Raw genomic sequence first — 54,121 nt, 5'->3', positions numbered from 1 at the left:
TCCTGCTGATGATGCTGTTGCTGATCGTCTTCGTCAGCCTGCTGATCTCGACTGCAAGCGACGTGCAGCAGCTGGCGCATGAACTGTCGCGACAGTCCCTCGGCCGGCTGACGCGCAGCAACCCGCCGGCGGATGTCTGCCAGGTCATGGCGCAGGATACCGCGCTGATGAACGGCCTGCTGCAGCAGACCCTGCTGTTGCGGAGCGAGCAGCTGACCGTCAATCCCTGTCCCGGAATGCCGGATTCGGACGGGTTCGTGACCGTGACGGTGACCTACAATTTCGCCGGCAGTCTGGTTCAGGCCCTGGGCGAGAACTTCGGGCTGGACATCGGCATCATCACCCGCACCTCGACCCTGAAGCTGTGAGGCAAAGGGCCGGAAGGGCCGTGACGGGCGTCACTGCACCAGCCGGGCCTGGCAGGAATAGTCGTCGAGGATCAGGTCGGCCTGCGCCACCCGGATGCCCAGCGCGTCCAGCAGGTTCTGGGCGATATTGTCCAGTTGCAGCGTGTTGGCGATCAGGCCGGTCAGCGAATTGACCAGGCCGTTCACCAGGTTCAGCAGGTTGCCCAGCAGGCTGCCGACAAGGCAGCCCAGGCCCAGCGGGCCGCAATCCGGGCGGTGGGAATTGACGTCGCTCCGCAGCGACGACAGCACGTTGCTCAGCGAGCCGGTCACCCCGGAGACGGAAATCGGGTTGGCGATGGCGACCGGCTGGCGGAACTGGTCCAGGCGGATGTCGACCTGCCGCTCGACCCCGGCCACCGGGACCGGCGCGGCATCGCGCTCGATCGCGGTGCCGTTCACCAGTTGCAGCAGCCGCACCCGCAGCGCCAGCGTCGCGGGGGCGGTCGAGACCTGAAAACTCGCCAGCGTGTCCGATGCGGCCGCCGCGCCGCAGTTCAGGCTCAGCGCCGTCGCCGTCGCCTCGGCCAGTTGCAGGCCCAGCGTCACCCGGATCAGGTTCAGCGCATTGGCCCGCAGGCTCACATCGGTCTGCGCGACCTTCGCCTGCGGCGGCGGCTGGTCGCCGATCAGGCCGATGGCGGTGACCGGCGGCCGGATCAGCCCCAGGTCCAGCGTGACATTGGCCAGCGGTCCCAGGTCCAGCCCGGTGGTGACGCCGATCCGCTGCGCCGGCTGGGCCGCCAGCCCCGCAAAGGCGGTCAGCAGGTCCAGCGCGTTCAGCGACAGGTCGGGCAGCACGTCGCCCACCTTCAGCCGGGCCAGACCGGGCGACATCGCCAGAATCTCGTCCAGCGTCACCGTCGGGCCCACTCCCGCCCCGGTCGGCACGGCCGCCGGGGGCAGCTTGCCCAGGCCGACCAGCCCGCCCAGAAGGCGCGGGATGGCGATGGGCAGGTCCAGAACGTCGTCGAAGGTCAGCGCCTCCGTCGCCAGCCCCAGCGTGGCCAGCCCCAGCAACTCGTCCACCTTGACCCGCGTATTGGCCAGCCCCTCGTAGCCCAGCACGTTCGTCGTCAGCCCGAGGCCCAGCGGGCCGAGCACGCCGTCCAGAACCGACCGGCGGGTGTCCAGCCCGAGCAGGCGGTTGCGCAAGGTGAAGACCACCGTCGCCTGCTGCGTGCCCACGGCCGAGCGGCGGATCGTCAGGTCCTTGTCCGGCAGGATGGAGGCCAGCAGGATCGGGTCGAAGGGCGAGGGCACCACGACCCGCACGGCACTCGCGCCCTGATCTTTCCTGAACGCGCCGGTCTCGGCATCGTAGCTGCCGATCTCGATATCGGCATCGGCCAGCGCGATCGCGCCGTAGCGGGTGTTCCGGGCGACCACGCCGCGCGCGACATCGCGGGCCTTCGCCGCGTCCGGCAGGTAGCGCGCCGCGCTTTGCGCCGCGAGGTCGGCCTGCGACTGGACGTAGCGCTTCTGCGCGTTCAGCAGCGAGACGTCGGTCGCCAGGCCCCCGATCACCAGCAGCAGCGGGAACAGCATCACGACCAGCGTCGAGATCGCGCCCGCCGTATCGCGCAGGAAATGCTCCAGCCGCGCCGCCATGACCGCCCCGATTCCCTGCCGTCCCATCTGCATCGCCTTCCTTCGGTCCCCTCCCGGGCGACTCGCCTTGCCGGCGATACCCGTGGTGTTCCAGTCCTTTCTGGTACCGAAAGATGGCAGGAATCGGGTGCGCCGGGCAACAACTTGGGCTAGTGAGGGGCTATTCCGATTCTCGTGGTCAAGAGTCCCATTTTTCACTCTCAGCTGCCACTGAGGAGCTGCCTGTCATGCCGATCCGTCCGAAGCGCAAGCTGCTGCTTGCGTCCGCCCTTGCGTTTTCCGCCGCCAGCCTGGCCTTCGCTCCCGCCCTGAATGCGCGGACCTACAGCGCCATCGAGGTGCGCGGGGCCGAGTTCATTCCGGAAGAGAACATCGTCGCGGCCTGCGAGGTGGCGCCCGAGGTGGACTATTCGGCTGCCGACCTGGGCCTGATCCGCGATTGCCTGATGAGCAGCGGCCAGTTCCGCAGCGTCCAGGTCGCGGGCGAGGGCGACACGCTGGTCATCGCCGTGTCGGAGCTGAACGATCGTCCGGGCAGCGTCAGCGTGGGGCTGGCTTACGACAGCCGCGACGGCGTGGTCGGCAATCTCTATTTCGAGCGCTACAACCTGTTCCCCGGCACCTTTGGCGCCATCGACCTGCAGATTTCCAAGGAAAGCCGGTCGTTGCAGACCTACCTCTTCACCAAGAATGCCTTCGGGGGGCTGGATTTCGGCATCGACACCCAGCTGCTTCGCACCGACTACGACAACCAGGGCTTCGACAGCCGCCGGGCGCTGATCGAGCCCTACCTCGGCCATACCTTCGACGAAGGGCTGCGGGTCGAATTCGGCATCGGCTATCGCCGGGACGAAATGACCGGGATCACGCCCGGCTCCAGCGCCCTGTTTGCGAACGAGGCAGGGGTGGTGGATGCGCCCTATGCCCGCATCGGCCTCAGGTATTCGACCAATCCGCTGGAACAGGGCGCGTCGGAGATGGTCAGCGGCGTGGCTCTTTCGGTCGACCAGTATTTCTGGGGCCTCGGCACCGACAACCGCATCTCGGAAACCCGGGTCGAGGCGGAATCGCGCTTCGCCCTGTCCGAGCGCAACGCCCTGCTGATCGGCTTCCAGGGCGGCGTCGTCAACGCCGAGGGCGATGGCTCCAGCCGCGCGGTGGACCGCTTCTTCATCGGCGGCGCCGATTTCCGCGGCTTCGCGCCCCGGGGCATCGGTCCCAAGGACGGCGACTATTTCGTCGGTGCGAACAACTATTTCGTCAGCAGCATCGAGGTGCAGCGGGACATCGACCAGATCCTCGGCACCCCGACCAAGATCGGCATCTTCGCCGATGTCGGCTCGGCCTGGTCGCTGGACGACACGCTGGGCGGCGCGATCGACGACGACCGCAAGATCCGCAGTTCGGTCGGGGTATCGATGACGCTGGAGGTGGGCTCGGTCCCGGTGTCGCTCTATGTCGCCAAGCCGCTGGACCACGAGGCCACGGATGACGAACAGAATTTCGGCCTCAGCATCAGCACCTCGTTCTGACCGGGGCGCTGGCTGACGCCTCGGCCCGGCAGCCGACCCCGATCCGAAGCCTTTTCTCACCGTCTCCCGCGGGGCATGGTAACCATGCGGCCAGCCGCCCCGCCGGAGGGGCATTCGCCAGGGAGAATCCGCATGACCGACAAGCCGACCGAAGGTCCGCGCGCCGTCTTCGAGGGGGAGATCGGCATTCTCGCCCGGCGGCGCATCGAGGCGGGGATCATCGCGCCGATCTACGAGGAGATGCGCGCGCGGCTGGGGGAAGAGGTGGCGCAGGAGATCCTCGATGCCGCCATCCGCAAGGCCGCGGTCGCCGCGGGCGAGGCCTTTGCCGCAAAGACGCCGGGCGGCACCAGCCTGCGCACCTTCGCCGAGTTGCAGGAGCTGTGGACCCGGGACGACGCGCTGGAGATCAGCGTCGACAAGGCCACCGACACGGAATTCGACTACACGGTGAAGCGCTGCCGCTATGCCGAGATGTATCGGGAGATGGGTCTCGGCCATATCGGCCACCTGCTGTCGTGCAACCGCGACTTCATGTTCCCGCAGGGCTACGACAGCAACATCCGGCTGACGCGGACCAGGACGCTGATGGAGGGGGCCTCCTGCTGCGATTTCCGCTATCGCTACGAGAAGCCGGAGGAGGAGCCGCAGGGCTGAGCCCCTTCGGCCCGGGCGGCGAATGGCCGCAGGCCGCGCCCGGAAAGGGCGGGCCGGCGATGCCTGCCGCAGCGGAGGGCGCGATTTTCCTCGCACCCGCCGTCCGGCGTCGCGGCACAACCTCCCGGAGCGTCGGCAAATTCCTGTCGGTTGCAGCTTGACCACCGCGCATCCGGCGGCACATGGTGGCGATAACAGCAAGGCCGGGAAACGGCCGACTCTGCGGAACCGGGCCTGCCAGCGGCAGGCGCGGGAAACCGCAAAGGAACAGGGGAGAGGGAATGGAGTATTTCATTCAGCAGACCGTCAACGGTCTGACACTGGGGTCCATCTACGGCATGATCGCCATCGGCTACACGATGGTCTACGGCATCATCGGCATGATCAACTTCGCCCATGGCGACGTGTTCATGCTGGGCGCCTTCGCCGCGCTGATCGCCTATCTGATCCTGACCGCGATCTTCGCCAGCGTGCCGGTGGCGGCTGCGCTGGTGGTGATGATGGCCATCGCCATCGTGATGACCTCGCTGTGGAACTGGACCATCGAGCGGATAGCCTACCGCCCGCTGCGCGGATCGTTCCGGCTGGCACCGCTGATCACCGCCATCGGCATGTCGATCGTGCTGTCCAACTTCATCCAGGTGACCCAGGGCCCGCGCAACAAGCCGATCGCGCCGATGGTGTCGAAGGTCTACGACGTCTGGGGCATCTCGGTCTCGTTGAAGCAGATCCTGATCGTGGTCATCACCATCGTGATGATGACGGTGTTCTGGTTCGTTGTGAACCGCACCGCGCTGGGCCGGGCGCAGCGCGCGACCGAGCAGGACCGCAAGATGGCCGCCCTGCTGGGGGTGGACGTGGACCGCACCATCTCGATCACCTTCGTGATGGGCGCGGCGCTGGCGGGCGTCGCCGGCACGATGTTCCTGATGTATTACGGCGTGACCGTGTTCTCGGACGGCTTCATCCCCGGGGTGAAGGCCTTCACCGCCGCCGTTCTGGGCGGGATCGGCTCGCTGCCCGGCGCATTGCTGGGCGGGCTGCTGATCGGGCTGATCGAGTCGCTGTGGTCGGCCTATTTCTCCATCGACTACAAGGATGTGGCGACCTTCTCGATCCTGGCCATCGTGCTGATCTTCAAACCCTCGGGCATCCTCGGGCGCCCGGAAATCGAGAAGGTGTGACGCCATGGCCGCGCATTCCACCCCTTCTTCGGCCCGGCCCGGCGGCCTTGTCGGCCAGGCGCTGCGCGAGGCGGTCTTCGCCGGACTGATCAGCTTCGGGATGTTCGTGCTGTTCGTCGGGCTGAAGACCGACCAGAACATGCGCAACGAACTGGTGCTGACCCAACGCTGGGGGCTGCTGGCGATCTTCGTCGGCGTGGCGATGGTCGGCCGCTTCCTGATGATCGCGGTCATCCGGCCCTGGTTCGCCGCCGGCAAGGCGCAGCGGGCGGCCCGCCCCGCCAAGGCCGGCGAGGCCGGGCCGATCCGGCGCAACCTGCACTACATCGCCTTCGGCGCGCTGGTGCTGTTCCCGCCGGTGGTGGTGGCGCTGTTCGGGATGCAGGGCTCGCTGAAGTTCGTCGACAACTTCGGCATCCAGATCCTGATCTACGTCATGCTGGCCTGGGGGCTGAACATCGTCGTCGGCCTCGCCGGGCTGCTGGACCTGGGCTACGTCGCCTTCTACGCGGTCGGCGCCTATTCCTATGCGCTGCTCTCCAGCCACTTCGGCCTGTCGTTCTGGCTCCTGCTGCCGATGGCGGGCATCCTGTCGGCCTTCTGGGGGGTGATCCTGGGCTTTCCCGTGCTGCGGTTGCGGGGCGACTACCTCGCCATCGTGACGCTGGCCTTCGGCGAGATCATCCGGCTGGTGCTGGTCAACTGGACCGAGGTGACCAAGGGCACCTTCGGGGTGTCCGGCATCGCCAAGGCCTCGGTCTTCGGCATCTGGTCCTTCGACGTCTCGGCGCCGAACAACTTCGCCAAGGCCTTCGACCTGCCGATGTCCTCGGTCTATTACAAGATCTTCCTGTTCTACGTCATCCTCGCGCTGTGCATGCTGACGGCCTATGTCTCCACCCGGCTGCGCGCCATGCCCATCGGCCGGGCGTGGGAGGCGCTGCGCGAGGACGAGATCGCCTGCCGCTCGCTGGGGATCAACACGGTAACGACCAAGCTGACCGCCTTCGCCATCGGCGCGATGTTCGGCGGCTTCGCCGGGGCCTTCTTCGGCGCGCGGCAGGGCTTCGTCTCGCCGGAATCCTTCGTCTTCCTGGAATCGGCGGTGATCCTGGCCATCGTCGTCCTCGGCGGCATGGGATCGCTGTTCGGCATCGCCGTCGCGGCGGCGGTGATGATCGGCGGCACCGAACTGCTGCGGGAGATGAGCTTCCTCAAGGCCGTCTTCGGCCCCGACTTCACGCCCGAGCTTTACCGGATGCTGATCTTCGGTCTGGCGATGGTGATCGTGATGGTCTGGAAGCCGCGCGGCTTCGTCGCCACCCGCCAGCCCACCGCCTTCCTGCACGAACGCAAGGCCATCTCGGGCAGCTTCACCAAGGAAGGGCACGGCTGATGGGCGGTGACGTGATCCTGAAGGTCGAGCATCTGACCATGCGCTTCGGCGGGCTCTTGGCGATCAACGACCTGTCCTTCGACGTGCGCCGGGGCGAGATCACCGCGCTGATCGGGCCGAACGGGGCGGGCAAGACCACGGTGTTCAACTGCGTGACCGGCTTCTACCGGCCCACCATGGGCATGTTGACCATGACCCAGAAGGACGGGACGCAACTGCACCTGGAGCGGCTGAACGACTTCCGCATCAACCGCCAGGCCCGGGTGGCGCGAACCTTCCAGAACATCCGGCTGTTCACCGGGCTGACGGTGCTGGAGAACCTGCTGGTCGCGCAGCACAACGCGCTGATGCGGGCCTCGGGCTATACCGTGCTGGGGCTGCTGGGGTTCCCCGCCTATCGCGAGGCCTCGGCCGAGGCGATCCGCAAGGCCAAGCACTGGCTGGACAGGGCCGGGCTGACCGAGCGCGCCGACGATCCTGCCGGCGACCTGCCCTATGGCGCGCAGCGGCGGTTGGAGATCGCCCGGGCGATGTGCACCGGGCCGGAACTGCTGTGCCTCGACGAGCCTGCCGCCGGCCTGAACCCGCGCGAGAGCACCGAGCTGAACCGGCTTCTGCGGGCGATCCGCGACGAGACCGGCACCTCGCTGCTGCTGATCGAGCATGACATGTCGGTGGTGATGGAAATCTCCGACCATATCGTGGTGCTGGAATACGGCACCAAGATTTCCGACGGCACGCCCGCCGAGGTGAAGAGCGATCCCAAGGTCATCGCAGCCTATCTGGGGGTCGAGGACGACGAGGTGGAAGAGGTGCTGGACGAAATCATCCACGCGACCGAGGAGGCCGGGACATGACCGGGGCGCTTCTGAAGGTCGAGGGGGTCGAGACCTATTACGGCAACATCCGCGCCCTGAGCGGCGTGGATGTCGAAGTCGGCAAGGGCGAGATCGTCTGCCTGATCGGCGCCAACGGCGCCGGCAAGTCGACGCTGATGATGACGATCTGCGGCGCCCCGCAGGCCCGCAGCGGGCGGGTGGTCTTCGAGGGCGACGACATCACCCGGCTGCCCACCCACATGATCGCGCGCCGCCGCATCGCGCAGTCGCCCGAGGGGCGGCGGATCTTCCCGCGGATGACGGTGCTGGAAAACCTGCAGATGGGGGCCAGCCTCGACAAGCAGGCGTATTTCCGGGAGGACGTGGAAAAGGTCTTCACCCTGTTCCCGCGGCTGAAGGAACGCCAGCACCAGCGCGGCGGCACCCTTTCGGGCGGCGAGCAGCAGATGCTGTCCATCGCGCGGTCGCTGATGGCGCGGCCGAAGCTCCTGCTGCTGGACGAGCCCTCGCTGGGGCTGGCGCCGCTGATCGTCAAGCAGATCTTCGAGGCGATCCGGGTGCTGAACCGCGAGGAGGGGCTGACGGTCTTCCTGGTCGAACAGAACGCCTTCGCCGCGCTGAAGCTGTCGAACCGCGGCTATGTGCTGGTGAACGGCAAGGTCACCCTGTCGGGGCCGAGCACCGAGCTTCTGGCCAACCCCGAGGTCCGCGCGGCCTATCTGGAAGGGGGGCACCACTGATGCAGGGTATTCTCTACGAGGAAAGCTCGGTCCTGACCTTCGCGCTGATCACCTTCGTGATGGGCGGATGGACGGCCTGGCGCACCGGCCGGGCGGCGGCGGAAAGCTGGAGCGGGCTTGGCGTGCTGGCCGCCTATGTGGCGCTGCTGGGTGTGGCAATTCGCTTCATCCACCACGCGCTTTTCGAGGGGACCTTCCTGTCGCTGCACTATTATCTTGTGGATACGGCGATCCTGATGGTCTTTGCTTATGCGGGATACCGTTTCACGCGGACGCGGCAGATGACGACGCAATACTACTGGCTCTACCGCAAGACCTCGCCCTTCAGCTGGGTCCCGAAATGATCGGCTTCCGCCGCCCCCACACCTGCGGGCGGCAGGCGCAGCGGCAGGGTGGCGGACCACCTGCGGCTGACAGACGACGAAGGGTTCCGCGCAAACAGGGAGTTTTCCAATGAAGAAATCCGTCCTTTCGGCCCTTGCCCTTGCGGCCTCGATGGGGCTTGCGGGCACCGCCTGGGCCGATGTCATCTTCGCCGTGGGCGCGCCGCTGACCGGCCCCAACGCCGCCTTCGGCGCGCAGATCCAGAAGGGCGCCGAAAAGGCCATCGCCGACATCAACGCCGCCGGCGGCATGAACGGCGAGCAGATCACCATCGTCCTCGGCGACGACCAGTCCGACCCGAAACAGGGCGTCTCGGTCGCCAACAAGTTCGTGGCCGACGGCGTCAGCGTGGTGATCGGCCACTTCAACTCGGGCGTGTCGATCCCGGCCTCGGAAGTCTATGCCGAGAACGGCATCCTGGAGATGTCCCCGGCGGCGACCAACCCGGTCTATACCGAGCGCGGGCTGTGGAACACCTTCCGCACCTGCGGCCGCGACGACCAGCAGGGCGATGTCGCCGGCGCCTATATCGCCGAGCATTTCAAGGACGCCAAGATCGCCGTGGTCCATGACAAGACCCCCTACGGCCAGGGCCTTGCCGACCTGACCAAGGCGGCGATGAACGCCGGCGGCGTGACCGAGGTGATGTATGAAGGCATCAACGCCGGCGACAAGGACTTCTCGGCGCTGATCGCCAAGATGAAGGAAGCCGGCGTGACGCTGGTCTACTACGGCGGCCTGCACACCGAGGCCGGCCTGCTGATCCGCCAGATGGCCGACCAGGGGCTGACCGCGCCGCTGATGTCGGGCGACGGCATCGTGTCGAACGAACTGGCCGCCATCGCCGGCGATGCGGTCGCGGGCACGATGAACACCTTCGCCCCCGATCCGCGCCTGCGCCCCGAGGCCCAGGCCCTGGTCGAGACCTTCCGCGCCGAGGGCTTCGAGCCCGAGGCCTACACGCTCTACTCCTACGCCGCGGTGCAGGCCGTGGCTGCGGCTGCGGCGGCGGCCGGGTCGAACGACACCATGGCGATCGCCGAGTCGCTGAAGGCCAACGGCCCGTTCCAGACCGTTCTGGGCGAGCTGTCGTTCAACGAGAAGGGCGACATCACCCGCCCGGACTACATCATGTATGAGTGGAAACAGGGCGAAGACGGCAAATACAGCTACTTCGCCAAGTAACCGCTGACCGGGCCTGCCCGGTAAAGAACGGCGCAGCGCATCCCCGGGGTGCGCTGCGCTTTCCTTTTCACCGGCCTCAGCCCGCGGTCCCTTCCAGGAAGGCAGTCAGCAGGTCCTGCACCGGCGCCCGCATCGGTTCGTTGCGGCGGTGGAAGGCGATGATCGAGACCTCGGGCATGTCCTTTATCGGGCGCGAGACCAGCCCCCGCATCCCGTAGTCGCGCGCCGTCATCGCATCGACGATCCCGACGCCGCCGCAGGCCCGCACCATGCTGCAGACATTGGCGCAGAAGGGCACGGCGCAGGCGGGTTCGTAGCTCAGCCCCTGGGAAAGGAAGGCGGCGCGGATGGTGCTGCCCATCGGCGACCAGTCGGGGTTGTAGCAGACCAGCGGATGCGCGGCGATCATCGCGCAGGTCAGCACCGTTGCCTGCGCCAGCGGATGCTCCTCGGGCAGGATGGCGACCAGCGGGATCCGCCCCACCGCATGGGCCTGGAATTCCGCCTTGGGCGGCAGCGCCATCTGCAGGCCGATGTCGGCCTCGCCGTTGCGCAGGTCGTCCTCGGGGGAATGGACCCGCAGGACGATGCGCTTCTGCCAGTTCTGGTATCCGGCGCGGATCAGGATCGGGCCGATGAAGCTTTCCACCAGCGCCGGCGTGGCCGAGATCGCCACCGGCTTTTCCGCAAGGTCGCGCAGGCTGGGAAGCTTGGCGCGCACATGGGAATGGGTGCTGAAGATCGGCAGCGCCATGGCGAAAAGCTCGTTCGCCTCGCGCGTCGGTTCCAGCCGGTTGCCGGTGCGGTGGAACAGCGAGATGCCCAGCCGGCTTTCCAGCCTCTTGAGCTGCCCGCTGACCCCGGGCTGCGAGATCCCCAGCAGCCGCGCGGTCTCGGTGGTCGTGCCGACCCGCATCAGCGTGCCGAAAAGTTCCATGTCGCGAAGGTTCATCATCAACCTGCTGATAGTGGGCCGCATATTTATTATTATTCTGCCGTCTCCCGGCTGTCTAACATGATTTCCGCAACCCGAGTCGGCCGCGCAGCCTGCATCGGGACCCCAAGGAATGCGCCCCACAACAGGTTAAGGAGAACCTCCATGATCCCCCGACTGAACATGAAAGCGCTGCTGCTGGCCTCGGCCCTTGCGATGACCGGCCTTGCCGCCCCGGCCGATACCCTGCGCGTGGCCATGGGTTTCGACCCGCTCAGCCTCGACCCCATCGCCTCCAGCGACAACGGCTCGATCTGGACCCAGCTTCTGATCTTCGACACGCTGATCCGCCCCGACCGCACCGGCGAGGGGCTGGAGCCGGGGCTGGCCGAAAGCTGGACCGTCTCGGAGGACGGGCTGACGCTGACCTTCAAGCTGCGCGAGGCGAAGTTCTCGGACGGCACCCCGGTCACCGCCGAGGACGTGAAGTTTTCCATCGAGCGCGCGGCCTCCGAAGCCTCGGGCTGGGGCCGCTTCTACCGTCCGATCACCGGCTTCGAGATCGTCAGCGACCATGAGATCGTGATGACGCTGGCCGAGCCCTTCACCCCGGCCTTCAACAACCTGGCGCTGTTCGCCGCCGCCATCCTGCCCAAGGCGCAGGTCGAGGCGAAGGGCGATGCCTTTTTCGACGCGCCGGTCGGATCGGGCCCCTTCATGCTGAAATCCTGGACCCGCGGGTCGCGGATCGAGCTGGCGAAGAACCCGCATTACTGGCAGGAGGGCAAGCCCCACGTCGACGAGGCGGTGCTGGAGGTGGTGACCGAGCCCTCGGCCCGGGTGATCAAGCTGGAGGCGGGCGAGGTCGACATCGCGCTGGACCCGCCGCTGAACCAGCTGAAGGAACTGGACGCCAAGGACGGCATCACCGTCGGCCAGACCATCCCCTACCGCGCCGATTTCGTGCAGCTGAACACCAAGCGGAAGCCCTTCGACGATGAAAGGGTGCGGCAGGCGCTGAACCTTGCCATCGACAAGGACGCGCTGGTGCAGGGCGTGCTTTACGGCGCCGGCAAGCCGGCGGCCTCGGCCATGCCGGTGATGGCCTATGCCGACCCGAACCTGGCGCTCTATGCCTACGATCCCGACCGGGCGAAGGAACTGCTGGCCGAGGCCGGCTATGCCGACGGCTTCGAGGCCGAGCTTCTGGTCGATTCCGGCGCCGCCACCAGCCGCAACGCCGCCATCGCGCTGCAGGCCATGCTGCAGCAGGTGGGGGTGACGGTGAAGGTGCAGATGCTGGAAGGCGGCACCCAGTGGGAGACCACCAAGTCCGGCAGCTACGACATGTCGGTCTCCTACACCACCTCGGACACCATCGACCCGGACCAGATCATCGGCTTCGTCGCGGTCAATCCCGAACGCGCCAACGCCTACCACACCGAATGGCACAGCGACCGGCTGAACGAGCTTTATGCCGAAGAGCGCAAGACCCTGAACGGGCCCGAGCGCGGCGCGATGTTCCAGGAGATGGTGCAGATCCTGCACGACGAGGCGCCCTACATCTTCCTCTACCACCCGGCCTCGGCCTGGGCGGCGAAGGACGACGTGCAGGGCTTCGAGGTGCTGCCGACCTCGAACTTCCGGCTTGAGGAAGTGTCGCTGGCGGACTGAGTCCACGCATCCTGCCATGCCCCGTCCCGCAGAGGGGCGGGGCTTTTATTGCCCCAAGACCGTTGCCCCCGAGAGCCCATGTTCCTCGCCATCCTCAAGCGCCTGCTGATGCTGGTTCCCGTGCTGATCGGGATCACGCTGCTCAGCTTCCTCCTGTTGCAGATCATGCCCGGCGACCCGGCGTCGCGGGCCATGGGCACCCGCGCCAGCGCCGAGGAACTGGAGGCGATGCGCCAGCTCTGGGGCCTCGACAGGCCGATCTGGGTGCAATACCTGTATTTCCTGCGCGATTGCGTCACCGGCAGCTTCGGCGTCTCGATCTTCCACAAGCAGCCGATCATCGCGCTGGTCGCGGCGCGGCTGCCCTATACGCTGGCCATCGTCGCCTATTCCACGGTGATCGCGCTGGCGATCGCGCTGCCCTTCGCCATCTTCGCCGCCGCCCGCCGCGGCCGGCTGGCCGATGTGGCGATCCGGCAGGTCTTCGTGGTGCTGATCGCCATGCCGCCGTTCTGGCTGTGCTACGTGCTGATCCTGTTCCTCGCGCTCGGCATGGGCTGGTTCCCCACCGGCGGAGTGGGGGAAGGCTTCCTCGCCAACCTGCACCGGCTGTTCCTGCCCTCGCTGGTGGTGGGCCTGTCCACCGCCGCGCTGATCCAGCAAAGCCTGCGCGCCGCGCTGATCGACACGATGCAGGCCGACTACATCGACACCGCCCGCGCCAAGGGCCTGCGGGGGCGCGAGATCTTCCTGCGCCATGTGCTGCCGAACAGCCTGATCTCGACCATCTCGATCATCGGCGTCCGGGTCAGCTGGATCATCGGCGGCACCGTGGTGGTGGAGAAGATCTTCTCGGTCCCCGGCCTCGGCAGCCTGCTGATCGACGCCATCGTCTCGCGCGATTTGCCGGTGATCCGCGGGCTGACCGTGTTCTTCGCCGTCATGGTGGTGATCGTGAACCTGATCACCGACATCTGCTATGCGCTGGCCGATCCGCGCGTCCGGCTGGAGTAGGCGATGCGGATGCTGAGGAACCTTTTGCGCAGCCCCGCCGGGGCCATCGGCCTGGCGATGATGGCGATCACCGCCGCCGCCACCGTGCTGACGCCGCTCTTGTCGCCCTACGATCCCTTCGCGCTGGACTTCGCCAATGCGATGCAGCCGCCCTCGGCGCTGCACTGGTTCGGCACCGACAACTTCGGCCGCGACATCTTCACCCGGGTGCTGGCGGGGGCGGTCTACGACCTGCGGCTGGCGCTGGTCTGCGTCTTCGGCCCGATGGCCATCGGCGTGCTGGTCGGCCTTGCCGCCGGATATTCCGGCGGACGGATCGACGCGCTGCTGATGCGGCTGACCGACATCGTCTGGGCCTTCCCCTTCTATGTGCTGGTTCTGGCCATCGTCGGCGTGTTGGGACCCAGCGAGACCAACCTCTACATCGCCTTCTTCATCGTGAACTGGATCGGCTACGCCCGGATCGTGCGCGGCGAGACGCTGCTGATCTCGCGCCTCGAATTCATCGAGGCGGCGCGGGTGCTGCGCTTCGGCCGGCTGCGGGTGATGCTGCGCCACATCCTGCCCAATGCGGTGACGCCGGCGCTGGTCTATTCGATGTCGGACGTGGTGCTGACGGTGCAGGCCGTCGCCGCCATGTCCTTCTTCGGCCTGGGGGTGCAGCCGCCGGCGCCGGAATGGGGCCTGCTGATCGTCGAGAGCATAGATTTCATGCGCGAGGCGCCCTGGATGACCATCTTCCCCGGGCTGGCCATCGTCTGGATCGGCATCGCCTTCGCGCTTCTGGGCGAGGGCCTGTCCACCGCGCTGAAGCCGAAGGGGTAAGCCATGAGCCTTCTCAGCATCCGCGACCTGCGCACCGAATTCCAGAGCCCCTCGGGCATCGCCCGGGCGGTGGACGGCGTCAGCTTCGACGTCGAGCCGGGCGAGATCTTCGGCATCGTCGGCGAAAGCGGCTGCGGCAAGTCCGCCACCTGCCGGTCGATCCTGCGGCTGTTCGGCGGCGCCGCGGCCCGCATCGCCGGCGGGCAGATCCTGCTCGATGGCGTCGGCGACCTGGCCGCGATGCCCGAGCGTCAGCTGGCGCAGGTCCGCGGCCGCGACGCCGCCTTCATCTTCCAGGACCCGCTGACCGCGCTGAACCCGACGATGAAGGTGGGCAAGCAGATCGCCGAGGTGATCCTGCGCCACCGCAAGGTCGGCCGGGCCGAGGCGCGGGCGGCGGCGCTGCAGCTGCTGCGCGACGTGCAGGTCACCTCGCCCGAGCGGCGGCTGGAGGCCTACCCGCACGAGCTGTCGGGCGGGCTGCGGCAGCGGGTGGTGATCGCCATGGCGCTGGCGCTGCGGCCGCGGCTGATCATCGCCGACGAGCCGACCACCGCGCTGGACGTGACGGTGCAGGACCAGATCCTGCGGCTGTTGAAGGAACGCCGCGACAGCCTTGGCACCTCGATCATCCTGATCACCCACGACCTGGGGGTGGTGTCGCAGATCTGCGACCGGATGGCGGTGATGTATGCCGGCCGCCTGGTCGAGACCGGCCGGGTGCGCGAGGTGCTGGACGCGCCCTCGCATCCCTACACCCGCGCTCTGCTGGCGGCGCTGCCGGGGCAGGTCGGCCGCGACCGCGCGCTGACCCCGATCGAGGGCGCGCCGCCCAGCCTCATCGCGCCGCCGCCCGGCTGCCGCTTCGCGCCCCGCTGCGCCCATGCCGTGGCCCGCTGCACCCTGGGCGACCCGCCGCCGCTGGCGCCCCGCGCCGGCGCCGCCCCCGGCCATCTGGACGCCTGCATCCTGGACGAGGTTTCCGATGCCGCAGCTTGAGTTCCGCCAGGTCGAGCGCCGCTTCCCGGTCAAGCGCGACCTCGGCGACGTGCTGGCCCGCCGCGGCCGGGTCTGGCTGCACGCGGTGCGCGGGGTGGACCTGGCCGTCCGCCGCGGCGAAATCCTCGGCATCGTCGGCGAAAGCGGCTGCGGCAAAAGCACGCTGGCGCGGATCGGCGTCGGCCTGCAGCCCGCCGACGGCGGCGCAGTGCTGTTCGACGGCCGGCCGCTGGACGGGCCGGACCGCGCCGGGCGGTTGCAGATGGTGTTCCAGGACCCCTATTCCTCGCTGAACCCGCGGATGACCATCGGCGCGCAGCTGGCCGAGGTGGTGGCGCATTACCAGCCGCAGCTGTCCCGCGCCGCGCGCGGCGCCCGGGTGCAGGAGATCCTGGCGGAGGTCGGGCTGGTGCCGGAGACGGCGCTGAAGTTCCCCCATGCGCTGTCGGGCGGCCAGCGCCAGCGCGTCTCCATCGCCCGGGCGCTGTGCCCCGGCCCGGAAATCCTTGTTGCCGACGAGCCGGTCTCGGCGCTGGATGCCTCGGTGCAGGCGCAGATCATCAACTTGCTGAAGCGGCTGAACCGCGACAAGGGGCTGACCATCGTCTTCATCTCGCACGACATGAACGTGGTGCGCTATCTCTGCGACCGGGTGGCGGTGATGTATCTGGGCGAGATCGTCGAGTTGCAGGACAGCGCCGCGCTGTTCGCCGCCGCCGCCCATCCCTACACCCGGGCGCTGATCGCCGCGGTGCCGGACGTGCGGCGGTCGCAGCCGATGGCCGAGCCGATCTCGGGCGAGATTCCCGATCCCTTCGCCGTGCTGCCCGGCTGCCGCTTCGCGCCGCGCTGCCCGCTGGCCGAAGCCGCCTGCCAGGCGCCGCAGCCGATGCGGGTGCTGGGGCAGGACGGCCTCGTCCGCTGCTGGAAGGCCGTCCCGGCCGCCTGATGTTCCCCTCCAAGAAAGCCTTTCCCATGTTCTTCAGACCAGACGCCGACTGGACCGCCCGCTGCGAGGGCCTTGCCGGAGAGCTGCTCGACCGCTACGCCGGCAAGGGCCTGCGGCCCGACAATTTCGGCTTCGTCGCCCTGCGCGAGAACGGGCCCGGCGTGCAGCCCGACGGCTTCGCCTACCGCGGCGACTGGCGCTGCTACCCGTGCAGCCTGGTGAAGGCCTTCCACCTGGTCCATGTGCTGCACGCCATCGAGACCGGCCACTTGGCCGACCATGAAGAACTGTCGCGGGCGATACGCGACATGATCCTGTGGTCGTCGAACACCGCCACCAACTATGTGATCGACCTGATCACCGGCACCACCGGCGACACGCTGCTGTCGGGCGCAGAATTCGACGAATGGCGCGGGAAGCGCGAGGCGCTGAACCGCTTCTTCACCGGCGGGACTTGGGCGGCATTCGCGCCGGATTTCGCGCAGTGCAACATCTCGCAGAAGCTGATGGACGACGCCCGCTATGGCCGCGAGGCGCAATATGCCGGGGCCGCGGGCGAATACCTGAACGCGCTGACGCCGCTGGCTTCGGCCCGGCTGTTCTTCGAGATCTTCGCCGGCGAGGTGCCGCTGTCCGATGCCGCCCGCCGCCGGGCGCAGGACATCCTCTTGCGCGACCGCGCCAGCGCCGAGGCGAAGCTGCCGCATTTCCAGGTGGACACCTTCCTGGGCGGCGGCGTTCCCGCTGCGGCGACGCTGTGGAGCAAGGCCGGCCAGAACTCCTGGACCGGGGCGGAGCGCGCCTCCTACTACAAGCACGACCTGATCCGGGTGGCGCTGCCCGGGCGCGCGCCGGTGATCCTGTGCCTGATGACCCAGGGCAAGGACATCTGCGAGGATCACCCCGGGGTCTTCCCCGAGATCGGCCGGCTGTTCTGCGACCGGCTGCTGGCCTGACCGCCGGCCGGAACCTTTCCCGCCTTCCGTTCGTTGCACCACGACACCGCCAACAGGATCGGAGCGCGACGTGACCGAGGATCGCAGGAACGAGTTTTGGGACCGGCTGGAAGATGTCCGGGCCGGGATGCTGGAAATCGACGGCGCCTTTCTGCCGATGTCCCACAACGTGGAGCCGGAGGACGGCAACCTCTGGTTCATCACCGCCCGCGGCACCCCGATGGCCGCGGCGGCCGGCAAGGGCGCGGCGACCCGTTACGTCGTCAGCGACAGCGGCACCGGGCTTCATGCCGAGATACGGGGCCGGCTGGAGGTCTCGCAGGACCGGCAGAAGCTGGACGAGGTCTGGAACGCCGTGGCCTCCAGCTGGTTCGAGGAGGGCAAGGACGATCCCGACCTGGTGCTGATCCGCATGACTCCCGCCTCGGCCGAGGTCTGGCTGGGGCCGGAAAGCGGCATCGGCTTCCTGTTCAAGCTGGCGAAGGCCAAGGTGACGGGCGACAAGCCGGACTATGGCGAGCAGTTCTCGCTGAGCTTCGGCTGACCATCCGTCGCATTCCCGGAAGGCAGAAACCCGGCTGGTCCGTCCAGCCGGGTTTTCCGCTTGCCCCGCATTCCGATGGGTTGCGGCATTATGGACCATGTCGCAAAATCCCTGGTTATGTCGCTTTGCGGCCGCGGGCAGGGGTGGTTTTCCGTTGATCTTCCGCGGCGGACGTTCCACGATCCGGAAGCAGGGTGCCGCGTTTCGACATGAGCGAAGACAGGGACAGCACGGCAGATCCGCAGGCGTGCGCCGTGCCCGCAACAGCGGCTTTCCCTTCGCTTCCTGTCCTTGCGGCCCCGGGGCGGAATGGCCTGCCAGATCCTTGTCCGCCACAGCCCGCCGGCAGAAGCGGTGTCGCCGCCGGGTTCACCTACAAACCGTAATCGGGAGATATCCATGAAAAAATCTGCTGTTACCGTTCTTCTGTCGCTGGGCTTCGGCTTCGGCGCCACCGCCGCGATGGCGCAGGACTGCGGCGATGTCACCATCGCCAGCATGAACTGGCAAAGTGCCGAGGTGCTGGCCGCGCTGGACGCCTTCATCCTGAAGGAAGGCTATGGCTGCAACACCAACGTGATCACCGGCGACACCGTGCCGACCATCACCTCGATGGTGGAAACCGGCGCCCCCGATGTCGCGCCGGAAGGCTGGGTCGACCTGGTGCCCGAGGTGATCTCGCGCGGGACCTCCGAAGGCCGGCTGGTCGTCGGCGCCACGGCGCTGTCGGACGGCGCGGTGCAGGGCTGGTGGATTCCGAAATACCTCGCCGACGCCAACCCCGACCTGAAGACCATCGACGACGTGCTGAAGCGCCCGGACCTGTTCCCGGATGCCGAGGACCCGTCGAAGGGCGCGGTGCACAACGGCCCGGCCGGCTGGGGCGGCACCGTGGTGACCGCGCAGCTGTTCAAGGCCTATGGCGCCGAGGAAGCGGGCTTCAAGCTGATCGACACCGGCTCGGCCGCCGGTCTGGACGGCTCGATCGCCCGCGCCTATGAGAACCAGCAGGGCTGGGTCGGCTACTATTGGGCGCCGACCGCGCTTCTGGGCAAATACGAGATGGTCAAGCTGGGCCATGGCGTCGAGTTCAACGAGGAAGAGTGGAAGCGCTGCAACTCGGTGGCCGAATGCCCCGATCCGCAGAAGAACGACTGGCCGGGCGACACCGTGCAGACGCTGATGACCTCGGCCTTCGCCGAGCGGGCGCCGGCCGAGGTGAAGGCCTATCTCGACACCCGGTCCTGGTCGAACGCCACCGTCAACGCGCTGATGGCCTGGATGACCGACAACCAGGCCGCTGGCGAGGATGGCGCGCGCTATTTCCTGCAGAACAACGAGGAAATCTGGACCCAGTGGGTGACGCCCGAAGCCGCCGAGAAGATCAAGTCGGCGCTTTGATCCGATAATCCGTCCGGCGGCCCGCAAGCCGCCGGACATTCTTTTTCCCGGGCCGCCGGCGATGCAGGCGGCCCGGACACGGTTTCTGTGCCATGCCGCAGCGGGGGGTGCCTTTGCGGCCGGGGCGGGGCACAGGCAAGCACAGCTGGGGGGCGCAAGATGAGTTGGTTCACAGAATTTCCGCATATGAGCGACGAGGCGTTGCGCGACCTTCGCAAGGTCATCGACGACGGCTTCCGCGAGTTCACCCGGGCCTGGGGCGGCACCTTCGAGACGATGTTCGAGCCGCTGCGGCAGTTCCTGATCCAGTCCGAGCGGCTGATGCTGGCCACGCCCTGGCCGGTGATGCTGGCCGTTGTCGGCGCCATCGCCTGGTTCGCCAGCCGCAGCTGGAAGATCGTCATCGGCTCGATCCTGACGCTGCTGATCATCGGCTATTTCGACATGTGGGAAGACACGATGCGCACCGTGTCGATGATCTTCGTCTGCACGGTGGTGGCCATCGCGCTCGGCATCCCGATCGGCATCCTGATGGCGCGGTCGAACCGGATGCAGAGCGTGATGAACCCGATCCTCGACGTGATGCAGACGATGCCCTCCTTCGTCTACCTGATCCCGGTGGTGATGCTTCTGGGCATCGGCCGGGTGCCCGGGGTGATCGCGGTGGTGATCTACGCCATCCCGCCGATGATCCGGCTGACCAACCTCGGCATCCGGTTGGTGGACAAGGACGTGCTGGAGGCGGCGGATGCCTTCGGCTCCTCCTCTTGGCAGAAGCTGAAGAACGTGCAGATGCCGCTGGCGCTGCCGACGATCATGGCCGGGATCAACCAGACCATCATGATGGCGCTGGCGATGGTGGTGATCGCCTCGATGATCGGGGTGCAGGGCCTGGGCCAGCCGGTGCTGCGCGCGATCAACAACCAGTATTTTACCATGGGCATGTTCAACGGCCTCGCCATCGTGGGCATCGCCATCATCTTCGACCGGGTGAGCCAGGCCTACGGCCGCCGCCTGCAAAAGCATCTGGAGATCGTCCATGGCTGATCCGGCAATTAACGAATACGGCATCGAGATCCGCCGCCTCTACAAGGTCTTCGGCCCGAAGGCGGCCGAGCTGGTGCCGCTGGTCGAAGGCGGCATGTCCAAGACCGAGCTGAACGAGAAGCACGGCCATGTCCTGGGCCTGCGCGACATCAACATCTCGATGCCGGCGGGCTGCATCCAGGTGATCATGGGGCTGTCCGGGTCCGGCAAGTCCACGCTGATCCGCCACATCAACCGGCTGATCGACCCGACCTCGGGCGAGGTGGTGGTCGGCGGCGAGGATGTGGTGAAGATGACCCCCGACCAGTTGCGCGAATTCCGCCGCCACAAGACGGCGATGGTGTTCCAGAAGTTCGCGCTGCTGCCGCACCGCAACGTGCTGGAGAACACCGTCTACGGACTGGAGGTCCAGGGCGTGCCGCGGGCGAAGCAGGTCGAGACCGCGGCCCACTGGCTGGAGCGGGTGGGGCTGAAGGGCTTCGAGCAGAAATACCCCAACCAGCTGTCGGGCGGGATGCAGCAGCGGGTGGGCCTTGCCCGTGCGCTGACCAACGACGCGCCGATCCTGTTGATGGACGAGGCCTTCTCGGCGCTGGACCCGCTGATCCGCATGGACATGCAGACGATCCTGCTGGACCTGCAGAAGGACATCCGCAAGACCATCGTCTTCATCACCCACGACCTGGACGAGGCCCTGCGCCTCGGCGACCAGATCGCCATCCTGCGCGACGGCGAGATGGTGCAGCAGGGCACCGGACAGGACATCGTGATGCGCCCGGCCGACGACTACATCTCCAGCTTCGTGGAGCATGTGAACCGCGGCAAGGTGATCCGGGTCGAGACGCTGATGGCGAAGGGCCCGGCGGACGCCGCCCTGCCGCAGCTGCCCGCCGGCACGCTGCTGGACGAGGCGGCGCGGCGCATCATCGCCTCGGGGCAGGAGCGGTTCGCGGTGGTGGACGGCGAGGGCCGCCCGCTGGGCACCATCGACATGGCGACGATCAACCGCGGCATGTTCGCCTCCGACGCCGCTTAGGTCGGGCCGAAGCTAGGCCCGCCTGCGCAGGCTCAGCGCCTCTTCGGCGATGATGCGTTCCTCGTCGGTCGGGATGACGAAGGCGGCGACGCGGCTGTCCGGGCGGCTGATGCGGCGCGCGTTCGCCGCATTGGCGGCATCGTCCAGCGCCAGCCCCAGCCAGCCCAGCCGTTCGGCCATCATGGTGCGGATGCGGGGCTGGTTCTCGCCGATGCCGGCGGTGAAGACCAGCGCGTCCAGCCCGCCCAGGGTGGCGGCCAGCCGCGCCGTCTCGCCGGCGATGCGCAGGCAGAAGAGGGCGATGGCCTCGGCCGCCTCCGGCGCGGGGCTTTCCAGCAGGTCGCGGCTGTCGGCGTTCAGGCCCGAGACCCCCAGCAATCCGCTTTCGTGGTAGAGCATCCGCTCCACCCGGTCCAGGCTCCAGCTCATCGGGCCCAGCAGATGCAGCAGCACCCCCGGGTCCAGCGCGCCGCAGCGGGTGGCCATCGGGATGCCGTCCAGCGTGGAGAAGCCCATCGAACTGTCGCGGCTGATGCCGCCTTGCATGGCGCAGAGGCTGGCGCCGCTGCCCAGATGCGCCACCACCACCTTCGCATCCACCGGCAGGTCGGTGTCGCGCAGCGCCCCGGCGATGTAACGGTAGGACAGGCCGTGGAAGCCGTAACGGCGGATGCCCTGGTCGTGCAGCGCCCGCGGCAGCGCGAAGCGGCGGGCCAGCGGGTCCTGGGTGGCGTGGAAGGCGGTGTCGAAGGAGGCGGTCTGCAGCACCTCGGGCCGCAGCGCCCGCATCGCCTCGATCAGCCGCAGGTTCTGCGGCTGGTGCAGCGGGGCCAGCCGGGACAGGCTGGCCATCCGCTGCAAGCTGTCATCGTCGATCACCGCCGGGCCGGAGAACAGGTCGCCGCCATGCACCACGCGGTGGCCGATGGCCGCGATCTCCTGCAGGTCGATGTGCCGGCCCAGCCAGTCCAGCGCGGCGTGCAGGACCGAGGTCATGTCCGCCCCCGCCAGCGGATGCGCCAGCCGGTCCTCGCCCAGGGTCAGCCGCACCTCCAGCGGGTCGTCGCGGAAGTCGATCCCGGCGCGGGCCAGATGCCGCAGCCCGCCGCGCTCGATGGCATAGGCCCCCAGCTTCACCGTGGAGGAGCCGGCGTTGAAGGTCAGGATCGTGCCGCTCATGCCGGCACCCCCGGCACCGCCTTGCGCAGCACGCAGAGCTTGGCCAGCGCGGCCGAGGCGATGCGGGCCGACAGCGGATCGGCCCGGCTGGTCAGCACGATCGGCACCCGCGCACCCAGCACCAGCCCGGCGGCGGTGGCGCCGGCGAAATAGATCAGCTGCTTGGCCAGCATGTTGCCGGCCTCCAGATCCGGGACCAGCAGGATGTCGGCCTGCCCGGCCACGGCCGAGGCGATGCCCTTGGTCCGCGCCGCCTCGGGGCTGATGGCGTTGTCGAAGGCCAGCGGCCCGTCCACCAGCCCGCCGGTGATCTGGCCGCGCGCCGCCATCACCGTCAGCGCGGCGGCGTCCAGCGTGGCGGGCATGGCCGGGTTGACCATCTCGGCCGCCGCCAGCACGGCGACCCGGGGCTGGTCGGCCCCCATCAGCCGCATCAGGTCGATGGCGTTCTGGCAGATGTCGCGCTTGTGCTCCAGCGTCGGCGCGATGTTGATGGCGGCATCGGTGACGATCACCGGCTTGCCGTAGGCGGGCACGTCCATCGCATAGGCATGGCTGATCCGCCGCTCGGTCCGCAGGCCGGACTCGCGCGCCACCACCGCGCCCAGCAGTTCGTCGGTGTGCAGGCTGCCCTTGACCAGCACCGCGACCTTGCGGGCCACGGCCAGTTCCACCGCCCGGGCGGCGGCGGCGTGGCTGTGCTCGGTGCTTTCGATCTCCATCCCCTCCAGCGAGACGCCGGCCTCCTCGGCCACGGCGCGGATCTTCGCCTCGGGGCCGATCAGCAGCGGGTCCAGCAGGCCCTCGTCCCGCACCTCGACCGCGCCGAGGATGGCGGCGCGCGAGCAGGGATGCACGATGGCGGCGCGGATCGGCGGGGCGGCGCGGGCCTCGTCGATGAAGGGGGTGTAGCGGCTGGCGGGCAGCAGCACCGCCTTGGGCGCGGGCGTGGCGGGCAGCGTCATCTCGTTCGCCGGGGCCACCACCGTGGCGGCTCCTTCCAGCACCCGCTCGCCGCGCTGGTTGGTGCAGAAGGTGTCCAGCACCACGATCCGGCCGGGATCGCGCTTTTCCGCCACCCGCACGGTGGCGGTGATGGTGTCGCCCGGCACCACCGGGCAGCGGAAATGGGCGGTCTGGTCCAGGTAGATCGTGCCGGGGCCGGGCAGCCGGGTGCCCAGCACGGCCGAGACCATCGCCGCCGTCCACATCCCATGCGCGGCGATCTGGCCGCAGGCGGTGCCGTCGCCGATGAACAGCGGGTCCAGATGGGCCGGGTTCACGTCGCCCGAGACCGCCGCGAACAGCGAGATGTCGTTGACCCCGACGGTGCGGGTCAGCGAGGCCTCGTCGCCGATCTTCAGCGCCGCGAAAGTGTGGTTTCGGATCGTCTGCCCGGTCATCGTCGGTTCCCGCCGTTGAAAGACATGGCTGCCGGCGCATCGCCCGGCGGCCGCTCCACCCGGGCAGCGATACCACGTTCCCCGACCATGCCGCCAGACAGTTGCCGATGGGGAGTCCTGCCGTGCTTAGGCGGGGTCTTGCCATTCCGGCGCGTCTTCCAGCACGATCTGGCGGTCGCTGGTGACGTAGTTGTCGGCGTGCAGCCGCGCGATCGGCTGGTAGGTGGCGGGGTTCACATAGCGGCCGCGGGCGTCCAGGCAGCGGTCCTGCACGAACATCTGCACCACCCGGCCCAGGACGATGGCGCGGCGGGGGTAGTCGATGATCTGCTCGACCCGGCATTCCATGGCGCAGGGCGCCTCGGCGATGCGGGGGGCGGCGACCTGGCGCGCGGGCACCGCGGTCAGCCCGGCCATGGCGATCTCGTCGGTGCCGGGCGGGTAGTCGCGCCCCGTCACCAGCATCGCCCCGGCCGTCGCCATGTCCACCATATGCACCACGAACTCGCCCGAGCGGCGCAGGTTGGCCACCGTGTCCTTCGGGCTGCCGTCCATGCGCGGCTGGATGCCGAGGATCAGGATCGGCGGCTCGTGCGAGAAGACGTTGAAGAAGCTCATCGGCGCGGCATTTGCATTGCCCGCGGCATCGACGGTGGAGACCAGCGCGATGGGGCGCGGCCCGACGAAGTTGGTCAAGAGGCGGTAGCGGTCGGCGTCGGGCAGGCGGGTGAAGTCGTAGTCCATGTCAGCCCTCTACCGCGTGGCAGGCGATGCGGGTGCCGTTCGTCCGGTCGCGCAGCATGGGGCGCTCGCGCCGGCAGATCTCCATCGCCAGCGGGCAGCGCGGGCTGTAGGTGCAGCCCGGCGGCATGTTCAGCGGGCTGGGAATCTCGAAGGCCACCGGCTCGCGGTCGCGCTGCGGGTTGTCGACGTCCGGCACGGTGGCCATCAGCTGGCGGGTATAGGGATGCGCGGGGGCGCCGAACAGCACCTCCGCCGGCCCCTCCTCGACCATGCGGCCGAGATACATGATGCCCAGCCGGTCGGCCATGAAGCGCACCACGGCCAGGTTGTGGCTGATGAACAGGTAGGTCAGCCCCAGCCGGTCCTGCAGGTCCTTCAGCAGGTTCAGCACCTGCGCCTGCACCGACACGTCAAGGGCCGAGGTCGGCTCGTCCAGCAGCAGCAGGTCCGCCTCGCCGGCCAGCGCCCGGGCGATGGCGATGCGCTGGCGCTGGCCGCCGGAGAATTCATGCGGATATTTCGCCGCATCGCCGGGAGACAGGCCGACGGTCTGCAACAGCTCGGCCACCCGGGCGCGGCGGGCGGCGGCGTCCATGTCCTTCGGCATCGGCTCGGCGATGGAGCGGCCGATGCGCCAGCGGGCGTTCAGGCTGCCGACCGGGTCCTGGAACACCATCTGGATGCGGACCGGGCCGCCGTCGCGGCCGCGCAGCCGCACCTCGCCCTCGGTCGGGCTGTCCAGCCCCGCGACCAGCCGGGTCAGGGTGGACTTGCCGCAGCCCGACTCGCCGACGATGGCGAAGGTGGTGCCTGGATCGACGGCGAAGCTGACATCGTCCACCGCCCGCACGCTGCGCCGGGGCGAGCCGGTCAGCAGCCGCTGGATCGCCGGGGCCGAGACATCGAAGCTGCGCCCCAGCTGCCGGACCGAGACGAGGGGGGCCGCGGCCTCCATCACGGCGCCCCCGGGCCGGTGTAGCGCCCGGCCTCGGCGACGATGCGTCCGGCCTTGACCACAAGCGCGCGGGCGGGGCGGTCCACCAGCACCTGCGCGCGGTTCTCGCCCTCGACCAGCAGCAGGCTGCCCTCGCAGCCGGGGGCCAGGCCGTGGCCCTCCAGTTCCAGCAGGTCGGCCCCGCGCGACCGGCCCATCTCCAGGCAGGCCAGCAGCTCGGCGTCGGTGCGGCTCCAGCTGCGGAAGGCGAAGAGCCAGCAGCGGTCCAGCATGTCGCCGTTGCCGTGCGGGTTCCAGGTGTCGCGGATCGAATCCGAGGCCAGCGCGCAGGGAATGCCCTTGGCCGCCAGGTCGAACATCGGCGGGAAGGCGATCTCGCCCGGCACCGCCGAGATGATGCCGATCCGCAGCTTCGCCAGCCGCTCGATCATCGCCGAGACCTTCTCCGCCGGCCCGTCGCCCAGGCAGAAGGCATGGCTGACGACGACGCGGCCTTCCATTCCCAAAGCCTCGGTCCGGTCGCAGATCAGCCCCATCTCGTAGAGGCCGAGTTCCCCCGGCTCGTGCAGGTGGATGTCGATCTTCGCGCCCTTGCGGTCGGCGATGCCGAAGATGGTGTCCAGATGCCCCTTCGGATCGCCGTCGATGGTGCCGGGGTCGATGCCGCCGACGACCGAGCAGCCCTCGTCCATCGCGGCCTCCATCAGCGCGGCGCAGCCCGGGTCGATCATCATCCCGGTCTGCGGGAAGGCCACCAGTTCCAGCCCCACGGCCTCCTTCATCTTCTCCCAAGCCGCCAGCACGCCCTGCACGTTGTCCAGCTTGTAGAAGGTGGAGATGTCGATGTGGCTGCGGATGTGGGTGGACCCCATGGCCACGCATTGCCGCATCAGCCGCCCGGCGCGGTCCTCGACGCTCCATGGCAGGTTGCGGCGGATCTCCACCTCGTTGTCGATCATGGCGCGCAGGCCGGCAGGCACCTCGATCGGGTGCCAGGGCAGGCCCCAGAGAATCTTGTCCAGATGGACATGCGGCTCGACGAAGGGGGCCATGGCGATGGCGCCCTTGCCGTCGTGCACCGGGGTGTCCGCTGGGGCGGTCAGGCCGGGGCCTACCTCGGCGATGCGGCCTCCGGTGATCAGGATGTCGGCGGGGGCGCCGTCTTCGGGGCGGACATTGGTGATCAGCAGGTCGGACATGATTGCACTTTCATTTCAGGCGCGGGTTCAGGGCATCCCGAAGCCAGTCGCCGAAGATGTTGACGGAGAGGACCAGAAGAACCAGCGCAAGGCCGGGGAACATGGAAATCCACCACTCGCCGGACAAGAGCAGGTCGTTGCCGACCCGGATCAGCGCGCCGAGCGAGGGCTGGGTCGGCGGCATCCCCAGGCCGAGGAAGGACAGGATCGCCTCGGTCAGGATGGCGACGCCGAGGCCGAGCGTGGCAAGGATGATCACCGGGCCCAGGGTGTTGGGCAGCACATGGGCGAACAGGATCTTCAGCCCCGGCACCCGCGACAGCCGGGCGGCGGCGGCGTAATCCTTGTTCTTCTCGATCATCGTGGCGGCGCGGACGGTGCGGGCGAACTGCACCCAGTCGGCGATGCCGATGGCGAAGATCACCACGTAGAACCGCGTCATCTCGCGCAGGTCGGGCGGCATCACCGCCTTGGCCACGCCGTCGATGAAGAAGGCGATCATGATGGTGGGGAAGGACAACTGCACATCGCCGAGCCGCATGATCGCGGCATCGACCCAGCCGCCGCACCAGCCGGCGACCAGCCCCAGCGTCACCCCGATCACCACCGACAGCAGCACGGCGGCGACGCCGACGGCGATGGAGATACGCATCCCGTAGAAGATGGTCGACAGCACGTCGCGGCCCTGCTCGTCGGTGCCGAGGGGGTAGGTCAGCATCCCGCCGTCGACCCAGGCGGGCGGCAGGCGCGAATCCATCAGGTTCAGCGTGCCCGGGTCGAAGGGGGTATGCGGCGCGATCAGCGGCGCGGCGACCGCGCAGACCACCATGACCAAGAGCAGCGTGGCGGCGACCATGGCGGGCGGCGACTGGCGGAAGCGCCAAGCCAGGTCGCTGTCCATCGCGGCGCGGAGAGAGGCGAGGGTTCGGCTCATTTGCGGCGCATCCTCGGGTCGATGAAGAGATAGATCATGTCCACCGTCAGGTTGATCATGGCGAAGCCGAAGCCGACCAGCGCCAGATAGGCCGCCATTACCGGGAAGTCGGCATATTCGATGGCCTGCAGGATCAGGAGGCCCAGGCCCGGCCACTGGAACACGGCCTCGCAGACGATGGCGAAGGCGATCAGCGCGCCGATCTGCAGGCCCACCACCGTCACCACCGGCAACAGCGAGTTGCGCAGGGCATGGCGCAGGTTGACGGCGCGGTCGGGCAGGCCGCGGGCGCGGGCGAACTTGATGAAATCGGCGCGCAGCACCTCCTGCATCTCGCCCTGCACCAGCCGCATGATCATCGAGATCTGGAACACCGCCAGCGTCAGCACCGGCATGATCAGCGCCTTGCGCCCGCTGTCGGTCAGAAGGCCGGTGGACCACCAGCCGATCTCGACCACCTCGCCGCGGCCGAAGGCCGACAGCCAGCGCAGCTCGACCGAGAAGACCAGGATCAACAGCATCCCCAGCAGGAACTGCGGGATCGAGATGCCGATCAGCGAGACCATCTGCAACACCCGCGACAGCACCCCCCGGGGGCGCAGGGCGCAATAGACGCCCATGGGAACGCCGACGGCCAGCGCAAGGACGGTGGCGCAAAGCACCAGCTCCACCGTGGCGGGCATCCGCGACAGGATCAGGTCCATCACCGGCTGGCGGTTGCGGTAGGAGATGCCGAAATCGCCCACCACGGCGCGTTCGAGGAAATGCCAGAACTGCACCCAGGTCGGCTGGTCCAGCCCCAGGGCGCGGCGCAGGGCCTCGCGCTCCTCCAGCGTCGCGTTGACGCCGAGGATGTTGTTCACCGGGTCGCCCAGGAAGTTGAAGATCAGGAACGACAGGGCGGCCACGACCAGCATCACCAGAAGGACGCTGCCCAGACGGCGGAGGACGATGGCGATCATCGGCTGGCTTTCGGCTGGAGAAGAGGTTGCACGCGCCGGCCCTCCGGGAGCGGGAGGCCCGGCGCGCGCGGCCCGCCTCAGTTCATGGTGTAATACCAGAAGCGGGTGTATTCATCGCCCGGGACGATGGCGGTCACCTTGTCGGTCATGCCCCAGGTGAGGAATTGCTGGTGCAGCATGATCTTGCCCACCTCGTCGCGCTGCGTCTTCAGCACTTCCGAGATCATCTCCTGCCGCTTCGCCGGATCGTATTCCTCGCCGATCTGGATGATCAGCTCGTCCACCCGGGCGTTGGAATAGCCCTTCGGGTTCCAGGCCCCCAGCTCGCCCGAGGGCGTGTGGACGGTGGCGTTGAACACGTTGTAGGGGTCGATCGTCGGCAGGCCGGCCCAGCCGAGCATGTAGAAGGAATACTGGCCCGCCGGCAGCTCGGTGTCATACTGGACGGGCGGATGCATCGACAGCTGCACGGTGATGCCGATCCGCGCCAGCATCCCCACCGCCGCCTGGCAGATCTGCTCGTCGTTGATGAAGGACCCGGCCGGGCAGTCCAGCGTCAGGGTGAAGCCGTCGGGATAGCCGGCCTCGGCCAGCAGCGCCTTGGCGCCTTCGGGATCGAAGGGGATCGGCTCTTCCAGCGCGGGGTCGTAGAACGGCATCTGCGGCGCCAGCTGGGTCGCCACCGGGCTGGAGTTGCCGCGCATGATCGACCGCTTGATCCCCTCGACATCCATCGCCATGGCGATGGCCTTGCGGACGCGGACATCCTTCAGCGGATTGCCCTCGACCCCGCTGCCGGGCAGGCTGTCGCTCTGCTGGTCCATGCCGAAGAAGATCGTGCGCAGGTGCGGGCCGCGCATCACCTTCATCCCCGGCGTCGCCTCGATCCGGTCGATGTCCTGCGGCGGGGCGTTGCGGATGAAGTCCACCTCGCCCGACAGAAGCGCCGCCACCCGGGTGGCGTTGTTGCTGATCGGCGTATAGACGATCTCGTCCAGGTTGTGCTTCTTCTCGTCCCACCAGTCGGCGTTGGCGGCCAGCACCGTCTTCACGTCGGGCTGGCGCTCGACCAGCTTGAACGGGCCGGTGCCGTTGGCCATGGTCTGCATCGCCCCGCCGGCGTTGGAGCTGAGGTCCAGCGGCGTGGTGGAACCGATCTCCTCCTGGAACTCCTTGTCCATGATATACCAGCCGGCGAAGTCGTTCAGCACCAGCGCGTATTTGCGCTTCAGCTTGAAGTCGACGGTATGGTCGTCGACCTTCACCACCTCGGCGATGGGTTCCAGCAGGCCGGCGAAGGGCGACCCGGCATCCCCGGCGCGGTGGTAGGAGAAGATCACGTCGTCGGCGGTGAAGGGGTTGCCGTTGTGGAAGGTCACGTCCTTGCGCAGGTGGAAGCGCCATTCGGTGTCCGAGATCGCCTCCCAGCTTTCGGCCAGCGCCGGCTCGATCTCCAGGTCGGCGTTCCAGCGCACCAGCCCTTCGTAGACGTTGCACAGGAGGCTGAGCGCGAAGTCGTCGCGGGCGGCGTGCGGGTCCATCGAATTGATGTCCTGCCCTTCGGCGAAGCGCAGGGTATTGGCGTCGGCCGCGGCGGCGAAGGCGGCCAGCCCGGCCGCCAGGATCAGGGGTTTGACGTGAAGGCGCATGGTGGTTTCTCCGTGTTGGGGTCGTTTCTTGGTTTCTTCAGGCTTGGTCTTCAGATGGCAGGCGCGGCGGCGGTGCCGCCGGAAAACAGGTGGCAGGCGACCCGCACCGCATCGGTGGCGACGGGCCGGGGCGTTTCGAGCGCGCAGCGCGGGCCGGCCTTCGGGCAGCGCGGATGGAAGCTGCAGCCGCCGGGCCATTGCCCGGGCCGCGGCATCGCGCCGGCGATCTGCGGCAGCCGCTCCTCGCGCCGCGACAGCGAGGGGATCAGGCTCATCAGCCCGGTGGTATAGGGGTGGCGGGCGGCGTGCAGCACCTCGGCCACCGGCCCGATCTCGACCAGCCGGCCGGCATAGATCACCGCCACCCGGTCGGCGATCTCGGCGATCACGCCCATGTCGTGCGTCACCAGCATGATCGCGGTGCCGTGGTCGCGCGCCAGCCGCCGCAGCAGCGCCAGGATCTGCGCCTGCACCGAGACGTCCAGCGCGGTGGTCGGCTCGTCGGCCACGATCACCTCGGGCTCGGCGGCGATGGCCAGCGCGATGACGATGCGCTGCCGCATCCCGCCCGAGAACTGGTGCGGATACTGGCCGAAGCGGCTGGCGGGATCGGCGATGCCGACCTCGGCCAGCAGGTCCAGCGCCCGCTGCTTCGCCGCCGCCGCGGTCATCGGCAGATGGGCGCGGATCGTCTCGACCAGCTGGTCGCCGATGGTCATCAGCGGGTCCAGGCTGGTCAGCGGGTCCTGGAAGATGGCGCCGATCCGCTTGCCGCGCAGCCGGCGCTGCGCCTCGCGCGGGAGATCGTCGATGCGGGCCCCGTCCAGGTGGATCGACCCGGCGGAGATGCGCCCCGGCGCCTGCAACAGGCCGATCAGCGCATTGCCGGTCAGCGACTTGCCCGCGCCGGATTCGCCGACGATCCCCAGCACCTCGCCCCGCGCCATGGCGAAGCTGACGCCCTCGATGGCCGGGACCGGCCCTCGCCGCGTGTCGAAGACGATGCCCAGGTCGCGGACCTCCAGCGCGGGTGCGGTCATGGTGCTGCCCTCCGCTCCTGTCGCGGCAATCTGCCTCTTGACGGCGGGCGCGCAAGATTGTTGAACAACATTGTATACATATTGCGGCCGCCGCTGCGGCGGGCCGGGAACGGGCGGGACCGGACGTGAATTTTGCAAGTGAAGCCAGCCGCAGACCCGGCCGCGGACAGCGGACCGACGAACGGATCCACGGCGCGATCTATGCCGCCATCATCAACCACCAGCTGCGCCCCGCCACGCCCTTGCAGGAGGATGCGCTGGCCGGCGCCTTCGGGGTCAGCCGCACCATCATCCGCAAGGTCCTGCAGCGGCTGGCGCACGAGAAGCTGGTGGTGATCACCCCCAACAAGGGCGCCCGCGTCGCCCGCCCGACCACCGAGGAGGGTCGGCAGGTCTTCGAGGCGCGCCACATCATCGAAAGCGAGCTGGTCCGCAAGGTCGCCCGCAAGCGCGACGACCGCGGGCTGGACCGGCTGCGCGGCATCGTCGCCGAGGAACGCAAGGCCCAGCTGGCCGACGACAAGCGCCGCCGGGTCCAGCTGTCCGGCGATTTCCACCAGGCGCTGGCCGAACTGGCCGACAATGCGGTGCTGGCCGACGTGGTGCAGGAGCTGGTCTCGCGCACCTCGCTGATCATCGCGCTTTACGAGGTGCCGGGCGCGGTGCCCTGTTCCTGCGACGAGCACAGCGAGATCATCGACGCGCTGGCCGCGGGGGACGAGGCGGCGGCGATCGAGCGGATGGACCATCATCTCAGGCATATCGAGTCCCAGGTGGATCTGTCGCAGTCAACGGGCGGCGTGGATTTCAGGTCGCTGTTCGCCCAGGCCCTCCCGGACTGACGGCGCATAGGCGGCCAGGCTGCCCGAGTAGGCCTTCGGCAGCGGATAGGCCAGATCGCCGTGCTTCGAGGTGCGCAATCCGCCGCCGACCAGCGCCTCGGCGATCTTCACCGCCGCGGTCACCCCGTCGATCACCGGCACCGGCAGGCGGGCGCGCAGGTAGTCGACCAGCCCGGCCATGCCGGCGCAGCCCAGGACGATGGCGCCGCAGCGGTCCTGGTCCAGCGCGCGCAGGCATTCGGCGAAGACGATCTCGTTCACCCGGTCGCCGGGCTCCTCCAGCTCCAGCACCGGCAGGTCGGTGGCGCGCACCCGGCGGCAGGCGGCCTGCATCCCGTAGTTGCGCACCAGTGCCTCCGAGATGATCCGGGTCCGGTCCAGCGTGGTCACCACCGAGAAGGAGGTGGCAAGGAAGGTTGCGGTGTGCATCGCCGCCTCGGCGATGCCGAGGACCGGCGCCTCGGTCAGTTCCCGCGCGGCCAGCAGGCCGGGGTCGCCGAAGCAGGCGATGACATAGGCGTCGGCATCGGGATCGGCGCGCATCTGGTCGATCAGCCCGATGACGCTGATCGCCTCGTCGTAATGCCCCTCGATCGAGGCGGGGCCGGAGGCCGCGGTCACCGCGTCGATCCGGGTGCCGGGCGAGGCCACCTCGCGGGCGGCGCGGGCCATGGCCTCGGTCATGGCGGAAGAGGTGTTCGGATTGATCAGCTTGATGCGCATCATGTCCCTGCGGGGCGACTCCGGCCGCCTTCATTGTATACAATCAGCCTTGCAGCCCCGAGGCGGTCTGTCAACGCCGTTGTTGGGGGCGGTCTGTCTTCGATCTGAGGGTCCCGGCTTGGGGCGAGACGCCGGAAAGCCGGAGGAAACCCGATATTTCCGCAGATTTTTCCATACGGAATAGCCGTTTCGCCGTTTTTCCCCTGCGGCGGCGGAGTATCTGCGAGAGGTCGCGGCAGCCGGAAAAAACGTCAAGGATGGATAAGTATTGGATACATTGTTGTATGCCAACCCTCACGCCGGGCGATGGTGCACGACACCTTCTCCTCCGAAGGTGCCCTCAGGCGGATTCGCCTGACGCCAGCTTCCGCTATTGCGCGCTGCCGCCCTTCGCCTGTCCGCAACCCCGCCCTGTCGGAATCCATGCCGTTCAGGTCGTGCCTGCGATATGCCGCCGCAGGCGGAGGCGTATCGTCCGTTCCGCAAGGTGCCGCTACCTGTAGCGGAGAATTGGGAAGCCGGTGAAAGACCGGCGCTGCCCCCGCAACGGTGACGGGAGAGCGCGGCGAAGGCCACTGGGGGGAAACCCCCGGGAAGGCGCCGCGCAAGGACCGCAGGGTCCGCTCCCCCAGCCCGGAAACCAGCCTTGCAAGACGTCAACCGCGGCGGGCGGCGGGACGATGGCGCGCCGCCGCAGGCCCGCCCTCGGCCCTGCATCTCCCCGCATTCCAGCAACCGGACCCATGCGGGGATGCATGGGCCAAGCGAGGCCGACCATGCTGAGCCATTCCGAGATTTCCGCGCAGATCGCGCACCGCCGCCCCTGGCATTCGCTGACCCGCGACCTTTACTGCGACCCGGGCGTGTTCCAGGCCGATCTGGAGGCGATCTGGTATCGCGACTGGATCTTCGCCGTCCCGGCGGCGGAGCTGCCGAAGACCGGCGCCTATGCTGCCCTGCAACTGGGCGCCTATCCGCTGGTGGTGGTGCGCGGGGCGGACGGCGCGATCCGCGCCTTCCACAACGTCTGCCGCCACCGCGGCCAGCGCCTCTGCCCGAAACCCTCGGGCACCACGGCCAGGCTGGTCTGCCCCTATCACCAATGGACCTACGACCTGGACGGCAGGCTGGTCTGGGCGCGCGAGATGGGGCCGGAGTTCAGGCCCGCCGACCACGGGCTGAAGCCGGTGCATTGCGCGGTGGCCGCCGGGATGGTCTTCGTCTGCGTCGCCGAAACCGCGCCCGATTTCTCGGCCGTCAAGGCCGCCGCCGACCGCTATGCCGCGCCGCATTCCCTGACCGAGCTGAAGGTCGCCCACCAGTCCCGCATCGTCGAGAACGGCAACTGGAAGCTGGTGATGGAGAACAACCGCGAGTGCTATCACTGTGCCGGCACCCATCCGGCGCTGTGCCGCACCTTCAACGACGACCCCAACCTGGTCGGCGGCGACGACAGCCTGTCCTCGCCCGTGGGCAAGGCCCACGTGGAACGCTGCGAGGCCGCCGGCCTGCCCTCGCGCTACCTGATCGCGCCGGACGAGCAATGGCGGCTGGTGCGGATTCCCTTCGTCGGCGATGCGGTCAGCTACACCATGGACGGCAAGGCCGCCGCGCCGCGCCTGCCGGGGATGCCCTTCGACAATGCGGGCAGCCTGCTGTTCTTCCACTACCCCAACACCTGGAACCATTTCCTGTCCGATACGGTGCTGAACTTCCGCATGTTGCCGATCAGCCCGACCGAGACCGAGGTCGTCACCACCTGGCTGGTCCGCAAGGATGCGGTGGAGGGCCGCGACTACGACCTGACCCGGCTGACCGAGGTCTGGATCGCCACCAACGACGAAGACCGCCGGGTGGTGGAGGAGAACCAGAAGGGCATCCTCTCGCCCGCCTACGAGCCCGGGCCTTACTCTCCGGCGCAGGAAAGCGGCGTGGCGCAGTTCATCGACTGGTATTGCGCCGCGATGACCCGCCGGCTGGCGCCCGTCCCGGCGATGGCGGCGGAATAGATGGCCCGCCTGAACTGGGCGGCCGAGCCCTGGACCGACGCCGAGCCGCTGGAATGCGCCATGGTGGTGCCCGACGTGGCCGACACCGCCACCTTCACCTTCCGCGCCCCCTCGGGGGCGTGGTTCGACTACCAGCCGGGGCAGTTCGTCACCCTGGACCTGCCGGTCCCCGGGGGGAACGTGCAGCGGACCTATACGATTTCCTCGTCCCCTTCCCGACCGCTGTCGATCTCGGTCACAGTAAAGGCGCAGCGGGATTCGGTCGGCACCCGCTGGATGCTGGACCATCTGCGCCCGGGGATGCGACTGAAGGCCTATGGGCCTTCGGGCATCTTCAGCTTCCACCGCCATCCGGCGCGGAAATACCTGTTCATCTCAGCCGGCTCCGGCATCACCCCGATGATGTCGATGACCACCTGGGCCTGGGATTCCGGCGAGATGCCGGACATCACCTTCGTCCATGCCGCCCGCCGCCCCTCGGACATCATCTTCCGCGAAAGGCTGGAGCAGTTTGCCAACCGCGTGCCCGGGTTGCAACTGCGTTTCACGGTCGAGGAGCCGGACCCGTTCCGCGCCTGGCCCGGCTATCTCGGCCGGCTGAACCAGATCATGCTGGGGCTGATGGCGCCCGACTACCTGGAGCGCGAGGTGTTCTGCTGCGGGCCCGAGCCCTTCATGCAGGGCGTGCGCGACATGCTGAACGCGCTCGGCTACGACATGGCGCGCTACCACCAGGAAAGCTTCGGCGCGCCGGTGAAGACCGAGGCCGAGGCGCCGGTGCTGGCCGATGTGACCCCGGCCGAGGGGGCGGCGGCGGAGATCGCCTTCACCCTGTCGGGCCGGACCGTGCCCTGCGGCGAGACCGACACCGTGCTGGCGGTGGCGAAGCGGGCAGGGCTGAACATCCCCTCCGGCTGCACCTTCGGCCTCTGCGGCACCTGCAGGGTGCGCAAGACCGAGGGCGAGGTCCACATGGTCCACAACGGCGGCATCTCCGAGGAAGACGTGGCCGAGGGCTGGATCCTGGCCTGCTGCTCGCACCCGATGGGCAAGGTGGCGGTGGAGGTGTAGGGGGCGGATTCAGGCACTTCTTGCCGGGCTTCCTTGGCGAAGGCGCGTGCCTTCGCCAAAGCGCAACGGTTCCCCTTGTCCCGGCCGGGCCTCAAAGGCCCGGCCAGCGCCCGCCCCGCCCTCGGCGGGCGCTTCTCGCCCGCCGGGTCGGGCGCTGGCCTCTCCGGGTCTCGTGCCGCCATCGTATCCGGGTGCACCGTTGCGCACGGGCGGGGGCGAGGCAGTGCCTCGCCTTGTCCCGCCCGAACAGGCGCGAGGTTCCGGCACTCCTACCGCCCGGGCCCCTCTTCCAGCGCGCGCAGCAGCGGGCGGTCGAAGCGGTCCAGCCACTCCCGCGGCGGCGGCCCTTGCAGGTGCAGGTGCTGGCGCAGCGCCACCCGCACCACCGTAGCGCCGTGGCGGTCGGTCTCGGGCGGGGCGAAGCGGCCCTCGGCCAGTTGCGCCATCACCTCCTGCTTCAGCGCCCAGAGGTCGGGGCGGCCGTGGCGGGACAGGATCGCCTGGAACCGGGCATGGCGGGCGGGATCGAAGGCCATCGGCTCTCCCGGCCGGTGCCGCGCCGGATGCGGCGGGAAGACATGCGCCAGCGGGATCAGCCCGGGCGGCACCGGCGTGGTCTCGGCATGGCTGCGGCCGGTCTCCAGCGCCTGCGGGACGGAATGCAGCACGGCGCCTGCCCGTTCCACCCGCAGCACCGGCGTGTCGACGATCCACTCTCCCGGCAGCGGGGCAAGGATCGCCGCCGCCTCGCTCCAGGCCAGCCCCGCGGCGGCGAAGGCGTCCTCCGAGGCGGGCCGGAACAGCGCCCGCACCGGCCCCTGGCCGAGGCCGAGGTCCAGCACCGGGTGGCCGCGGTCGGCGGGGATTATCGGATCATCGTCCGATACGCGGGTGATGCGGCCCGAGGGCTTGCCGGGCGTTCCCGGCAGGCAGAGCGCGATGCCGTGGTTCCAGCCGCGCGGATCGCTGCTCAGCGTCTCGAAGGCCAGCAGCTGCGCGCCGGGGCGCAGCCGGGCGCGGCTGCCGCCTGCCGCAAGGATCAGGCCCGAGGGCGTCTGCTCCGGGGTGCCGCAGCCCTCCAGCGCCATGAAGGCCGACAGGGTGCCGACGCTCCACAGATGCCCCTCGGCGCCGAACATCGACGCCAGCAGCGCCCCGGTTTCCAGCGGCTCATCCACGGCGCGGCATCCGCAGCGCGGCCAGCCCTGCCGCCGCCAGCGCCGCCACCGCCAGCAGGGCGGCAACGCTCGGCCAATGGCGGGGAAGGGCGGACCAGTCCGGGCGGATCAGGGTGGCGGTGTCGAAGGCGGTGCCGCTGTATTGGCACAGCGCCAGCGCCGAGCCTTCCGCCATCATGTCCACCTCCACCCGGCGCACCAGCCCGGCGACCTCCGGGTCGCCCGGCCGCAATTCTTCCAGCCGCAGCAGCGTGTCGCGCGTCGCCGCCAGCGCGGCATGGGCGCAGAGGTTGAAGGGGCTGGCCTCGTCCCTGATGGTGCCGGGCATCAGCCCCCAGAGGCACCAGGCATGTTGCAGCGCGGCATAGTTGGTCAGCCGCCGCAGCCCGTCGTCCGGCGGGTAGTGCCGCGCGGCAAGGGCAAGGATTTCGCCGCGGTGGCGGGCGATCACCGCCATCTGGCCATGGCTCAGGCTGGCGATGGCAATGCCGTCGCCGGGCGCGACGACCTTACCGGAATGGGCCGGGGCCGGTGCGGGCGCCAGCGCCAGCAGGCCGGCGAGGAGGAAGGCGGGGAACCGCATCGGTCATGGCCGCCTGCATTGGGCGGGCGGCCGCAGGCTCAGGCCGCCGCGGGCCGCAGCCGGGGCGAGGCGGCGATCAGCCGCTCGGCCAGCGCGCCGAAGATCAGCCCGATCCCGGCCCAGAGGACGGCGTGGATGGCCAGCGAGACCATGCGGAAGCGGTAGAGCGAATCCGCCGAGAAATCCGCCGGCACCTCTTTCACCGAAGGCAGCGCCAGCAGCACCACGACCACCGCCGCCAGCCAGGCCAGCCCGGCGGTGATCCCGGCCCGCCAGGCGCCCTGCGCCCACAGCCGCCGCGCCAGCAGCACCGCCAGCACCATCAGCGCGATCGACACCACCAGCAGCCCGAAGAACAGCGAGGTGCGCGCCCCGATGGTCTCGCCGCTGCCCACCGCGGGCGGGTTCGGCGCGTATTTCACCTGCGGCACGATCACCACCGCGACATAGGCCGCCACCGCCAGCAGCGCCGAGGTGCCCCGGGCGCCCAAAGTGGTGGCGCGGCCGTAGGCATAGGCGAAGACCAGCGCGAAGATGCCGCCTGCCGCCGCGCCGAAGGCCAGGATGCCGGTGGCCAGGCCGATGGTCGACTGCACCTCGCGGCTGACGATCTCGGGTTCTGCCGAAGGGTCCTCGCCGGCGGCGATGGCCTTCTGTTCCTCCAGCCCGATGGCATAGTTCACCTCGGGTTCGCCGAGGGTATAGGCGACGGCAAAGGCCAGCACACCCGCGATCAGCCCGGCGATCATGCCGCGCAGAAGAAGATTTCCCATCATCTCGGCCTCCGTCAGTGGCAGGGGAAGCCGAGGAGGTGCCGGCCGTCATGCACGAATTCGTGGATGACGCCGCCGGTATCGACCAGCGCCAGCGCGCCTTCCTCGGCGCCGACGAAATAGACGGCGAGGATCAGGATCAGCCCGGCGAAGACCGCCCAGGGCAGGATTTCCCGGGTGGGGATGGAAATGGGGTAGGCGGGGGCGAAGGCGATGTCCGACATCGAGGTCTCCTTGGGATTGCGCGTCCCGTTGAAGTTATGAGCCGGATCGGAGGTCTGACTTCCGGGGGTAAACCCCGGTCACAGTGGCGCGACCGTGCCGGTATCTCACCGGCTTCTCCCATCGAGGCTGCGGGGACAGGGTTACGCCCCCGCGGACGGCCTGTCAATTCGCGGTTGCCAGGGCGCGGTCCACCCGGCCCCATTCCTGCGGTGCGGGCAGGCCCAGGCGGATCAGCCGCCGCGACCAGGGGAAGATGCGGCTCCAGATGCGGTGACGGGCGAGGGCGTCCTGCGCCGCAGCGGCATCGGGGGTGTCGTAGAGGCGGAAGAGCGTGGTGCCGCCGGCCAGCGGCCAGGGCGACAGGCGGTCCATCCGGTGTGCATCCTCGGCCAGCCGGGCGGCGGTGGCGGCCTGCCAGCCGGTATCGGCCAGCGCGCGGGCGCCGATCTCCACCGCCGCGCCGCAGACGGGCCAAGGGCCGGCCAGCGCGGCCAGCCGTTCCGCTGCCTCCGGGGCCCCGAGGGCGAAGCCGAGCCGCAGCCCCGCCAGCCCGTAGAACTTGCCGAAGGAGCGCAGCACCCAGAGGTTCCCGCGCCCCGTTTCCCCGGCCAGCGACAACTCCGGCGTCGGGTCGGCGAAGCTTTCGTCCACCACCAGCGTGCCGACCTTCTGCAGCAGGTCCAGAAGGGCGGAGGGCGGCAGATCGCGGCCGTCGGGGTTGTTGGGGTTCACCACCACCGCCATGTCCGCGCCTTCCAGCGCCCGCGGCTCCGCCACCTCCTCCACCCGCCAGCCGGCCTGCGCCAAGGCGGCGGCATGTTCGTTGTAGGTCGGCGACAGCACCCGGGCGAGGCCGGGCGGCGCGAGATGCGGCACAAGCTGGATCGCCTGGCTGGCCCCGGCCAGCGGCACCACCGCGCCGGTGACACCCCAGGCCCTGCGGGCTGCCTCTGCCAGACGGTCCATGTCGGCCCGGGTCGGCAGGTCGGTCCAGGCGCGGGCGGGCAGGACGGGGACCGGCCAGGGGACGCGGTTGATCCCGGTCGACAGGTCGATCCAGTCACCCGCTCCGTAGCGGGTCCTCGCCGCGTCGAGGTTGCCGCCGTGGTCACGCATGTCCGTCTCCGATGCCGTAGCGCAGGATGCCGCGGAAGCCCGCCGCGCGCAGCGCCGCCTCCGCCTCTTCCGGCACCTTTCCCGGCAGGAACAGCAGCGCCCGCGCCGGGCCGGTGTGGCCGATGGCAAAACCGGCAGCCCCCAGCCGCTCCGCCAGCCGCTCGGTCGGGTCCCCTGTCGGGCCGCGCGAGCCGAGCGTCCGGCGGGCCGAGGTGCTGGCCAGTGCCGCCACGCCTTCGGCCGAGCGGCAGGCGTCGGGCCAGGCGGCGGCGAGGTCGGCGATGTCGGGGAAATCCTGATCCTCGGGATCGGTGCGCCGGGCGGGGCCGTGGAAGCCCGCCAACATCTCCAGCCGCGGCAGCGGGGGCAGATGCGCCAGCACCCGGGCCTGCCGAGAGGCCCAGAGGAGCCGCCCCGGTTCGGCGAACATCAGCGGGTCGGTGGCCCCCTCCACCACGCGGCAGGCCGTAGCGATCCGCGCCTCCTCCGCCCCCGCCGCCCGCGCCAGCGCCACCAGCGCGGCGGTGGAGGCCCCCGCGCCGCCGCCGGGCGGCAGGTCGCCCCGCAAGGTGAACCGCCCCGCGACCGGCAGCTCCAGCGCCCGCAGCAGCGCCGCCGCGCGGTCGGCGTCCAGCGCCACCTCGCCTTCGAGGTGCAGCGCGAAGGCCCCCGGCTCCCGCCGCGCCGTCACCGCCAGCACCGGGCAGGGCAGGGTGACCAGCGCCACCGGCCCCTGGGGCCCGAGGCGGCCCTGGATCAGCTCTCCCATATGCCCCGCCACCCGCAGGGGGGGCTTCCCTTCCCGGGGCGGGAGTGGTTTCTGGGGCGAAAGGCAAGCGGGGTCAGGCATGGAACTTCTGCTCATCGGTATCGGCACGGGCAACCCGGAGCACCTGACCCTTCAGGCCATCCGGGCGCTGAACCGGGCCGATCTGGTTCTGATCCCGCGCAAGGGAAAGGACAAGGCCGATCTGGCCGAGCTGCGCCGGGCGATCTGCGCCGAGGTGCTGGAGAATCCCGCCGTGCTGGCCGAATTCGACATGCCGGTGCGCGATCCGGCCAACCCGTCCTATCTCTCCCGGGTGAACGACTGGCACGACGCCATCGCCGCCCGCTGGGCCGAGGCCATCGCCGCCCATCCGGGCGCGAAGGTGGTGGCGCTGCTGGTCTGGGGCGACCCTTCGCTCTACGACAGCACGCTGCGCATCGCCGCGCGGCTGCCGGGGGCGGAGGTGACGGTGATCCCCGGCCTGATGTCGCCGCAGGTGCTGGCCGCGGCGCATGGCGTGCCCCTGAACGACCTCGGCGCGCCCTTCCTCGTCACCACCGGCCGCCGGCTGCGCGAGGGCGGCTGGCCCGAGGGGGTGGACACGCTGGTCGTCATGCTGGACGGCGAGGCCTCGTTCCGGACCCTGCCGCCCGAGGGGGTCCAGATCTGGTGGGGCGCCTATGTCGGGATGGCGAACCAGATCACCGACCGCGGGCCGCTGGCCGAGGCGGGGCCGCGCATCGTTGCGGCGCGCGAGGCCGCGCGGGCGGCGCATGGCTGGATCATGGACATCTACCTGCTGCGCCGTCACCCCGCCAAGGCCCCGTAAAGGATCAGCGTCGGCGCCGGGTCGGGGGCGGCCCCGGCCAGATGCGCCGCCAGCCCGGCCACGGTGTCGCGCTGCAGCGCCTGGGCCGGGGTGGAGACGCCCTGCGCCAGCAGCGCGGGCGTGTCGGGCGGCAGGCCGTGGGCGATCAGCCAGGCGGCCAGCTGCGGGAAGGTCGCCCGCGCCATGAACACCGCGGTCACCGCCTGCGGGTCGGCGAGCGCGGTCCAGTTCAGCCCCTCGGGCAGGCGGCCGGTCACGTCGTGGCCGGTGACGAACTGCACCCGCCGCGCCGTCCCCCGCCGGGTCAGCGGGATGCCGGCGGCAGCGGCGGCAGCGGAGGGTGCGGTGACGCCGGGCACGATCTCGAACGGCACGCCCGCTTCCTTCAGCGCCGCGATCTCCTCCTCCAGCCGCCCGAACAGCCCGGAATCGCCGGACTTCAACCGCACCACCCGCGCGCCGGTGCGGGCATGGTCCACGAGCAGCCGGCTGACGTGATCCTGCCGCGGCGAGGCGCGGCCCGCCCTTTTGCCGACCGAGATCAGGTCGGCCCCGACGGCGGCCAGATTGAGGATCGGCCCGGCGGAGAGGTCGTCATAGAGCACCACATCGGCCCGCCGCAGCCGGTCTGCCGCCTTCAGCGTCAGCAGCTCCGGGTCGCCGGGGCCGGAGGAGACGAAGCTGACGAACCCGCTCATGCGACCCCCGAGATCAGGTGGAAGAAGGTGCCGGTGACGCGGCCCCGGCGCGATCCGGTCTCGGCCACCTCGGCGCCTTCGGCATCGGTGACGCGGGCCAGCGGCGCGTCGGGCTGCGACAGGATGGTGGAATAGTGGAACTCGTGCCCGCGCAGGCGGCTGCCGGGGCCGTGGCCGGGGATCGGCGCGGCCAGCTCGGCCAGCCGGTAGCCGAGGTGCATCTTCCGCTTCTCGTAGCTGGTGACCAGGCCGAGCAGCCCGGCCATCGCGTGGCGGGTGCCGGAGGCGTCGACCAGCGCCTCCCCCAGCACCATGTAGCCGCCGCATTCGCCATGGACCGGCCCCGGGAAGGCGCGCAACCCGGCAAGGAAGCGGCCGGCGGCGGCGATCCGTCCGGCGTGCAGTTCGGGGTAGCCGCCCGGCAGCCAGCAGACATCTGCCGCCGGTGGCGGCTCGTCGGCCAGCGGCGAGAAGGGCAGCACCTCGGCCCCCTGCCGGCGCCAGGCGTCGAGGAGATGCGGATAGGTGAAGGAAAACGCCGCATCGCGGGCCAGGGCGATGCGCTGGCCGGGCGGCGGCGGCAGGGTGGTCGCGCCAAGGTCGGCCCCGCCCGCCGCTGCGGCCCTGATCGCCGTCAGGTCGACATGCTCGCGCAGGAAGGCGGCGTAGCGGGCGACGGCGGTTTCCAGATCGGGATGCTCCACCGCCTGCACCAGCCCCAGGTGCCGCTCGGGGAGGGTCAGGTCGCCGCGCCGGGGCAGGGCGCCGAAGACCCGCAGCCCCGCCGCCTGCATCCCCAGCCGGCACAGCCGCTCGTGCCGGGGCGAGGCGACGCGGTTCAGGATCACCCCGGCCACCGGCACATCCATGCGGAACCGCGCCATCCCCAAGGCCAGCGCCGCGGCGGTCTGCGCCTGGCCCGAGACATCCAGCACCACCACCACCGGCCAGCCGGTCAGCGCGGCGATATCGGCGCTGGCGCCGGTGCCGGCCTCGCCCGGGAAGGCCACGCCGTCGAAGAGGCCCATCGAGCCCTCGGCCAGCGCGACATCGCTGCCCCGCGCCAGCTGCGTGGCCAGCAGGCCGCGGGGCATCGCCCATGAGTCGAGGTTGAAGCTCTCCCGCCCGCAGGCGGCGCGGTGGAAGGCCGGGTCGATGTAATCCGGCCCGCATTTGTAGGGCTGCACCGCCACGCCGTCCTCGGCCAGGCAGCGCAGCAGGCCCAGCATGACCGTGGTCTTGCCGGTGCCCGAGGCGGGGGCCGAGACGATCAAGCCCGGCGTCATTCGCGCACCATGTCCGCCCGGCCGGCGCGGAAGCGGCGGTCGTAGTCGGCGGCGTAGAGCCGGCTTTCGGCGAAGCCCTCCTGCGCCAGCGTCCGGCCGACCAGGATCAGCGCCGTGCGCTCCATCGTCTCGCCCACCTCCGCGGCGATGGTCGCCAAGGTGCCGCGCACCACCCGCTCGTCGGGCCATGTCGCGCGCCAGACCACCGCCACCGGGCAATCGGCGCCGTAGTAGGCCGCCAGTTCCGCAGCCACCTCCCCCAGCCGGTGGATCGACAGGTGGATCGCCAGCGTCGCCCCGGTGGCGGCGAAGTTCGCCAGCGTCTCGCCCCCCGGCATCGGCGAGGCGCGGCCGCCGGTGCGGGTCAGCACCAGGCTCTGCGCCAGCCCCGGCAGCGTCAGCTCCATCCCCAGCGTGGCGGCGGCGGCGGCGAAGGAGGGCACGCCGGGCGTCACCGTATAGGGGATGTCCAGCGCCCGCAGCCGCCGCACCTGTTCTCCCATCGCCGACCAGACCGACAGGTCGCCGGAATGCAGCCGCGCCACGTCGAGGCCCTCGGCATGGGCGGCCATGATCTCGGCGACGATGGCGTCCAGATCCATCGGCGCGGTGTTGACGATCCGCGCGCCGGGCGGGCAATGCGCCAGCACCGCCTCGGGGATCAGCGATCCGGCGTAAAGGCAGACCGGGCAGACGGCGATCAGGTCGCGGCCGCGCAGCGTCAAGAGGTCGGGCGCGCCGGGGCCGGCGCCGATGAAATGCACGGTCATGGGGTGTCTCCGGTCAGGGCCAGGGCGGCGGCGGCAAGGCGGTCTTCGGAAAGCGCACGGGGCGCGGCCAGCCAGGCCCGCGGCCCGGCGGCGGCCAGCGCGCAGGCCTCGGCCACGCTGCCGGTGCCGTAGACCGCCAGTGCGATGGCGCTTTGCGTCGGCGTCGAGATGGCGGCCAGCGCGGCATCCTTGATCCAGATCAGGTCGTAGCCCAGCCGTTGCAGCTCCGCCGCCAGCGGATGCCCGGCCTTGCGCGCAGGCAGGGCCAAGCGGCGCGCGTCGCGGGCCTTGGCCCGGTCCAGCGCGTCGAGCAGCGAGGCAAGCTGCGCCTCGTCGCGGAATCCCAAGCCTGCGATCATCGTGTCACGCTCCATTGCACAACGGGATAATGCGCCTTCCAGCCGCGTTTGCGGCCGAGGGGCGCGGTTTCGGAAAGCTCGATGCGAAGAAGGCTGCCGCCTTTGGCGCCGTGCCATCGGGCCAGCAGCGCCTCGGTCTCCAGCGTCACCGCATGGACGGCCAGGCGGCAGGTTTCCGGCAGTCTCTGCCACAGCGCGACCAGCAGCGCCTCGTCGGCGCCGCCGCCGACGAAGACGGCCTGCGGGTCGGGCAGGCCGGCCAGCAGCTCCAGCGCCGCGCCCTCGCGCAGGTCCAGCCGGTCGGCGCCCAGCCTTGCGGCGTTCGCGCGCGCCCGGGCGGCGCGGGCGGGATCGCGCTCGATGCCGATGGCGCGGGTGGAGGGATGCGCCAGCAGCCATTCGATGCCGACCGAGCCCGATCCGGCGCCGATGTCCCACAGCAGCTCCCCCGGCCGCGGTGCGAGGGCCGAGAGCGCCAGCGCCCGGACGGGGCGCTTGGTGATCTGGCCGTCGTGGCCGAACAGGTCGTCGGGCAGGCCGGAGGCGCGGGGGATCACCCGGCCGGTGCCGGCAATCTCAAGCGCCACCGTCACCAGCGGGTCGATATCGTCCAGGGCGAAGCCTGCCGCCTGCGTCTCGCGCAGCCGTTCCGCCGGGCCGCCCAGCCGTTCCATCACCGCGAGCCGGGTTTCCCCGAACCCTTCCGCCGCCAGCCAGCCCGCCAGTTCCGCCACCGCCGCCCCGTCGCGCAGGGTGACGATCGTCCGCGCACCGGGCGCCAGATGCGGCCGCAGCCGCGTCATCGGTGCGGCGTGGAGGCCGAGCGCCGTCACCTCCTCCAGCCGCCAGCCCAGCCTTGCGGCGGCCAGCGAGAGGCAGGAGACCGCCGGATAGGCCCGCCACTCGCCCGGGGACAGCGCCGCCGCCAGCGTGCCGCCGGCGCCGTGCCAGAACGGATCGCCCGAGGCCAGCACCGCCACCCTGCGCCCGCGTAAGCCAAGCACCGGGGCGATGGAGAAGGGCACCGGCCAGTCCCGCCGGTCGGGATGCGCCACCATCGCCAGATGCCGCGGCGCGCCGAAGACCACCTCGGCCGAGGCCAATGCGGCGAGGCTGGACTTTCCCAGGCCCTCCACGCCATCCTCGCCGATGCCGATGATCGAAAGCCATTCAGCCATGACCACCCTCATCCTCGGCGGCACCACCGAGGCCAGCCGCTTGGCCGAGCTTTTGGCCGCCGCGGGCCTGCCTGCTGTCCTGTCCTATGCCGGGCGCACCGAAAGCCCGCGGGCGCAGCCGGTGCCCACCCGCATCGGCGGCTTCGGCGGGGCCGAGGGGCTGGCGCGCTACCTGAAGGCCGAAGGCATCGGCCGGGTGATCGACGCGACGCATCCCTTCGCGGCGCAGATGAGCCGCAACGCGGTGGCCGCCTGCGCCGCCACCGGCACGCCGCTGCTGGCGCTGGAGCGCCCGGCATGGCAGCCCGGCCCGGGCGACCGCTGGACCATGGTCCCCGACCTTCAGGCCGCCGCCGCCCTGCTGGACGGCCCGAGGCAGCGGGTGTTCCTCGCCATCGGCCGCCAGCATCTGTCTGCCTTCGCCGGCCAGCCGCAGCACCATTACCTGCTGCGCCTCGTCGATCCGCCCGGGGCGCTGCCGCTGCCCGATTGCACGTTGGAACTCGCCCGCGGGCCCTTCGATGCGGCGCAGGACCGCGCGCTGATGCTGCGCCACGGCATCACCCTGATCGTCGCCAAGAACGCCGGCGGCGCGGGGGCGGAGGCCAAGCTGACGGCCGCCCGCGACCTGTCTCTGCCGGTGATCCTGATCGACCGGCCAGCCCTGCCGCCCCGGCCGGTGGCGGCGACGGTGGAAGAGGCGTTGCGCTGGTGTCATGCCGACCTCGGGGTATAGACGAAGCGCCCGACAGCCCTGGTCAGCGAGGACCCCACCAGCACCACTGTCCGCATGTCGGCCATTCCGGGCTCCGCCTCGGCCAGCGTCGCCACCCGGATCTGCTGCTCGGGGGTGGAGACGGCGCGGGCGAAGATCACCAGCCGCTCCGGCCCGCAGACCTCGCGCAGCACCTTTAGCACCTGCGCGAACTGCCCCGGCCGGGCCTTGGAACGGGGATTGTAGAAGGCCATGGCGAAATCGCCCTCCGCCGCCAGCCGCACCCGCTTCAGCACCAGATCGAAGGGCTTGAGGTTGTCGCTGAGGTTGATCGCGCAGAAGTCGTGCCCCAGCGGCGCCCCCGCTGCCGCCGCCGCGGCCAGCATGGCGGTGATCCCGGGCAGCACCCGCACCTCCAGCCGCTGCCAGTCCGCGCGCGCCTCCATCGCCTCGAACAGCGCCGAGGCCATGGCGAAGACGCCGGGATCGCCGGAGGAAACCACGACCACCCGCCGCCCTTCCGCCGCCAACCGCAGCGCCAGCGCCGCCCGCTCCAGCTCCACCCGGTTGTCGGAGGGATGCAGCGCCAGCCCCGGCCGCGGCGCCACCCGGGCGACGTAGGGAATGTAGCCCACCACATCCGTCGCCTCGGCCAGCGCGGCCGAGACCTCGGGCGTCACCAAGGCTTCGCTTCCCGGCCCGAGACCGGCGACAACGACCCAGCCCTTCATCTTGGCCGAAATACTCTGGGGGTCCGGGGGTGAAACCTCCGGCTGCGCAGCAGATGTCACGGCCGCCTCCCCCGCCCATGCACCAGCGCGATGGAGAAATAGGGCGCCTCCTCCTCCACCTCCGCCAGCCGCCGCACCCGCTCTCCCGGCATGGTGCCGTGCTCGACCAGCCAGGCGTCCTCCAGCCGCCCGGCCGCCTTCAGTGCGGCGCGCAGGCGGGGCAGGTTGCGGCCGATCTTCATCACCACCAGCGCATCGGTATCGGCGGCGCGGCGCGCCAGTTCCGCCTGCGGCAGGGTGGCGGGCAGCACGGTCAGCACGTCGTCGCCCCAAGTGATCGGCATCCCCGTCGCCGTCCAGCATCCGGCCATGCCGGGGATGCCGGGCACCACCTCGACCGACCCCGCGGGCAGCCGCGAATGCAGGTGCATGAAGCTGCCGTAGAGGAAGGGATCGCCCTCGCAGAGCACCACCGCCCCGTCCGGTGCCGCTGCCAGCCGCGCCGCCCAGGCGTCGTAGAACGGGGCCAGCGCGGCGTTGTAGGCCGGATCGTCGAAGGCGATCTCGGTGGTCACCGGGTATTCCATCGGCCATTCCTCGGCGCCCGCCGGGATCAGCCCCTCGACCATCCGCCGGGCCTGGCCCGCCCGCCCGGCCTTGCGGAAATAGGCCACCACCTTCGCCTCGGACAGCAGCCGGCGGGCCTTGACGCTCATCAGCTCCGGGTCGCCGGGGCCGAGGCCGATGCAGATGATCTTTGCCATCATTCCCTCCGGCTGGCCAGGGCGTTGACCGCGGCGACGGTGATCGCCGAGCCGCCGAGCCTTCCGTCGACCACGCACCAGGGCAGCGGATCGTCCTGCACCAGCGCGGCCTTCGACTCGGCGGCGCCGATGAAGCCGACCGGGCAGCCGATGATCGCCGCGGGGCGGGGGAAGGCCGGGTCTTCCAGCAGGTTCAGCAGATGGAACAGCGCGGTCGGGGCATTGCCGATGGCGACCACCGCGCCGGCCAGATGCGGCCGCCACAGCTCTACCGCCGCCGCCGAGCGGGTGTTGCCGATGCGGGCGGCGAGGGCGGGAACCTGCGGGTCCTGCAGGGTGCAGATCACCCGGTTCCCGGCCGGCAGGCGGGCGCGGGTGATGCCCTCGGAGACCATCCGCGCATCGCAGAGGACCGGCGCCCCCCCTTCCAGCGCCGCGCGGGCGGCGGTGGCGAAGCCGGGGGCGAAGCGGATATGGGGGGCAAGCTCCACCATGCCGCTGGCGTGGATCATGCGGACGGCGACCACTTCCTCCTCGGCGGTGAAGCGGGCGAGGTCGGCCTCGGCGCGGATGGTGGCGAAGCTGGCGCGGTAGATCGCGGCGCCGTCGGTTTCATAGGCGTGGGGCAAGAGGACCTCGCAAGCGTTCGGTGAGTTGGTCTTCGGTCAGGCCGCGCGCCAGCGGAGTGCCGTTGGCGGGACCGTTCAGGATCAGGTCGAAGCGGCCGTCGCGCCCCGTCAGGGTGGCCTCGGCCGGGCCGGGATGCGCGCAGCCCTTGGCGCAGCCGCTGACATGCAGGGTGCAGCCCGGCGGCACGAGGGGCGCGAGGCGGCGGGCCAGGGCCCGGGTCTCGACGCTGGCCGAGGCGCAGCCCGGCGCGCCGGTGCAGGCGGCGACGCGGAGGAGCGGGTCGGCGGAATCGGCGATCAGGCCGGGCGGGCAGGGCAGGCCGTGGATGCCTTCGACCACCACCGAGCGCCAAGGGGTCAGCCGCAGCGGCGCCACCGCCAGCGCCCGCAGGGTGGCGGCGGTCATCTGGCCGAAGGGCAGGGCGAAACAGGCGCCGAACGGGGTGTCGCCGGGGGGCAAGGGCGGGCCTTGCAATGGGTGTTCGGCGGCGCCGAGCGGCGGCAGGAGGCCGGAGGCGATCAGCCGGGCCATGCGGGTGTGTTCGCCGCGGTGGGCGGCGAACCAGCGGGCCAGCGCCACCGCACGCTCCGGGGCTTCGGCCGGCGAGACGGATTCGCCCGAGGCCATGCCATCGGCGCGGAGGATCAGGCCCTGCCGGCTGCGCTCGATGCGGATATCGGCGGAAGCGGCCCCCAGCACCGCCTCCGCCCCGCTGTCCACCGCGAAGCCGAACTTCGGCGGCAGCGTCGGTCCATCGGCCAGCGCCGATTCCAAGGCGGCGACCAGCGCGGGCGTCTCCGGCCCGTCCCAGCAGGGCGTGGTCAGAATGTTCCGCCGCGCCTCGGTCCCGGCGTCGGGGTCGAGCAGGCCGAGACCGGACAGCGCAGCGTGGACCTGCGGCAGGCTCTCCTCCCGCACCCCGCGCAACTGCACATGGGCGCGGGTGCCGAGGTCGATCAGGCCGTTGCCCTGCGCCTCGGCCAGCCCGGCCAGCGCGAGGGCCTGTTCCACGGTCAGGCGCGAGCCTTGCGGCCGCACCCGCACCACCAGCCCGTCGCCCGAGGGCATCGGCCGCAGCGCGCCGGGGCACCAGCCCCGAATCTGGCCCTGAACCCGACCGCTCATGCCACCCCCATCGCGCGGCTGTTCGACCGCGACTGCCAGAGCCCCGCCTCGGCCAAGGCGGCGAAGCGGGCCTCCATCGCGGCCAGCGCGCCCGGGTTGGCCTCGGCCAGGAAGGTGCGCACCTCGGGCGTGCCCAGCGTGGCCTCGTGGTAGAGGTCGAAGAGATGCGCCGGGACCACACCGGCGAGATGGGCGAAGGCGGCGAGGTGGTCCAGCGTCGCCGCGATCTCGGCCGCACCGCGGAAGCCGTGGCGCATCATCCCCGCGATCCAGCGCGGGTTGGCGGCGCGGGCGCGGGTGACGCGGGCGATCTCCTCGGCCAGCGGCCGGGCCTTCGGCGCGTCGGGGCGGGTGGCGTCGAGGTGGTAGAGTGCGGGGACAGGTGCCCCGAGCCGGGCCATGGCGGCGGCGAAGCCGGCCTCGTGGGCGGCGTAGTCCTCGGCCAGCAGCAGGTCGGTCTCGGGCAGGTCCTGGGCGTGAATGAAGGCCTCCGCCCCGCGCAGGCGGGCTTCCAGCGCCGCGCGGGCCGGTTCCCCGGCGGCGGAATGGGAGGAGGCGGCCAGCCAGGCATCGCCCGCGGCGCGGCGGGCCTCCTCGGTCAGGTTGTCGGTGGAAAGGCCGAGGCCATAGCTGCCCGGCGCGGGGGCGAAGACGCGGGGGCCTTCCGGCGCGGCGGTATAGGGGTTCATGTCGGCGGCCTCGTCGCGGCGGCGCAACGCCTCGGCCCCGGCCTCGAACAGGGCGGCGAGGTAGGGGAAGACATCGCGGAAGAGGCCGGAGACCCGCAAGGTGACCTCCACCCGCGGCCGGTCCATCAGCGCCAGCGGGATCACCTCGAACCCGGTCACCCGGTCGGAGCCTTCGTCCCAGACCGGCGCCAGCCCGGCGAGGTGCAACGCCATGGCGAATTCCTCGCCGGCGGTGCGCATGGTGGCGCTGCCCCAGAGGTTGACCACCAGCCCGCGCGGGTAGTCGCCTTGGTCCTGCAGGTGGCGGCGGACCAGCTCCTCGGCCAGCTTCACCCCCTGGGCATGGGCCGCCCGCGACGGCACCGCGCGCGGGTCGATGCCGTAGAGGTTGCGGCCCGTGGGCAGCACATCCCCGCGGCCGCGGAAGGGCGAGCCGGAGGGGCCGGGGGCGACGGGTCGGCCGGCGAGGGCGGCGAGGAGGGCGGCCTTCTCGGCTTCTATGGAAGCGGGGTCGCCTGTGGCCGGCCCCCGGGGCGCTGCCCCGGACCCCGGGATATTTGGGGCAAGATGAAATGGCAGGGGGGTGCCGCGGCCCCAGATGTGCAGGCCCTCGCCGAACTGGCTTTCCTTCAGGTCGCAGACGAAGCGGTCGATCCGGGGGATGGCTTCGGCGGGGCTGGCGCTGGCGGGGATGCCGAGGTCGTCCTCCACCCCGGCCGATTGCGCCTCGGAGCGGATGGCGGCGATCAGGCGGGTGCGGCGGGCGGGGTCGAGCCCGTCGGCGGTGGAATACTCGTCCAGCAGCCGTTCGAGGCGGTGGAGCGCCGGAGGGAGATCGGCGTCGGCCAGAGGCGGCGGCAGGTGGCCGAGGGTGACGGCGCCGAGGCGGCGGCGGGCCTGCGCGGCCTCGCCCGGGTCGTTGACGATGAAGGGGTAGAGGACGGGCAGCGGGCCGGCCAGCGCCTCGGGCCAGCAGGCGCCGGAAAGGGCGGCGGATTTGCCGGGCAGCCATTCCAGCGTGCCATGGGCGCCGATATGGACCAAGGCGTCGGCCTGTTGCCGCAGCCAGAGGTAGAAGGCGACATAGGCGTGGCAGGGGATGCGGGTGGTGTCGTGGTATTCCCCCTCCCGGTCCGGGCCGCGGCTGCGTTCGGGTTGCAGGACGACGAGGGCGCGGCCGCGGCGGGTGGCGGCGAAGGCGAAGGCGCCTTGGGTGACGGCGGGGTCGTCCTCGGGCGCGCCATGGGTGGTGAGGACGCGGTCGCGCAGGGGCTGAGGCAGGGTTGCCAATGCCGCGCGGTAGGCAGGCAGGGGCCAGAGGATCGTCTGGGTCAGCGCCTGTTCCAGCGGCGCGCCGGGGGCGATGGCGTAGCCTGCGGCGGCAAGGTCTTCGAGCATGGCCTCGGCGGAGGCCAGCGCGTCGAGGCCGACGGCATGGGCCATCCGATGCGCCTTGCCGGGGTAAGTGGACAGCACCAGCGCCACCCGCTTCTCCCGCGGCGGCAGCGTGGCGAGGCGGTGCCATGCGGCAACGCGGGTGACGGTGGCGGCGATGCGCTCGGCATCGGGCGCATGGGCGGCGCGGGCGAATTGCAGGTCGGGGTCGGGCGGGGCGGTGTCCTTGAACGAGATCACCCCGGCGCCGAGGCGGCCGTCGACCTCGGGCAAGGCGACGTGCATGGCGAGATCGGCGGGGGAGAGGCCGCGGTCGGAGGCCTGCCATGCGGCGCGGGTGGAGGTGGCGTGGATCGCCTGGAACACCGGCACCCCTGCGGCGTCGAGGGGCGAGCCTTCCTTGGCGCGGGCGGAGAAGGCGGTGGTGTTGACCACGGCTGTCGGGGCCAGAACGGCAAGGGCCCCGCGCAGCCAGTCGGCAGCGGCGTCATCCTTCAGGCTCGGGACGAACAGGCCGAGGGCGCGGAAGCCCGCCGTCTCGAAGCCGCGGATCAGGGCGGCGATGCCGGCGGTGTCGGCGGCGGCGGCCCAGGCTCGGTAGAAGGGGATTGCGATCAGCGGCGCATCCCCCGCGGGGGCCTCGGGCAGGAGGCCGGTGTCGGGGTGCCAGAGGCCGAAGGGCGGCAGGGTCTTTGGGCCGGGGACGGGGCCGGCGTAGAGGCCGGCGGCCAGCGCCAGCTGCGCCAAGGCTCCCTGGGCGGCGATTTCGCCCCCGGCTTCGCAGAGGCCTTGCAACCGGCGCAGGGTGGAGACCGGCAGGGTGGAGGCCGCGTCCAGCGCGGGGTCGGGGCGGCCGTCGGCGGGCAGGATCGCCAGCGCGATGCCATGCGCGCGGGCCAGCCGTGCGACCTGCTCCACGCCATAGGCCCACCAGGAGGCGCCGCCGATCAGGCGGATCAGGATGCCTTTCGCATGACAAAGAGTGCGGTCGATGTAGGTGTCCACCGACAGCGGATGGGTCAGGGCGGAAAGGTTCGCCAGCCGCAGCCCGGGCAGCCCCTCGCGCCCGCGCCGCCAGCCCGCCGCGAAAGCGCCGAGGTCGCTGTCGGAGAAGGACAGCACCACGAGGTCCGCGGGCGCCTGCCCGAGATCCTGCGGCGCGGCCGTCTCCTCCAGCCCGTGGCTTTCGCGGAAAAGGACGTGCATCAGGCCAGCGCCGCCCGCACCGCCGCAGCGTCGAGGTCGCCCTTCTCGGCGATCACCACCAGCCGGCCCTGCCGGGGCTGCGCGCCCCAGGGGCGGTCGAACTGGTGGCGGACGCGGGCGCCCACGGCCTGCACCAGAAGGCGCATCGGCTTGCCCGCCACCGCGACATGGCCCTTCACCCGCAGGATGCCTTGCGCCCCGGCCAGCGCCGCCACCTTCGCGGCCAAAGCCTCGGGGTCGTCCACCTCGGGCAGGTCTACCACGAGGGTGTCGAAATCGTCGTGGTCGTGCTCCGCCTCGCCGTCGTGGTGCGAGGGGCGGGCGTCGATGCCGTCCTCGGCAGCGGCGCCGATGCCGAGGACGACGCGGGCGTCGATCACGCCCTCGGTCAGCGGCAGCATCGGCAGCGGGCGCGGCGCCTCGGCGGCGATCACCGCCTTCGCGGCCTCCAGCCCGGATTCGCCGGCGAGGTCGGCCTTGGACAGAAGCACCAGGTCGGCGCAGGCGATCTGGTCCTCGAACACCTCGGAGAGCGGGGTTTCATGGTCGGCGCCGGCCTCGGCCACGCTGCCGGGGCGGGCGGGGTCGGGGGTGAAGAGGCCCGCGGCCACCGCCTCGGCATCGGCCACGGCGACCACGCCGTCGATGGTGATCTTCGAGCGCAGGTCGGGCCAGTCGAAGGCCTTGAGGAGCGGCTTCGGCAGCGCCAGCCCCGAGGTCTCGATCACGATATGGTCGGGGCGAGGGCTAAGCGCCATCAGCCGCTCGATCGAGGGGATGAACTCGTCGGCCACGGTGCAGCAGATGCAGCCGTTGGTCAGCTCGACGATGTTGGCCTCGGGGCACATGGCGTCGGCGCAGGCGCGGATCAGATCGCCGTCCACGCCGACGTCGCCGAATTCGTTGACCAGCACGGCCAGCCGCCGCCCACCGGGGTTCTGCAGCAGGTGGCGGATCAGCGTGGTCTTGCCGGCGCCGAGGAAGCCGGTGACGATGGTGACGGGGGTCTTTTCAAGCGACATGGGGGGCCTCCGGTGGCGGGATGCGGACGATGGTGTTCTTGCGGATGACCTCGGGG

Annotated in this window: 54 protein-coding genes and 2 riboswitches (2 of these 56 running past the window's edge); of the genes, 24 read left to right on the top strand and 30 right to left on the bottom strand. The window is 70.3% G+C overall.

Features of this window, described 5'->3' with window-relative positions; genetic code table 11:
* On the top strand, positions 1 to 368 hold the 3' portion of the coding sequence (locus G5B31_RS10540; RefSeq protein ID WP_165017071.1) for a TadE/TadG family type IV pilus assembly protein. 97 nt of this gene lie to the left of the window's left edge; only the last 368 of its 465 coding nucleotides appear in the window; its start codon lies beyond the left edge, outside the window; the stop codon is at positions 366 to 368.
* 30 nt (positions 369 to 398) lie between these two features.
* Here the strand turns inward: G5B31_RS10540 and G5B31_RS10535 are convergent, their stop codons facing one another.
* Complete coding sequence (locus G5B31_RS10535; RefSeq protein WP_165017068.1) at positions 399 to 2,045, bottom strand: pilus assembly protein TadG-related protein; 1,647 nt, start codon at positions 2,043 to 2,045, stop codon at positions 399 to 401.
* A gap of 200 nt (positions 2,046 to 2,245) precedes the next feature.
* Between G5B31_RS10535 and G5B31_RS10530 the strand changes: the two genes are divergently transcribed.
* From G5B31_RS10530 to G5B31_RS10495, 8 genes are all read left to right on the top strand, one after another.
* Positions 2,246 to 3,550 (top strand): BamA/TamA family outer membrane protein, encoded by a 1,305-nt coding sequence (locus tag G5B31_RS10530; RefSeq protein ID WP_165017064.1) that lies wholly within the window; start codon positions 2,246 to 2,248, stop codon positions 3,548 to 3,550.
* A gap of 132 nt (positions 3,551 to 3,682) precedes the next feature.
* A complete protein-coding gene (locus G5B31_RS10525; protein WP_165017061.1) occupies positions 3,683 to 4,207 on the top strand; it encodes an L-2-amino-thiazoline-4-carboxylic acid hydrolase in 525 nt (174 codons plus the stop codon).
* A 281-nt stretch (positions 4,208 to 4,488) separates the two neighbouring features.
* A complete protein-coding gene (locus G5B31_RS10520) occupies positions 4,489 to 5,391 on the top strand; it encodes a branched-chain amino acid ABC transporter permease (RefSeq protein ID WP_165017058.1) in 903 nt (300 codons plus the stop codon).
* A 4-nt stretch (positions 5,392 to 5,395) separates the two neighbouring features.
* A complete protein-coding gene (livM, locus tag G5B31_RS10515) occupies positions 5,396 to 6,787 on the top strand; it encodes a high-affinity branched-chain amino acid ABC transporter permease LivM (RefSeq protein ID WP_165017055.1) in 1,392 nt (463 codons plus the stop codon).
* Positions 6,787 to 7,644: an ABC transporter ATP-binding protein gene (locus G5B31_RS10510; RefSeq protein WP_165017051.1), complete on the top strand. Its 858-nt coding sequence runs from the start codon at positions 6,787 to 6,789 to the stop codon at positions 7,642 to 7,644. The genes livM and G5B31_RS10510 overlap by 1 nt, the downstream gene beginning before the upstream one ends.
* Positions 7,641 to 8,366, top strand: a complete 726-nt coding sequence (locus G5B31_RS10505; RefSeq protein WP_165017048.1) for an ABC transporter ATP-binding protein — start codon at positions 7,641 to 7,643, stop codon at positions 8,364 to 8,366. The genes G5B31_RS10510 and G5B31_RS10505 overlap by 4 nt, the downstream gene beginning before the upstream one ends.
* Positions 8,366 to 8,710, top strand: a complete 345-nt coding sequence (locus tag G5B31_RS10500; protein ID WP_165017045.1) for a DUF6867 family protein — start codon at positions 8,366 to 8,368, stop codon at positions 8,708 to 8,710. The genes G5B31_RS10505 and G5B31_RS10500 overlap by 1 nt, the downstream gene beginning before the upstream one ends.
* A gap of 109 nt (positions 8,711 to 8,819) precedes the next feature.
* On the top strand, positions 8,820 to 9,935 hold the full coding sequence (locus G5B31_RS10495; protein WP_165017042.1) for a branched-chain amino acid ABC transporter substrate-binding protein: 1,116 nt from the start codon (positions 8,820 to 8,822) through the stop codon (positions 9,933 to 9,935).
* Positions 9,936 to 10,011: 76 nt separating this feature from the next.
* Here the strand turns inward: G5B31_RS10495 and G5B31_RS10490 are convergent, their stop codons facing one another.
* On the bottom strand, positions 10,012 to 10,887 hold the full coding sequence (locus G5B31_RS10490; protein ID WP_165017039.1) for a LysR family transcriptional regulator: 876 nt from the start codon (positions 10,885 to 10,887) through the stop codon (positions 10,012 to 10,014).
* A gap of 147 nt (positions 10,888 to 11,034) precedes the next feature.
* On the opposite strand from G5B31_RS10490, the gene G5B31_RS10485 reads away from it, so the two are divergent.
* The 10 genes from G5B31_RS10485 to G5B31_RS10440 all read left to right on the top strand — a co-directional run bounded on the left by G5B31_RS10485 (position 11,035) and on the right by G5B31_RS10440 (position 21,314).
* A complete protein-coding gene (locus tag G5B31_RS10485) occupies positions 11,035 to 12,543 on the top strand; it encodes an ABC transporter substrate-binding protein (protein ID WP_165017036.1) in 1,509 nt (502 codons plus the stop codon).
* A 78-nt stretch (positions 12,544 to 12,621) separates the two neighbouring features.
* Positions 12,622 to 13,557, top strand: a complete 936-nt coding sequence (locus tag G5B31_RS10480) for an ABC transporter permease (protein ID WP_165017033.1) — start codon at positions 12,622 to 12,624, stop codon at positions 13,555 to 13,557.
* Positions 13,558 to 13,566: 9 nt separating this feature from the next.
* Positions 13,567 to 14,382, top strand: a complete 816-nt coding sequence (locus G5B31_RS10475; protein ID WP_205911875.1) for an ABC transporter permease — start codon at positions 13,567 to 13,569, stop codon at positions 14,380 to 14,382.
* A 3-nt stretch (positions 14,383 to 14,385) separates the two neighbouring features.
* Positions 14,386 to 15,381 (top strand): ABC transporter ATP-binding protein, encoded by a 996-nt coding sequence (locus G5B31_RS10470; protein WP_165017027.1) that lies wholly within the window; start codon positions 14,386 to 14,388, stop codon positions 15,379 to 15,381.
* Entirely contained in the window at positions 15,368 to 16,330 is a 963-nt protein-coding gene (locus G5B31_RS10465) for an ABC transporter ATP-binding protein (protein WP_165017025.1), read from the top strand. The genes G5B31_RS10470 and G5B31_RS10465 overlap by 14 nt, the downstream gene beginning before the upstream one ends.
* Positions 16,331 to 16,356: 26 nt before the next feature.
* Complete coding sequence (locus G5B31_RS10460; protein WP_165017022.1) at positions 16,357 to 17,286, top strand: serine hydrolase; 930 nt, start codon at positions 16,357 to 16,359, stop codon at positions 17,284 to 17,286.
* 70 nt (positions 17,287 to 17,356) lie between these two features.
* Positions 17,357 to 17,830, top strand: coding sequence for a pyridoxamine 5'-phosphate oxidase family protein (locus tag G5B31_RS10455; protein ID WP_346763902.1), 474 nt, complete (start codon positions 17,357 to 17,359; stop codon positions 17,828 to 17,830).
* A gap of 399 nt (positions 17,831 to 18,229) precedes the next feature.
* Entirely contained in the window at positions 18,230 to 19,231 is a 1,002-nt protein-coding gene (locus G5B31_RS10450; RefSeq protein ID WP_165017019.1) for an ABC transporter substrate-binding protein, read from the top strand.
* A 159-nt stretch (positions 19,232 to 19,390) separates the two neighbouring features.
* Positions 19,391 to 20,278: a proline/glycine betaine ABC transporter permease gene (locus tag G5B31_RS10445; protein ID WP_165017016.1), complete on the top strand. Its 888-nt coding sequence runs from the start codon at positions 19,391 to 19,393 to the stop codon at positions 20,276 to 20,278.
* Entirely contained in the window at positions 20,271 to 21,314 is a 1,044-nt protein-coding gene (locus G5B31_RS10440) for a glycine betaine/L-proline ABC transporter ATP-binding protein (RefSeq protein WP_165017013.1), read from the top strand. The genes G5B31_RS10445 and G5B31_RS10440 overlap by 8 nt, the downstream gene beginning before the upstream one ends.
* Before the next feature lie 12 nt (positions 21,315 to 21,326).
* On the opposite strand, the gene G5B31_RS10435 is transcribed toward G5B31_RS10440, so the two are convergent.
* The 9 genes from G5B31_RS10435 to G5B31_RS10395 form a co-directional block, all read right to left on the bottom strand.
* Complete coding sequence (locus G5B31_RS10435) at positions 21,327 to 22,493, bottom strand: acetate/propionate family kinase (protein ID WP_165017010.1); 1,167 nt, start codon at positions 22,491 to 22,493, stop codon at positions 21,327 to 21,329.
* Positions 22,490 to 23,896: a bifunctional enoyl-CoA hydratase/phosphate acetyltransferase gene (locus G5B31_RS10430; protein ID WP_165017007.1), complete on the bottom strand. Its 1,407-nt coding sequence runs from the start codon at positions 23,894 to 23,896 to the stop codon at positions 22,490 to 22,492. Before G5B31_RS10430 ends, G5B31_RS10435 begins: the two co-directional genes overlap by 4 nt.
* A 126-nt stretch (positions 23,897 to 24,022) precedes the next feature.
* On the bottom strand, positions 24,023 to 24,640 hold the full coding sequence (locus tag G5B31_RS10425) for a flavin reductase family protein (protein ID WP_165017003.1): 618 nt from the start codon (positions 24,638 to 24,640) through the stop codon (positions 24,023 to 24,025).
* 1 nt (position 24,641) lies between these two features.
* The gene (locus G5B31_RS10420; RefSeq protein WP_165017000.1) at positions 24,642 to 25,595 is read right to left on the bottom strand and encodes an ABC transporter ATP-binding protein; all 954 of its coding nucleotides are present in this window, start codon (positions 25,593 to 25,595) and stop codon (positions 24,642 to 24,644) included.
* Positions 25,595 to 26,794 (bottom strand): amidohydrolase, encoded by a 1,200-nt coding sequence (locus G5B31_RS10415; protein ID WP_165016997.1) that lies wholly within the window; start codon positions 26,792 to 26,794, stop codon positions 25,595 to 25,597. Before G5B31_RS10415 ends, G5B31_RS10420 begins: the two co-directional genes overlap by 1 nt.
* 10 nt (positions 26,795 to 26,804) lie before the next feature.
* On the bottom strand, positions 26,805 to 27,728 hold the full coding sequence (locus G5B31_RS10410; protein WP_165016994.1) for an ABC transporter permease: 924 nt from the start codon (positions 27,726 to 27,728) through the stop codon (positions 26,805 to 26,807).
* Positions 27,725 to 28,690, bottom strand: coding sequence for an ABC transporter permease (locus G5B31_RS10405; RefSeq protein ID WP_165016992.1), 966 nt, complete (start codon positions 28,688 to 28,690; stop codon positions 27,725 to 27,727). The genes G5B31_RS10410 and G5B31_RS10405 overlap by 4 nt, the downstream gene beginning before the upstream one ends.
* Before the next feature lie 77 nt (positions 28,691 to 28,767).
* Positions 28,768 to 30,339 (bottom strand): ABC transporter substrate-binding protein, encoded by a 1,572-nt coding sequence (locus tag G5B31_RS10400; protein WP_165016991.1) that lies wholly within the window; start codon positions 30,337 to 30,339, stop codon positions 28,768 to 28,770.
* Positions 30,340 to 30,389: 50 nt separating this feature from the next.
* Positions 30,390 to 31,379: an ABC transporter ATP-binding protein gene (locus tag G5B31_RS10395; protein ID WP_165016989.1), complete on the bottom strand. Its 990-nt coding sequence runs from the start codon at positions 31,377 to 31,379 to the stop codon at positions 30,390 to 30,392.
* Between the two features lie 125 nt (positions 31,380 to 31,504).
* Here G5B31_RS10395 and G5B31_RS10390 point away from each other — a divergent pair, with 125 nt between their 5' ends.
* On the top strand, positions 31,505 to 32,221 hold the full coding sequence (locus G5B31_RS10390; RefSeq protein WP_165016987.1) for a GntR family transcriptional regulator: 717 nt from the start codon (positions 31,505 to 31,507) through the stop codon (positions 32,219 to 32,221).
* On the opposite strand, the gene G5B31_RS10385 is transcribed toward G5B31_RS10390, so the two are convergent.
* Complete coding sequence (locus G5B31_RS10385) at positions 32,168 to 32,947, bottom strand: aspartate/glutamate racemase family protein (RefSeq protein WP_276616143.1); 780 nt, start codon at positions 32,945 to 32,947, stop codon at positions 32,168 to 32,170. The genes G5B31_RS10390 and G5B31_RS10385 overlap by 54 nt on opposite strands.
* A gap of 465 nt (positions 32,948 to 33,412) precedes the next feature.
* Positions 33,413 to 33,608, top strand: a riboswitch (cobalamin riboswitch).
* A gap of 112 nt (positions 33,609 to 33,720) precedes the next feature.
* Here G5B31_RS10385 and G5B31_RS10380 point away from each other — a divergent pair.
* Both G5B31_RS10380 and G5B31_RS10375 read left to right on the top strand, forming a co-directional pair.
* A complete protein-coding gene (locus tag G5B31_RS10380; protein ID WP_165016983.1) occupies positions 33,721 to 34,953 on the top strand; it encodes an aromatic ring-hydroxylating dioxygenase subunit alpha in 1,233 nt (410 codons plus the stop codon).
* Positions 34,954 to 36,024 carry a hybrid-cluster NAD(P)-dependent oxidoreductase gene (locus G5B31_RS10375; protein ID WP_165016981.1) on the top strand — a complete coding sequence of 357 codons (1,071 nt, stop codon included), beginning with the start codon at positions 34,954 to 34,956 and terminating at the stop codon, positions 36,022 to 36,024.
* 269 nt (positions 36,025 to 36,293) lie between these two features.
* Here G5B31_RS10375 and G5B31_RS10370 read toward each other — a convergent pair whose 3' ends face one another.
* The 6 genes from G5B31_RS10370 to G5B31_RS10345 all read right to left on the bottom strand — a co-directional run bounded on the left by G5B31_RS10370 (position 36,294) and on the right by G5B31_RS10345 (position 40,668).
* A complete protein-coding gene (locus tag G5B31_RS10370; protein WP_165016978.1) occupies positions 36,294 to 37,202 on the bottom strand; it encodes a DUF6925 family protein in 909 nt (302 codons plus the stop codon).
* Complete coding sequence (locus G5B31_RS10365) at positions 37,195 to 37,785, bottom strand: hypothetical protein (protein WP_165016975.1); 591 nt, start codon at positions 37,783 to 37,785, stop codon at positions 37,195 to 37,197. Before G5B31_RS10365 ends, G5B31_RS10370 begins: the two co-directional genes overlap by 8 nt.
* A 38-nt stretch (positions 37,786 to 37,823) precedes the next feature.
* Complete coding sequence (locus tag G5B31_RS10360; protein ID WP_165016972.1) at positions 37,824 to 38,561, bottom strand: CbtA family protein; 738 nt, start codon at positions 38,559 to 38,561, stop codon at positions 37,824 to 37,826.
* A gap of 11 nt (positions 38,562 to 38,572) precedes the next feature.
* Positions 38,573 to 38,782, bottom strand: a complete 210-nt coding sequence (locus G5B31_RS10355; protein ID WP_165016969.1) for a CbtB-domain containing protein — start codon at positions 38,780 to 38,782, stop codon at positions 38,573 to 38,575.
* A gap of 30 nt (positions 38,783 to 38,812) precedes the next feature.
* Positions 38,813 to 38,951, bottom strand: a riboswitch (cobalamin riboswitch).
* Positions 38,946 to 39,899 (bottom strand): threonine-phosphate decarboxylase CobD, encoded by a 954-nt coding sequence (gene cobD, locus G5B31_RS10350; protein ID WP_165016966.1) that lies wholly within the window; start codon positions 39,897 to 39,899, stop codon positions 38,946 to 38,948. (Overlaps the previous riboswitch by 6 nt.)
* Positions 39,892 to 40,668: a propanediol utilization protein gene (locus G5B31_RS10345; RefSeq protein ID WP_240904362.1), complete on the bottom strand. Its 777-nt coding sequence runs from the start codon at positions 40,666 to 40,668 to the stop codon at positions 39,892 to 39,894. Before G5B31_RS10345 ends, cobD begins: the two co-directional genes overlap by 8 nt.
* A 79-nt stretch (positions 40,669 to 40,747) precedes the next feature.
* Between G5B31_RS10345 and cobF the strand changes: the two genes are divergently transcribed.
* Positions 40,748 to 41,497 (top strand): precorrin-6A synthase (deacetylating), encoded by a 750-nt coding sequence (gene cobF / locus G5B31_RS10340; protein ID WP_165016963.1) that lies wholly within the window; start codon positions 40,748 to 40,750, stop codon positions 41,495 to 41,497.
* Here the strand turns inward: cobF and cobA are convergent.
* The 5 genes from cobA to cbiE are packed head-to-tail and all read right to left on the bottom strand — an operon-like array spanning position 41,476 to position 45,788.
* Positions 41,476 to 42,195, bottom strand: coding sequence for a uroporphyrinogen-III C-methyltransferase (gene cobA, locus G5B31_RS10335; RefSeq protein ID WP_165016959.1), 720 nt, complete (start codon positions 42,193 to 42,195; stop codon positions 41,476 to 41,478). The two genes, cobF and cobA, sit on opposite strands and share 22 nt — an antisense overlap.
* Positions 42,192 to 43,481, bottom strand: a complete 1,290-nt coding sequence (locus G5B31_RS10330; protein ID WP_165016956.1) for a cobyrinate a,c-diamide synthase — start codon at positions 43,479 to 43,481, stop codon at positions 42,192 to 42,194. The genes cobA and G5B31_RS10330 overlap by 4 nt, the downstream gene beginning before the upstream one ends.
* Entirely contained in the window at positions 43,478 to 44,251 is a 774-nt protein-coding gene (gene cobM, locus G5B31_RS10325; RefSeq protein WP_165016953.1) for a precorrin-4 C(11)-methyltransferase, read from the bottom strand. Before cobM ends, G5B31_RS10330 begins: the two co-directional genes overlap by 4 nt.
* Complete coding sequence (locus G5B31_RS10320; RefSeq protein WP_205911874.1) at positions 44,248 to 44,610, bottom strand: cobalamin biosynthesis protein; 363 nt, start codon at positions 44,608 to 44,610, stop codon at positions 44,248 to 44,250. The genes cobM and G5B31_RS10320 overlap by 4 nt, the downstream gene beginning before the upstream one ends.
* Positions 44,607 to 45,788 (bottom strand): precorrin-6y C5,15-methyltransferase (decarboxylating) subunit CbiE, encoded by a 1,182-nt coding sequence (gene cbiE, locus G5B31_RS10315; RefSeq protein ID WP_165016947.1) that lies wholly within the window; start codon positions 45,786 to 45,788, stop codon positions 44,607 to 44,609. The genes G5B31_RS10320 and cbiE overlap by 4 nt, the downstream gene beginning before the upstream one ends.
* On the opposite strand from cbiE, the gene G5B31_RS10310 reads away from it, so the two are divergent.
* Positions 45,787 to 46,524 carry a cobalt-precorrin-6A reductase gene (locus G5B31_RS10310; RefSeq protein ID WP_165016944.1) on the top strand — a complete coding sequence of 246 codons (738 nt, stop codon included), beginning with the start codon at positions 45,787 to 45,789 and terminating at the stop codon, positions 46,522 to 46,524. The genes cbiE and G5B31_RS10310 overlap by 2 nt on opposite strands.
* Here G5B31_RS10310 and cobJ read toward each other — a convergent pair.
* The 7 genes in view from cobJ to G5B31_RS10275 are tightly spaced (at most 56 nt apart) and all read right to left on the bottom strand, a layout consistent with a single transcriptional unit that may run on beyond the window.
* Positions 46,503 to 47,234, bottom strand: coding sequence for a precorrin-3B C(17)-methyltransferase (gene cobJ, locus G5B31_RS10305; RefSeq protein WP_165016941.1), 732 nt, complete (start codon positions 47,232 to 47,234; stop codon positions 46,503 to 46,505). The genes G5B31_RS10310 and cobJ overlap by 22 nt on opposite strands.
* Before the next feature lie 56 nt (positions 47,235 to 47,290).
* Positions 47,291 to 47,998 carry a precorrin-2 C(20)-methyltransferase gene (gene cobI / locus G5B31_RS10300; protein ID WP_165016938.1) on the bottom strand — a complete coding sequence of 236 codons (708 nt, stop codon included), beginning with the start codon at positions 47,996 to 47,998 and terminating at the stop codon, positions 47,291 to 47,293.
* Entirely contained in the window at positions 47,998 to 48,627 is a 630-nt protein-coding gene (locus tag G5B31_RS10295; protein WP_165016935.1) for a precorrin-8X methylmutase, read from the bottom strand. Before G5B31_RS10295 ends, cobI begins: the two co-directional genes overlap by 1 nt.
* Positions 48,611 to 49,753 (bottom strand): precorrin-3B synthase, encoded by a 1,143-nt coding sequence (gene cobG, locus G5B31_RS10290; RefSeq protein WP_165016932.1) that lies wholly within the window; start codon positions 49,751 to 49,753, stop codon positions 48,611 to 48,613. The genes G5B31_RS10295 and cobG overlap by 17 nt, the downstream gene beginning before the upstream one ends.
* Positions 49,750 to 53,043 carry a cobaltochelatase subunit CobN gene (cobN, locus tag G5B31_RS10285; protein WP_165016929.1) on the bottom strand — a complete coding sequence of 1,098 codons (3,294 nt, stop codon included), beginning with the start codon at positions 53,041 to 53,043 and terminating at the stop codon, positions 49,750 to 49,752. The genes cobG and cobN overlap by 4 nt, the downstream gene beginning before the upstream one ends.
* Positions 53,043 to 54,065, bottom strand: coding sequence for a cobalamin biosynthesis protein CobW (gene cobW, locus G5B31_RS10280; RefSeq protein ID WP_165016927.1), 1,023 nt, complete (start codon positions 54,063 to 54,065; stop codon positions 53,043 to 53,045). Before cobW ends, cobN begins: the two co-directional genes overlap by 1 nt.
* Positions 54,055 to 54,121 carry the 3' end of a DUF1636 domain-containing protein gene (locus tag G5B31_RS10275; protein ID WP_165016925.1) on the bottom strand. The gene runs 296 nt beyond the window's last position, so 67 of the gene's 363 nt are visible here — the last part of the coding sequence; the start codon falls outside the window, past its right edge — the gene reads right to left on this strand; the stop codon is at positions 54,055 to 54,057. Before G5B31_RS10275 ends, cobW begins: the two co-directional genes overlap by 11 nt.

Origin of the sequence: Rhodobacter sp. SGA-6-6, from assembly GCF_011043545.1 — a bacterium.
Classification (GTDB): Bacteria; Pseudomonadota; Alphaproteobacteria; order Rhodobacterales; family Rhodobacteraceae; genus Pseudogemmobacter.
This window is presented reverse-complemented; position numbering and strand designations above follow the sequence as displayed.

What these genes read in the sequence shown, in the direction of transcription:
- livM (WP_165017055.1), top strand. Translation starts at nt 5,396, where the DNA reads ATGGCCGCGCATTCCACCCCTTCTTCGGCCCGGCCCGGCGGCCTTGTC.
- G5B31_RS10330 (WP_165016956.1), bottom strand. Translation starts at nt 43,481, where the DNA reads ATGACGCCGGGCTTGATCGTCTCGGCCCCCGCCTCGGGCACCGGCAAG.
- cbiE (WP_165016947.1), bottom strand. Translation starts at nt 45,788, where the DNA reads ATGGCTGAATGGCTTTCGATCATCGGCATCGGCGAGGATGGCGTGGAG.
- G5B31_RS10365 (WP_165016975.1), bottom strand. Translation starts at nt 37,785, where the DNA reads ATGCGGTTCCCCGCCTTCCTCCTCGCCGGCCTGCTGGCGCTGGCGCCC.
- G5B31_RS10480 (WP_165017033.1), top strand. Translation starts at nt 12,622, where the DNA reads ATGTTCCTCGCCATCCTCAAGCGCCTGCTGATGCTGGTTCCCGTGCTG.
- G5B31_RS10415 (WP_165016997.1), bottom strand. Translation starts at nt 26,794, where the DNA reads ATGTCCGACCTGCTGATCACCAATGTCCGCCCCGAAGACGGCGCCCCC.
- G5B31_RS10320 (WP_205911874.1), bottom strand. Translation starts at nt 44,610, where the DNA reads ATGATCGCAGGCTTGGGATTCCGCGACGAGGCGCAGCTTGCCTCGCTG.
- cobD (WP_165016966.1), bottom strand. Translation starts at nt 39,899, where the DNA reads ATGCGTGACCACGGCGGCAACCTCGACGCGGCGAGGACCCGCTACGGA.
- G5B31_RS10450 (WP_165017019.1), top strand. Translation starts at nt 18,230, where the DNA reads ATGAAAAAATCTGCTGTTACCGTTCTTCTGTCGCTGGGCTTCGGCTTC.
- G5B31_RS10380 (WP_165016983.1), top strand. Translation starts at nt 33,721, where the DNA reads ATGCTGAGCCATTCCGAGATTTCCGCGCAGATCGCGCACCGCCGCCCC.
- G5B31_RS10490 (WP_165017039.1), bottom strand. Translation starts at nt 10,887, where the DNA reads ATGAACCTTCGCGACATGGAACTTTTCGGCACGCTGATGCGGGTCGGC.
- G5B31_RS10485 (WP_165017036.1), top strand. Translation starts at nt 11,035, where the DNA reads ATGATCCCCCGACTGAACATGAAAGCGCTGCTGCTGGCCTCGGCCCTT.
- G5B31_RS10470 (WP_165017027.1), top strand. Translation starts at nt 14,386, where the DNA reads ATGAGCCTTCTCAGCATCCGCGACCTGCGCACCGAATTCCAGAGCCCC.
- cobG (WP_165016932.1), bottom strand. Translation starts at nt 49,753, where the DNA reads ATGAGCGGTCGGGTTCAGGGCCAGATTCGGGGCTGGTGCCCCGGCGCG.
- G5B31_RS10525 (WP_165017061.1), top strand. Translation starts at nt 3,683, where the DNA reads ATGACCGACAAGCCGACCGAAGGTCCGCGCGCCGTCTTCGAGGGGGAG.
- cobF (WP_165016963.1), top strand. Translation starts at nt 40,748, where the DNA reads ATGGAACTTCTGCTCATCGGTATCGGCACGGGCAACCCGGAGCACCTG.
- G5B31_RS10465 (WP_165017025.1), top strand. Translation starts at nt 15,368, where the DNA reads ATGCCGCAGCTTGAGTTCCGCCAGGTCGAGCGCCGCTTCCCGGTCAAG.
- cobA (WP_165016959.1), bottom strand. Translation starts at nt 42,195, where the DNA reads ATGAGCGGGTTCGTCAGCTTCGTCTCCTCCGGCCCCGGCGACCCGGAG.
- G5B31_RS10430 (WP_165017007.1), bottom strand. Translation starts at nt 23,896, where the DNA reads ATGACCGGGCAGACGATCCGAAACCACACTTTCGCGGCGCTGAAGATC.
- G5B31_RS10500 (WP_165017045.1), top strand. Translation starts at nt 8,366, where the DNA reads ATGCAGGGTATTCTCTACGAGGAAAGCTCGGTCCTGACCTTCGCGCTG.
- G5B31_RS10310 (WP_165016944.1), top strand. Translation starts at nt 45,787, where the DNA reads ATGACCACCCTCATCCTCGGCGGCACCACCGAGGCCAGCCGCTTGGCC.
- cobJ (WP_165016941.1), bottom strand. Translation starts at nt 47,234, where the DNA reads ATGAAGGGCTGGGTCGTTGTCGCCGGTCTCGGGCCGGGAAGCGAAGCC.
- G5B31_RS10495 (WP_165017042.1), top strand. Translation starts at nt 8,820, where the DNA reads ATGAAGAAATCCGTCCTTTCGGCCCTTGCCCTTGCGGCCTCGATGGGG.
- G5B31_RS10420 (WP_165017000.1), bottom strand. Translation starts at nt 25,595, where the DNA reads ATGGAGGCCGCGGCCCCCCTCGTCTCGGTCCGGCAGCTGGGGCGCAGC.
- G5B31_RS10520 (WP_165017058.1), top strand. Translation starts at nt 4,489, where the DNA reads ATGGAGTATTTCATTCAGCAGACCGTCAACGGTCTGACACTGGGGTCC.
- G5B31_RS10355 (WP_165016969.1), bottom strand. Translation starts at nt 38,782, where the DNA reads ATGTCGGACATCGCCTTCGCCCCCGCCTACCCCATTTCCATCCCCACC.
- G5B31_RS10530 (WP_165017064.1), top strand. Translation starts at nt 2,246, where the DNA reads ATGCCGATCCGTCCGAAGCGCAAGCTGCTGCTTGCGTCCGCCCTTGCG.
- G5B31_RS10445 (WP_165017016.1), top strand. Translation starts at nt 19,391, where the DNA reads ATGAGTTGGTTCACAGAATTTCCGCATATGAGCGACGAGGCGTTGCGC.
- cobI (WP_165016938.1), bottom strand. Translation starts at nt 47,998, where the DNA reads ATGGCAAAGATCATCTGCATCGGCCTCGGCCCCGGCGACCCGGAGCTG.
- G5B31_RS10510 (WP_165017051.1), top strand. Translation starts at nt 6,787, where the DNA reads ATGGGCGGTGACGTGATCCTGAAGGTCGAGCATCTGACCATGCGCTTC.
- G5B31_RS10425 (WP_165017003.1), bottom strand. Translation starts at nt 24,640, where the DNA reads ATGGACTACGACTTCACCCGCCTGCCCGACGCCGACCGCTACCGCCTC.
- cobN (WP_165016929.1), bottom strand. Translation starts at nt 53,043, where the DNA reads ATGCACGTCCTTTTCCGCGAAAGCCACGGGCTGGAGGAGACGGCCGCG.
- G5B31_RS10345 (WP_240904362.1), bottom strand. Translation starts at nt 40,668, where the DNA reads ATGGGAGAGCTGATCCAGGGCCGCCTCGGGCCCCAGGGGCCGGTGGCG.
- G5B31_RS10435 (WP_165017010.1), bottom strand. Translation starts at nt 22,493, where the DNA reads ATGAGCGGCACGATCCTGACCTTCAACGCCGGCTCCTCCACGGTGAAG.
- cobW (WP_165016927.1), bottom strand. Translation starts at nt 54,065, where the DNA reads ATGTCGCTTGAAAAGACCCCCGTCACCATCGTCACCGGCTTCCTCGGC.
- G5B31_RS10410 (WP_165016994.1), bottom strand. Translation starts at nt 27,728, where the DNA reads ATGAGCCGAACCCTCGCCTCTCTCCGCGCCGCGATGGACAGCGACCTG.
- G5B31_RS10385 (WP_276616143.1), bottom strand. Translation starts at nt 32,947, where the DNA reads ATGATGCGCATCAAGCTGATCAATCCGAACACCTCTTCCGCCATGACC.
- G5B31_RS10440 (WP_165017013.1), top strand. Translation starts at nt 20,271, where the DNA reads ATGGCTGATCCGGCAATTAACGAATACGGCATCGAGATCCGCCGCCTC.
- G5B31_RS10400 (WP_165016991.1), bottom strand. Translation starts at nt 30,339, where the DNA reads ATGCGCCTTCACGTCAAACCCCTGATCCTGGCGGCCGGGCTGGCCGCC.
- G5B31_RS10535 (WP_165017068.1), bottom strand. Translation starts at nt 2,045, where the DNA reads ATGGGACGGCAGGGAATCGGGGCGGTCATGGCGGCGCGGCTGGAGCAT.
- G5B31_RS10375 (WP_165016981.1), top strand. Translation starts at nt 34,954, where the DNA reads ATGGCCCGCCTGAACTGGGCGGCCGAGCCCTGGACCGACGCCGAGCCG.
- G5B31_RS10505 (WP_165017048.1), top strand. Translation starts at nt 7,641, where the DNA reads ATGACCGGGGCGCTTCTGAAGGTCGAGGGGGTCGAGACCTATTACGGC.
- G5B31_RS10360 (WP_165016972.1), bottom strand. Translation starts at nt 38,561, where the DNA reads ATGATGGGAAATCTTCTTCTGCGCGGCATGATCGCCGGGCTGATCGCG.
- G5B31_RS10475 (WP_205911875.1), top strand. Translation starts at nt 13,567, where the DNA reads ATGCTGAGGAACCTTTTGCGCAGCCCCGCCGGGGCCATCGGCCTGGCG.
- G5B31_RS10395 (WP_165016989.1), bottom strand. Translation starts at nt 31,379, where the DNA reads ATGACCGCACCCGCGCTGGAGGTCCGCGACCTGGGCATCGTCTTCGAC.
- G5B31_RS10405 (WP_165016992.1), bottom strand. Translation starts at nt 28,690, where the DNA reads ATGATCGCCATCGTCCTCCGCCGTCTGGGCAGCGTCCTTCTGGTGATG.
- G5B31_RS10460 (WP_165017022.1), top strand. Translation starts at nt 16,357, where the DNA reads ATGTTCTTCAGACCAGACGCCGACTGGACCGCCCGCTGCGAGGGCCTT.
- cobM (WP_165016953.1), bottom strand. Translation starts at nt 44,251, where the DNA reads ATGACCGTGCATTTCATCGGCGCCGGCCCCGGCGCGCCCGACCTCTTG.